Origin of the sequence: Actinobaculum massiliense (assembly GCF_001457435.1) — a bacterium.
GTDB lineage: Bacteria > Actinomycetota > Actinomycetes > Actinomycetales > Actinomycetaceae > Actinobaculum > Actinobaculum massiliense.
Genome location: NZ_LN881717.1, coordinates 690,893 through 748,563, shown reverse-complemented (window position 1 = coordinate 748,563; position 57,671 = coordinate 690,893). Strand labels below are relative to the sequence as shown.

The window sequence follows — 57,671 nt, the reverse complement described above, 5'->3', positions numbered from 1 at the left end:
TTCCATCCCGTGCTCGGGGGCCTTGGGAAGCGGAGCCCGCTCACCGCTAAGATTATCGGCGCGGGACCGCTCTGGTTCCAAGCTGTTGGCACTCGGTTTGGCGGTGCCTGTGGTATCGCTGGCTGGGGCGATCTCGGTATCGTCGGTCTGGATACTCGCGGGATTGCCGGCTGGGACGATCTCGGCACTTTTAGCTGGCGGCTCGGTGGGGTTAATCGGCTGCATGGTAAGTGTGGTCACCACTGCAGGCTCGCTGAATTCCGGAGCCGTTTCGAGATCGCTACGCGGGGATTCGGGTTGCGCGGATCGCGCATCGATATGCTCGGTTGCCTCGGGTACGGATGCTGCACTGCTAGTTCCAGCCGGTGGGTCATTCGCTATGTCCGTGGGAGGTACTTGGATTCGAGGGATCCTGCCGGTCTCTTCGGCAAGCGTCTTGTCCCGTAATGGCGAGTCGATGGAGGTTTGCAGGACCTCGCGGACCTCGCGCTCATTCGCTGCGGCGCGCGAGGATTCGGCGATCTTCCGGAGCGTTTCCTCGGCGACTTCGACTCGGCGCTGGCGATCTGTTCGATCGTGCAGGCTTGCGAGAGCTCCGGGTGTTTCCTCGTGGACCAAAGATTTGGGGATTTCGCCGGTCTGGGATGTGGATGGCTGTGGGGTAGTCGCCTGAGCCGGCCGCTGAGCCGGCGCTTGAACCTGAGCTTTGGGCTCGGTGGGGAAGGCGCCTTCAATGCGGTCCAGCTCGGCGGTGAGGTTTTGGCGCGCGGAGCGCTCCCACTGGCGGGCGGTGGGAGTGAAGAACAAATGCTTGCGTGAAAGAAGTCGCCGGATAACGTTCCTGCGGACTCGGTAGTAAACATCGTTTCCGAAGAAAGCGAATTCACGGCGGAGGTTATCTAGATAGGACCGGTAGCGCTGCGGCGGATCGGCAAGTACCGAAAGATGCGCATCGCGCAAGATCATGAGATCGATATCGCGCGTATCTTCGTTGTCGCCCGGTGAGGCGCCAATAACGGCCCAGTTTTTGGGCTGCTCGCTGGCCATACCGGCAATCAAAGTTGCAACCCGGGTAGCCGCGGCGTCGTCGACCCCGAGCTTCAACAACTCTTCGTGGGCGCGCCGGGCTGACGCGTACTCATTCTCGCCGGGTTCGCGGACGGTGCCGGCATCCTCGGGCCGGGTGAACGAAATGCCGTGGTACCAGGCCGCGAGGCGAACTGCGCTGGGCGAACGCGCCTCGGAAATCAGCGCCTCGAGGTTTTTCAGGATCGCCACGAGGTGGCTAAGGCCATGGAAGGTGCGCTCGGGCTCATTCCAGCGATCGATAACCCTCTGACAGGTTTCGTCGATCTCTTCACGCGAGGCTGTGCAACCCAAATCCTTGATAGCCCGGGAGAAGCTAGAGGGGAGCCACGCGGGGATCTCTACCATTGTGCCCTCCTTCCGCGGGACGGTGTCCCTCAGCGCTCGACTCGTGTCCGTGTACAGTTCTGGCAGTCTACGTGCCCTAAATGAACAATGGTTGCCCGCCGGGTCGGAGTTCCCTGTGCCCGTTAAGCAAGAGGCAGTCTAGTCCCCGAAATCTACCGGCGCGAAACAATGGGTGTGATGTAGCCGCTAGAAGCGCTTGCGGGATCCGGACGCGCCTGGCGGCGGGCGCGAGCCGAGCGGCGCCTGCCGGGAGCCGCCCGCTTCAGCGTCGAGCGTGCCTGTTCGCGCGCGGTCCCCAAAATCCACTACCCTAGACGCCGTGACATCATTCCATCCGTTAGCCTCGCGTTCGACCAAGCGGGGACCCGCGCTGGTGACCGGAGGCACGTCCGGCATCGGGCTCGCTTTCGCGCGCCAGCTGGGAGCCGCCGGCTACCCGCTGGTGCTGGTGGCGCGCGGCCAGGAGCGGTTGGAGGCGGTGCGCGCGCAGTTCTTGGCGAACGGAGTGCCGTGCGAGGTTATTCGTGCGGATTTGGGGGTCGACGACGACGTCGCGCGACTCTGTGACTGGATGGCATCCCAGCAACCCCCGATCGAGGTCTTCGTCAATAATGCGGGCTCCGGCCTTTACCACCCGATCGTCACTGACGATTTTGAGGAGATTGAGAACGCGCTCAGCCTGATGGGCAGAGCGCCGGTGAAACTTGGCGGCGTGGCCGCGCAGGTCATGCGTGAGGCGAGCCACGGTCGCATTATTAATATTTCGTCGGTGCAGGGATTTGTTCCGATGGGAATGTATGCGGCGATCAAAGCCTTTATTCGCCTATGGTCCGAGTCGCTGGCGCAGGAACTGCACGGAACCGGCGTCAGCGTGACGGCCGTATTACCCGGTTGGGTGCGCTCTGGTTTCCACGCGAACTCGGGTGGCCGGCGGTCGGGTGTGCCCGATTTTCTGTGGCTCGATCCGGAGCAGGTGGCCAAAGCGGCGCTACGAGCGGCTGAGCGGGGGAAGACGCGATGCATCCCCACCGCTCGCTACAAGGTGATTGGCTTCCTCGCTGAAAAGGGCCCGCGCGCGGCGGTCAATGCGGTGGCCCGCGCTTTGCGGTCAAGCAAAGGGGCTTCGGGGGCAAGCCGGGCGGCGGCAGAGAGCGGGGGTGAGAAGTAATGACTGACCTCGAACCAATTGATCCGTACCTGGACGATTCGAAAGCGAAGCGGCGCCATCGCGTGCGCAAATTCCTGACCAAGCCCGTCCTCAACGCGATGCTAAAGACCACCGTGATGGGTGAGGAGAATATCGAGAATCTCGACGGCGCCTTTGTACTGGTGCCTAACCATTCCTCGCACCTGGACGCGCCGATGGTGTTTTCGCTTCTTCCGGATAAATTGACCGAGCGCCTAGCAACGGGCGCCGCTGCCGATTACTTCTACAAGAATCCTGGAGTTTCGGGGCTCACCTCGCTCTTCTTCAACACCTATCCGATTGAGCGCAAGAAGCCGACGCCGGGAGACAAACGAAAAAATGCTCACGCGGGGCGCGCCAAAGGCATGACCGGCCGCTTGTTGCGCGCCGGTATTCCGATCCTGATTTTCCCGGAGGGTACCCGCTCGCGCACCGGGCAGTTGGGCACGCCTAAGGCGGGTGCGGCGGCGCTCGCGCAACGCTTCAATGTGCCAATCGTGCCGCTAGCGATGTCCGGCGGGCACGAAGCCATGCCGGTGGGATCCTTCCTCCCTAAGCCGCGGAGCGAAGTATTTCTCTTTATTGGGAAACCCATGATGAGCGTTGAAGGAGAGACCGCGGACGAATATATGGGCCGCGTTTTTCGGGCAATTGAACTGATGCTCGAGCAAAAGACTGCTCACCCGGTGGAGGAAAACGGGGCAAGCGCCTTCGAGCCGGGCGAGCGCTAGCACCTAGCATTAATCTTCCAGCCCGGCGGCGCGGCGAGCGATTTCATCGCTACGTGCGCCGGGGAAGGATAGCCGTACCGTGAGCCCACCGCCGGGGGTCTCCAGGGCTCGGGCGCTACCGCGGTGAGCGGCCATAATCGCGGCGACGATCGCTAGGCCCAGGCCCGAACCGCCCGATGCGCGTGAGCGGGAAACGTCCGTGCGGTAGAAACGCTCGAAAATGCGCTCCGACTCGGCGGCGGTGATTCCCGGCCCGTGGTCGCGCACCTCGATAATGCCGTAGCCATTGTCGGTTCCTACCGCCAGCTCCACCGGGGTTCCCTCCGGGGTATGGCTGAGTACATTGCCGAGGAGATTAGCGATGACCTGGGTGACCTTATCTTGGTCGGCGGTTACCACCACATTCGGCACGTGTTCGGAGTTGAGTCCAACCAGCCGTGATGAGCGGCCCGGAGCGCGGGCCGAAAGGTCATAAAGAGAATCCTCGGCGACGTCGCTGAGGGAAACCTCTTCGAGCTGTAGCGGGCGGCCCTCGTCCATGCGGGCCAGTTGCAGAAGATCCTCCACCAGCCCGCTCATGCGGGAAGCCTCGGATTCGATGCGCCCCATGCAGTCGGGAATCTTTTCCTCCGGAACTCCGCCCATCCGATAAAGCTCGGTGTAGCCCTTTACGGTGGCAAGCGGAGTGCGAAGCTCGTGGGAGGCGTCGGAGGCGAACTGCCTCATACGGCCCTCGCTACGTTCCTTTTCGGCGAAGGCGTGCTCAATTTGAGCCAGCATCACATTGATAGAGGTAGCAAGCGAACCGACTTCATCGGCGTGATCGTCGTGAGGAACACGCTTGGAAAGGTCGCCCGCCGCGATCGCTTGAGTTGAGCGCTCGATATCGCGCAGCGACCGCAGGGAACGCGAGACGGTGGCGCCCACCGCGAGGGTGCCGGCCAAAACGGTGGCGATGCTGAGCAAACCGAAGATGAGGGCGAGGCGCCCTACCGTAAAGCTGATGGGGGCGAGCGGCTGGGCGATAATCGCGTAACCGAGCACATTGCTTGAGGGATCGGTGACGTCGAGGACGAGCGCGCGCCAGTGCTGGCGGGCGTTGGTCGCTGCAACGGTGAAAGGCTCGCGGTTGATTTTGGCTTGGTCGCCGCCGGCGACCGAGTCGGCGATGATTTTCTCCGGATCGGCCGGCACGCTGTATCGCGACGTGGTGTAGGGGCGTATCTCAACCGGTTCGGCGGATGGGTTGGCGGTCTCGAAAGATAGATAGATCCAGTAGTTGGAGAAGCTGTAGCGGTTATCGACGTTGATATGCTCGCCGGACTGGATGTCTTTGAGGAGGCGATCCGCTACGCTGTAGCCGGAGTTTCGCAAATCGGCGTCCACGCTCTGTATCATGTACTGGCGCATGAGGGTGGTGGTGGCGAATCCGAGGAACACAATCGCAATGCCCACAATAATGACGATGGTGAGCACGAGTTGCGCCGTGAGTGTGCGCTGGCGGCGGGGCCGGCGCGGGCGAGTGAAAGGCGTCGGCGCCTGCATCGCCAATGGCGCGGAAGCTGGCGCTGAGGTAGGCGCGGAACCCGCCGCGCCGGGCGCGGCGGTAGAGGTGGCGGGGGTGGTCGAAGGAACGGATTTCGTCAAGGTTGATCCAAGCTACTTGTTCCCGCGCAGAACGTAGCCAATACCGCGCCGCGTGTGGATGAGCGGCACCAGCCGGCTCGCCTCGTCGGGGTCGGTGATCCCGAGGTTTTCGGGGGAGTCAATCTTGCGGCGCAGGTAGGAAATATAGGACTCCACAATGGAGATTTCGCCTTGCCAGTTGTAATCCCAGACGTGATCGAGGATCTGGTTCTTAGAGACCACGCGCTCGGCGTTGATCATAAGGTAGCGCAACAGCTTGAACTCGGTGGGCGAAAGCTCCACTTCGCGGCCTGCCCGGCGCACTTCGTAGGAGTCTTCGTTTAGCTCCAGATCCATGTAGCGCAGGATGGGGGATTCGGCTTCCTCGGGGTTTGCCCGGCGCAACACCGCGCGGATGCGAGCCACCACCTCTTCCAACGAGAACGGCTTGGTGATGTAATCATCGCCGCCTACCGTCAGGCCCTGCACTTTATCCTTCACGTCGTCGCGCGCCGTAAGGAACAGCACGGGCAGGTCGCTATTGCGCTCGCGAAGCAACCGCAACACCTCGAACCCGTCCATCCCGGGCATCATAATGTCCAGAATTGCTAAATCGATGGGCTGAGTTTGCTGGTGCGCGAGAGCCTCCCGGCCGTCGGCGGCGGTAAGGACCTCAAAGCCGGCGAAGTGGAGCGAAGCGGAAAGAAGCTCGCGAATCGAAGGCTCGTCGTCGACGACGAGGATCGTGGCCTCGGCTTCTTTCTGATTTCCGTAATCCTGTGCAGTCATGGTGCTTATCCAAATAGCCGATTCTGGAAGTTTTCTGGAAGTTGCCTCGAAATAGTTGCCTGGAGATGGTTAGCCGATGGCGAGCGGCGCGCGCACACCTCCGGTAGTAATGCCGTGGGGCCCCGGCCTTCGCGAACGAAAACCGGGGCCCCGAAGTTTCGGCTGGCTTTAGTAGCTGGTGAAGTCCTTGCCCTCCAGCTGCTTGGGCTCTTCGCCGCTCTTCAGCGAAGCGAGGCGGGCCTCAACTTCGGCGTCGTTCGAGTGATCCTCGAGCTCCGCGAACTGATCCTGCAGGGAAAGGCTGGCGACCTCGGCCTTGCCGGCGGCAACCGCCTCCTGATGGCGCACGCGATCCTCGAAGCGGGAGAGTTCGGAAGTCGGATCGAGCACGTTAATGGAGGAGATGGCGTCCTGTACCTTGTTCTGGGCAGCCGCGCTCTTCTGGCGGGCAACCAGCGAATCACGCTTGCTCTTCAGCTCGCTGAGCCTGTCCTTCATCTGGGTCAGGCCCGTCTTCAGCTGCTCAACAACCTGCTGCTGGCTGGTGATAATCGGCTCGGCGTCCTTGGCTTCCTGCTCGAACTGAATCTGCTTGGTGAGGGCGACCTTGGCGAGGTTGTCCCAGTGAGCGGCGCCGTCGTCGTCGCCCTTCTCACGCATCTCGTTCGCCTTGGCCACGGAGGCGGCGGCCTTCTGGCCCCAGTCCTTCGCGGTGCGCAGATCTTCGTTGTAGTCGGCTTCCGCCAGGCGCAGGTTACCCACGGTGACGGCAACGGCGTCCTCCGCCTCGGCAATCGAGTTGGTGTAATCGCGCACCATCTGGTCCAGCATCTTCTGCGGATCTTCAGCGCGGTCGAGGAGCGCGTTGATATTCGCCTTCGCGAGCTGGCCAATGCGGCCTAGAATCGTCTGCTTTTCAGCCATGTTATTCCTTTCCTAAATCACTCAGAGCGCGGGTTCGGTGCGCCCAAGAGCGGGGTTTGAAAATTTTCTTCAAAGATTTTGTTTGGTTGGGAGCTTGCGCGCTACGCCAGCCGCGGGGCCTGCGCGCCGCGCCAGCCGCGCAATGAAATGAGCATTGGCGTTAGAAAGAAAGCCCCCTTCCACTGAAGGACGATCCGCCTCCGGACGATCCGCCGGAGAAGCCGCCGCCCCAACCGCGGTAGCTGCCGGAGCTCCCGCCGCTCGACATCCCGCCGATAATGAGGCCGGCCAGGAAGTTCCCCCAGTCAACCCCGGAGGAGCCCGGGGACTGCGATTGCCTGGCGGAATCGACGTCGCGCCGCGCCTTGCTTAGCGCATCTCGGGCGTGATTGGCGGCTTCGTCATAGAAGAACGCTGCCTGCTCGGGTTCTCGCTCGTGGGCATGCTCGCCGTTTTGATAGCTATTGCGAGCCACCTCCAAGGAGGTTCGCGCATCGGTGTCCACCAGGCGGTGGTACTCGCCGATGTAGTCCTCGGCCTTCCGCAGGGCAAGCAGAGCGCGCTCGCGTTGGCGGGTAAGCAATGCAATGTTCCGCCGGCGAGTTTCCTCTTCATCGCGTACCTGCGCGAGGGCCGCATCGAGCTTCGCCTCGGCATCGATGAGGGCAAAAATTCCCGCAAAGGGATCGGCCCCGTGCCGGTTGAACTTACTGATTACGCCCTGGGCGGCCTGCTTCTCAGCCTGGATCTCAGCGTCGTCACGGGCCAGACGGTCGGCATCCTCAATATCGGAGTAAATCGATTTCAAATGCTCAACCAGCTTTCCTTCCGCTTCCTTGAAGGAATCTTGCGCGTTGGAAATCTGGTTGTATTTTTCGGTGGCCTGCGCCAGCGCCTCCTCAGCAATGCGCGCAAAAGGTACCGCGCGGTTGCGTTCGCCCTGCTCCACCATGCCGCGTCCCTGCTCGACGGCGCCATCCACCGCATCGAGAAGCGCCGGGATTTCATCCGGGTAGGAGCGCAAAGTCACGGTTGCCTCTTCACCGTACGAGGCGGAAAGCGCCTCAATTTGCTGCTTGGCTGCTCCGAGCCCGCCGCGAATCTCTCCGGCCATATCCGAAAGCTCGCTCAGTCGCGATTCCACCCGGCCAGCCAGATCACGCATATTTTGGAATTCGGTGTTCTGCGCCTGCACCAGCTCGTGCGCCTGCTCGGTGAGGGAGAGGATTTGCTGATTCATCTCGCGTTGCTGAGCGGGAGTCTCGGGAACTTCGTCGTCCAGCAACTTGCGAATCTCAAACGCCTGCCCCACCTTCTGACGCGCCTGGGCGAGGGCAGAGTCGAATTCCTTGGCGCGCCCCACCCCGAACTCCGCCTTAGCGAACTCGAGCTCCGCGGCGGCATCGCGTACGACGTCGTCGGCGGCGAGCAGCTGGCTAGAGGCGCGCTTGGCAAGCGATCCAAGCTCTTCATCCGCCTTCTTCTTCCCGCTCCGCTTGCGCGTGACGTAGTAGGCGCCCGCGCCGCCGCAAGCCGCCGTGGCGACCAGCCAGGGGGCGGGGTTGAAGTCGTTTTGGTTTTCCCAATTGCTACCGAGTTTTTCGGTGAGAATCTGCGCTCCTTCGGCCCAGTTGCCGCTTTGGAATGCGGCGACGACGTCGCCCGCCACCGCATTCTCAAGATCATCGAGGCTAAAGGACTTCGAGCCGCTGGCCAGAGAAATTTGGCCAGTTTGGGTAGCGATTGCAACGATCGAGGCGTCCGCGGACTGGCCGGAGCGCTCGGCGGTGACCTTTGCCCAAGAATCGGAATCTCTGTCTTCAAACGAGTCGACAAAAATGATGCGAACCGTGTGCCGGCTGGTTTGGGAAAGCGAGTTGAGATTATTGCGCAGGCTTGATTCTTCGGCGTCGCTCAAGACGTCCGCGGAATCCGTGACGGTTGAAACCTGGGAGAGGGGTTCCTCGGCGAAAGCGCTCACGGTGAAAAGGGAGCCTAATGCCGTGGCGCCCACCGCCGCGCCAATGGCGACTTTGCCCACGACGCTCCCTACAACGCTTCCCGCAATGTTCCCTGCGACGTTTCGAAACCTCACGGTGCCTCCCGCTTCGCCGATCTTGACTTGACATTTCACAACATGAGCTGCGGGAGGTGCGAGCCCCGCGCAACTCGCGATGCAAAATAGCTAACACAAAAATACCCGATGGCGGTAGAAAATCTGGGCGGTTGTGCTCTGAGCAAGCACGCGGCGCCGCGCGTTGAGGAGCGCGGGCGTCGCGCGTTGGGGGAGAGGCGGGGCCGCACCGACGCCATGCCGGGCGCTTTTCACAGCGAGCGAGCGCGAATTTGGGGCGGTGCGCTGTATACTCAACCCCAGTGTCCGCGCGGCCTGAGCCGGGCGGTTTTTCCTAGAAAGTGAGTGAAAGTGCCAGTCGGAAAGGTCAAGTTCTTCGACGAGAAGAAGGGTTTCGGTTTCATTGACGGCGACGACGGCGTCTCTGTGTACCTCCCAGCTGACGCCTTGCCCGAGGGCGTGAAGAAGCTTCGCCGTGGGGCCAGGATCGAGTATTCGGTGGCGGATACTAGGCGTGGGCCCGCGGCGCTCACCGCGCAGATACTCGAACCCGTCGAGTCCCTCGCGCATATCAATCGACGCTCGCCGGAAGATATGGTGCCGGTGGTAGAGGACCTCATTCAGTTGCTTGACCGCGCATCGAATCAGCTTCGCCGCGGCCGCTATCCGGAAGGGGGCAGGCGACTCGCGCGCGCCTTGCGCACGCTCGCCGACGAATTCGATGGCTAACGAAAAATTGGAAGCGGTGGCGCAGGCCGCCGCGATCACCCCGGAAATGCCTGAACGGGTTTATCCGCAGGCAAATGTGGCGGGGGAGAAGACTCTTCTTTCCGCGCGCGATGTGGCGCGCGATGAGTTGCTATGCGAAATTCCTGAGAAGTACGTGGGCGAACACGCGGGCGTGCTGCTGGAGGAAGAGCGCGTGCTCACCCATTTCTTTAAGTGCGAGCATCCCGGCTACCACGGCTGGTACTGGGGCGTGACGCTGGCGCGGATGCCGCGCTCACGCAAGGTGACGGTTTCCGAGGTCGATATGTTCCCTGGCGAGGAAGCAATGCTTGCTCCGCGCTGGGTGCCTTGGGATGACCGCATGAAAGCGATTGAAAAAGAAAAGCGGATCGTCAAGGCCCGAGAGGCAGAGGTGGAGCGCGAGGAGCGGGCTAGGCGCCGGGCCAAGCGCGAAGCCGAGGGGGAGGATGGCCGCGGTAGGCGGCGCACCCGCCGACGTATTTCCTCGGCTGACGATGCTAGCGATGGCGCGGCGAATGCTAACCGCGGTGCGGACGGCTCGCGCGCCAGCGGCTCCGCCGCAGACTCAACCAGAGCCCCCAAGCGGAAGGCGGCAAAGAGCCTGGAGCGCGAGTCGCGCCAGAGCCGGGCATCGCGCCTGGCACGGACGAATGCGCGCCGGCGCGGATCGTACGGGCGGCTGTATCGCCACCGCATCGCGGGAGACTAAAGCGTGCTGCGGCTACAGGGCCGTGCTCGCGGATATGAGTGGGGCGGCAACGGCACAATTCCGGCGCTTTTTGGCTATTCGCCAGCGGAGATGCGGGTGGCGGAGCTGTGGTTTGGTGCCCATCCGGACGATCCCGCCATCGTGGGTGCAACCGCCGATGCGCCGCTTTTCGATCCCGCGCAGTTCTATCCGGGATCTCCGGGCGAAGACCATCGCCTGAAGTCCATGCGGCGCGGGCGGCGGCGTCGTGCAACCCACCTCCCCGCGCCCACCGAGGACTTGCGGGCCTACATTGCTCGCCAACCGCGCCAGGCGCTGGGAGATTCAATTGCCGAGCACGACGGCGAATTGCCCTATCTGCTAAAGGTTATTGCCCCCGAATGCCCGCTTTCGCTGCAGGTACATCCTTCCCGCGAGCAGGCGCGTGAGGGATTCGCCCGCGAGGATGCGGCGGGGATTGCGCGTGACAGTGCGGTCCGCAACTACCGCGACCGAAACCACAAGCCAGAACTTGCCTACGCGCTGGAGCCGTTCGAGGCGATCGCCGGTTTTCGGACCACGCGGCGGATTGAAGGGGTGCTCGGCGGGCTGGACACCAAGCTCACCAATGAGCTTCTGAGTTATATCGAGCAGGGTATTAGCGCGCTTTTCTCGCGGCTGCTGGCAGCCGAAACTCGCCCCACCGGCGAGGAGATTAGCGAAGTGGTGGAGGCGTGCGGAGAGCGGCTAAGCCGCGGCTTGAGCCCCAGCCCGCGTGCGGATCGAATCGTGACGATTCTGGCGCGGCAATATCCGAACGATCCGGGCGTGGTGGCCTCCCTACTGCTCAATCCGGTGAGTTTGCGGCCGGGCGAGGCGGTCTTTATCCCCGCCGGCACCGTCCACGCCTATCTTTCAGGGACGGCGGTGGAGATTATGGCCTCCAGTGACAACGTGTTGCGGGCCGGCCTGACGCACAAGCATGTTGATGTTCCCGAGCTTTTGCGGGTGATGGATACTTCCGCGGCACCGCCCATCCGCATTGCCCCGGAGCGGATGTCGGAGGCGGTCTCCACGTTCTATGCGCCGGTGGATGACTTCGAGCTGTCCACTTTGCATTTGCGCGATGCCACCGCAATCGAGGTTCTGCGCGCTCGCGGCCCGCGCACGGTGGTCTGCCTAGAGGGCGCGGCGGAGCTGATCACCGCCTCCGACCACGAGATGCTGAATACCGGCCAGGCGATGTTCGTTCCCGATAGCGATGGGCAGCTCGCCATTCGCGGATTTGGCGAACTCATCGTTGCGAGCGTGCCCTAGCGGCTATGCGGCGCCGCGCCGGCGCGGCGGCCGCCAGCGCGAGGCGAAGAAAGCGCGGAGGGGAGCAAGGTCACAACCCCTCCCAAATCCGCGAAAACTCGGGGATATTTTGACGACGTCTCAGAATTTGAGATAAAATCGGCAAAAATTCGTCCAATTTGTGAGACTTGATTTGGCATTCGCGTTCGCGCAGAGCACACTGTGTGGGTAAGGAAAATTCCTCGTTCGCTGGATGATCCGCTTTTGAGCGCCCCAGCGAGCGGAGCCCGGAAATCCACGCATCGCTGAGAATCGGGCGGCCGGGCCATGGCATTGCGGTGCCACGCGTGAGATACGCGAAAAGGAGATATAAATTGACCGCTACAACTCAGATTGACAGGAAAAACGTGACAGCTGAGTCTAATTCCCAGGGCATTTTGGGCTATTTCAAGGTTAAGGAGCGCGGCTCCAGTGTTGCGCGCGAACTGCGCGGAGGTCTGGTGACCTTTGTGGCCATGGTTTACATCCTGGTCCTCAACCCGATCATTCTTTCTGGCCCGGATTCAACCGGCGCCTACCTCGGTGGCGGCACCGAACCGAACCTCCCGGCGATCGCCGCGGGCACCGCCCTGGTTGCGGGCATTATGACGATCATTATGGGAAGCGTTGCAAACTTCCCGATGGCGATGGCTGCGGGCCTTGGCCTCAACACCCTCGTGGGTGCCGTGATCGTGCAGATCCCGGGCATGACCTGGGCGGACGGCATGGGCATCATCGTTATTGAGGGCATCGTTATTACCCTCCTGGTACTCACCGGCCTGCGCGAGGCTATCTTCCGCGCGGTCCCGAAGTTCCTGCGTACCGCTATTTCGGTTGGCCTGGGCCTGTTCATCACCCTCGTTGGCCTGACCAACGCCGGCCTGGTGACCGGCAACGTGGGTGGCGGTACCATCCTCAACTTCGGCATTAAGGGCTCGGTCGCTTCCTGGCCGCTCCTGGTCTTCATTATCGGTCTGTGCGTAACCTTCATCTGCATGGCTCGCAAGGTTTCTGGCGCGTTGCTTATCGGCATCGTCACCGCCTCGATCGTTGGCATCATCGTTGAGAACGTGGCGCACCCGGGTCTGCGGGCCATGGACGTTCCGACCGGCTGGGCCGGCGGCGCCCCTGCACTCGAGGGAAGCCCCGTCAACATTCCCGATTTCTCCACCATTGGCCAGTTCTCGGTGGTGGGTCCGTTCCAGAAGATCGGCGTGATCGCCGTCGTCGTCCTCGCCTTCTCGGTGATGCTGGCGGACTTCTTCGACACCATGGGCACCATGGTTGCGGTTGGTCGCGAAGGTAACCTCCTCGACGAAAACGGCAACCCCTACCACACCTCCCGCATCCTCCTCATCGACTCGCTTTCCGCGTTGGCTGGCGGCATGGGCGGCATCTCGTCCAACACCTCCTTCGTTGAATCCACCACCGGTGTTGCCGACGGCGCACGTACCGGCCTGGCCTCGGTGACGACGGGTGTTCTCTTCCTGCTCTCGATCTTCTTCGCCCCGCTCGTAACCCTGGTTCCGTCCGAGGCCGCGGCCCCCGCGCTCGTTGCGGTTGGCCTGCTGATGCTCGAGGGCGTTGTGGATATCGACTGGTCTGATTTCACTCAGACGATCCCGGCTTTCATGACCATCGTCTTCATGCCCTTCGCCTACTCGATCACGGTGGGCATCGGCATTGGCTTCATCTTCTACGTTGTGATTTCCGCCTTCGCCGGCAAGGCACGAGAGGTCAAGCCCTTGATGTGGATCTCCGCGGTCCTCTTCGTGGTCTACTTCCTGCTGGATCCGATCCAGCACCTGCTGGGCCTCTAGCAAGAATCGCGCCGGGCGGGCTGGGCTGAGCTTTCCGCCGCCCGCCTCCGGCACGTTTCTTCAGCTCGAGCAAACCGCAATTGTGTGTCCCACCCCGCCCGGGGTGGGACACACTTATTTCGCCAGGCGGAATGGCGGACTTACCGGCCCGAAGTCGGTGCTAAGGTTGATGCCTAGTTCAACAAGAAATCAAATGCTAAGCGGCGCGGGAGGCTGAGCTTTTTGGGGCGCACATTCGCCAGCCTGAAATACCATAACTATCGAGTGTGGTTCTTTGCCGCACTCATTGCCAACACCGGCACCTGGATGCAACGCATTGCCCAGGACTGGTTGGTAATCCATGACCTCACGGACAACGATGCCTTCGCTGTCGGCGTGGTCACCGCCCTTCAGTTCCTTCCCGTTCTCTTTATCATGCCGGTGGCTGGCGCTCTGGCTGATCGCTTTGACAAGCGCAAAATGGTTTTCCTGACCCAGCTCGGGATGATGGTCCTCGCCTTGGGCTTGGGAGCCCTGGTTCTCACCGGCGCGGCCAATGTGGTCAACGTTTCGATTTTCGCGCTTTTGCTCGGAGTCGTTGCGGCCTTCGACGGTCCGCCCCGCCTGACCTTCATCTCCGAGCTCGTGCCCCCGCGCTCGCTGCCCAACGCCGTCGGGCTCAACTCAATGTGCTTCAATATCGCGCGCCTCATCGGACCGGCGGTAGCAGGCGGACTTATCTCCCTGGTGGGCACCGGCTGGGTTTTCATTATTAATGGCGCGATGTTCCTGGCCACCCTCAGCGCGCTGCTGGTGATGCGGGCCAACGAGTTCCACCCCGCCCCGGTCGCGGAAAAGAAGGAATCCACCCTGCAGGGAATCCGCCACGGGATGGCCTACGTTTCCAAGCGGTCGGACCTCTTGCTCATTTTCTGCGTGGTAGGAATTGCTTCCTGCCTGGCACTGAATAACCAGTTGACGACGGCGGCTATGTCCACCTCCGTCTTCGACCGTGGGGCGGGCGAGTTCGGAATCGTGGGCTCGATCCTCGCCGTCGGCTCTCTCTCCGGTGCAATCCATGGCGCGCGGCGCACGCGCCAGCCGCGGGTGCGCTCGGTGGTGGGTGCAATATTTGGTCTAGGCGTGGCCATGACGGTCAACGCCCTTATGCCCGTCTTCTGGCTTTACACCATCACGCTTATCCCCATTGGGTACTTCATGCTGGTGATGCTCACCGGAGCGAATACCGCCGTGCAGATGTCCACCGCGCCGGAAATGCGCGGGAGGGTGGTGGCCCTGTATCAGACGGTGAACCAGGGCGTTACCCCGCTCGGCGCGCTCCTGGTGGGCTGGATCTCGAATGCGCTTGGTGCTCGCTGGGGCGTGGGGATAGGCGCTATTGGCTGCTTCGTCGCCGTATTGGGCGCTTACGTTTGGGGCCGCCAGAAATGGGACGTTGAGGTGCACTATCGCATCCGCAACCCGTTGCATTTGGAAATCCTCGGCCCGCTCGAGCATGGCCAGGAGCCCGAGCCCGGTGCGAGCTCAGAATCCGCCAGCGCCGAACGTTCTGGAGAAACCGAAAGAAAAAACAGGGATAATAAGGGCGGCGATGCCCGGCAAGAGGGCGGCGGCGCTTCGGCGTCGTGAAAAAACGTGAAATGAGAAGCACAGGACAAGCGAGGGAGGCCGGCCGTGAGCGATGATTTGGTCGATACTCGGGAAATGTACCTCAAGGCGATTTATGAACTTGAGGAGGAGGGCATTGTTCCTTTGCGCGCCCGGCTCGTGGAGCGCCTGGATCAGTCCAAGCCTACCGTGTCGGAAACCGTCGGCCGCTTGGAGCGAGACGGGTTCCTCGTCGTCGACCGCGATCGCGTTTTGCGCCTAACGCCGGAAGGCCGGGCGCTCGCGACCTCGGTGATGCGTAAGCACCGACTCGCCGAACGCCTGCTGCTCGACGTAATTCAGATGCCGTGGGAGCACGTGCACATCGAGGCGTGCCGCTGGGAACACGTGATGAGCGAAGAGCTCGAACAGTACATTTCCAAAATGGTCAGTGGCGTGAAGGATCCATTTGGGAACCCGATCCCGCCCGAGGGCGCCACCGGGCCCGGATCCAGTTGCGCCGAGGTGGCGGGTCTGGTGTCCGTGGAGGAGTTCGTGGCGCGAAATTCCGGAGGCGAAATCCTCGTCGCGCGCATTGGCGAAGTGCTTCAAACCGATCCGGACGTTCTGCTCAATTTGCGTGAAGCGGGCCTGCTTCCCGGGGCGCGGGCGCGCCTCGAGGTGCACGACGCCGTTGTGAAAGCGGTGTCCGATTCCGGAAGCATGGAACTTTCCGAGTGGGTGCAAAAGCATTTGCAGGTGCAGAGGGTTTAGCGCGGGCGCGGGCCGCGGCGCCATCGCAGGCGAAGCGGTGACCACAGGCGCTAGGCGCGGCGCAGGGCGCGCTGTGTGTTGAGCCACAAAAATGAGATACTTTTGTGACTTTTCCGTAGGTGTTTCCGAGGTCATTTTATTTATCTACCTCACCGAGGCCCGATAAAACCCTTGCAAAATAAGGGATTGAAGTTGGTTCGCCGTTGTTCATTAAAAACGTGGCCCATTACGCTGTTACAAAACCGTGACATTTGCGTGACCGATGAGTACTCTAAAGAAGGTATTCATCGCGAGAGGTTAATGCCGTTGCGATGAGGTCAGGTCCAAATGTCCTACCGAGGAGCTTAGGTATGTCAGGTAGCCACGCTTACCGCGAAGAAAAGTCGGGAATCCTCACTTCTCCCGCAGGTCGCGGCGTTGTAGCGGCTCTTGCTTTTGGCACGGTTGCTGGATCGTTCATTCCAGCGGCTTCCGCGGATAGCGCCCCCAAGGCGCACGCGTTGAAGGCCGTCTCTAATCCTCACTCCGTTGCTCCCGCCTCGGTCACCAAGCCGGTTACCGCTCCAGCGGATGCGGAATGGAAGCTCGAGCGAATTTCTCTTGACGAAACTGCTTCGCTCGTTGGTGCCTTCAAGGTCGAGGCGCCGCGGGTTGAGGTTGCTACTCAGCCTGAGCGCGTAGCGAACCAGGAAACAGCCGAGTCTCGCGCCGATGCGCAGGGTGCCACCCGTACGCGCGCTACGGCCACTGAGGATACGGCCGCGGTCGCGTCGCAAGCGGCCCCTGTTTCGGTTGCTCCCTCGGGATCTGGCTCCTCTATTGTTTCCATTGCTTTGCAATATGCGGGCTCTCCCTACCGCTCGGGTGGAACCACCCCTGCCGGTTTTGATTGCTCGGGATTCACGAGCTACGTATACCGCCAGGCTGGAATTTCTCTGCCCCGTAGCTCGTCGGCCCAGCGCAGCGCGGGAACGGTGGTTCCTGCTTCGCAGGCTCAGCCCGGCGACCTCATGTGGTGGCCCGGCCACGTGGGCATTTACATTGGCAACGGCCAGCACATCGCTGCTCGTAACCCGAAGGCCGGTACTGCGGTGGGCCCGAACTACGGCAATCCGACGTTCATTCGGGTCGCCTAAGTTTCCCCAAAGGGGCATGAAGTCCGCGACGACGCGATGCCGTGTGCTTTCTCAACGCCGGTTTGGCGAGTGAGTGACATGAAGCATTGGCGAGTCTCGCGGACTTTTTGGCGTTATGGAGCGGTTTTCTATTTGTTTAGAAAGATATGACAAGCGCAACGTTATAAAACCGTTACAAAGCGTTATCGACTTGTTATTCTGTTGCTAGTCAAGCGGGGCGTGCAGTGGACGACTTCGCGAAAGTTGTAGAACAAATTGAGGAGAAGTCGATGACGGGACGCCACGCGATTGATCGCAAGGCACTTGCCGGCATTGTTACGTCGCCTGCTGGGCGCGGCGTAGCTGCAGCGCTCGCTTTTGGAACTATCTTTGGGGCAGTTATCCCTGCCGCGACCGCTGATTCCGCCGAGGATTCGAAAAACGAGCTTAAAGCGGTAAGCAACCCGCATCAGGAAGATGAAACGGGCGCGACGGTTGCCGTCACTGCGCCGAGCGACGCGGAATGGAACGTCGAGCAGATTACCTTCTCGACAGAGAGGGCTTCGATCGGCGCTGCTTTCTCGGTTGAAAAGCAAAACTCGGCCTCTACGGCTCAAGAGCCCGTAGCCGTTCAGGGATCCAACTCTTCCGTTGCCGCCACCGCGCTTTCGTATGTGGGATCGCGTTACCGCTGGGGTGGAACTACTCCGGCAGGCTGGGATTGCATTGGCTTTGTGCGCTGGGTTTACGCTCAGCACGGTGTGAAGATTGGTAGCACCCCGGCTTCGGTGCTGTCGGTTGGGCGCAAGGTGCCCTACTCGCAGGTTCAGGCGGGGGACATCCTCTACTGGCCGGGCCATGTTGCCATCTCGGTGGGTGGCACCAAGAACGTGGGTGCCTGGAACCCCTCGATGGGAACCGCGGTTGGCCCCAATTCTTGGATCGGAACCCCCACGGTTATCCGAGTCTTCTAGGCCAAAGCAAGATTGCGAAGCTAGAACTAAAAGAAGCTAAGAGTTGAAGCGGGTAGCGCGCGTAATGTGCGGTGCCCGCTTCGTTTTAAGATACCGGGCTGTGGTGGCGAGGAAGGTGAACAGGTTACAAGATCTGCCCAGCGGTTGTCGTTCTGGATGGGGTGGCCTCCCGGTTAGCGAGACTCTGTGTTCAGTTCTAATGAGTAATTCGCGCCGAGAAAGAGAGACTCAATAACGGCAACTGTTCTATTGGTGCTTTTGGTTGATAGAACCTGTTCCACTGCCAGACACGCCTCTGATTCTTTGCATGAGAGGATCTGGGCGTCTCGCCCCCCTGCGGAGGCTGCGGTGATGCTAGTTGTGCACACGAGGGGCTCACCGCGGTGCCCGCCATCCTGATTGGTGGCTGTCTCGGAATTGTTGGTCAAATCCTGTGGAATAACTAGGAGGATCTCAAGCAGATTACCGGACAGATCTTTCCCTAGCAGACCTGGAAAGGATTTCGCGTCTATGACGGCAGTTTCGACGCCGATAGGTGTTGGGGCCGAGTTGGGCGAGGAATCGTAATGATGTATCCGCTTGATCCGTATGACGAATGCCCCGTTTGCTATATCAAGGAGTTCACACTCTTCGGGGCTGGCGGTGGTGATTTCGGCAGAGAGTAATTGTGGATGGGTTTCTGGTGTTTGGATCTGTGCCGCGCATGGGAGAGTGCTTGGCACCGGCCGTGCACTTCCCTCTTTTCGCGAAGGAGAAGTGTTGGCATGTGTATTGAGAACGTAAGTACCTGATCCTGGTTTGCCAACCGTGCGCCCCTCTTGGGCAAGAAGCATTAGGGCGCGGCGCACTGTCATTGGTGACACCTGGAAGGAGGAGGCAAGATCAACTTCGCTTTCCAGCCTATCGCCAGGATTCATTTCGGAAATGCGTCTTACCAAAGCTTCGTACACTTCGGCATATTTCGCTTTCATGTCGACCTCCGCCAAATCTTCTGTATTCGTTAATTTATCGGTCGCGTTCTTGACAATTCTAGATGTTCACCCTAGTGTGTGTTCAAACACCCTAGGGTGTTTATCTTAGCTGAAACTGCAAAGGTGCAAAATGAACCAGCATGAAATTTCGCTATCGGTCAGCGGGAGGGACGTAGACGGTACTTTAGTCGCGTTTCACGGTGTAACTGACAACGCCGCTTCGCTATCGGATGTCGCATTGCATTGGAAAGATCGATGGAAAGTACTACTCGTTGACACGCTTGGCCACGGCCTCTCTAGGCCATTTACGCACGCCGAGCTCGAGGATCCTTTCTCCGCATGCGTGTGCACCATGAGCAAGGTTGTTATAGAGGCCGCGCGAGATTCGTTGTCAGGCAAGGTCGTGCTTATGGGGCATTCTCTTGGTGGTGCGGTTGCGGCCCATATTGCCGATCGATACCCGGAGTGTGTTAGCTGTGTCGTCCTCGAAGATCCAGCGCTTTTGACCCCGGAGCAGCAAGACCTTTATCGAAACGAAGCGGCGGCGTTGGTCGCTAGGCAAGAGCTCGTGACGGAGCATGTGGGTGAGGCAATTGTTGAGCTTATGCGCGTGTATAGAAACTGGCCTCCCAGTGAGTATGGACCTTGGGCGCAAGGGAAAACGCAGGTAGATCGCGATTTCGTGGCGACGGGCGTAGTTGGTGCGTTGGGACGCGATGTTTTATGTCGCTTGAGAATGCCAACGCTTCTTTTGACCGGCGATAAGGACGATGTGCTTTTCGGTGGGAGCGGGATTGACGAGATAGCGAAGTATGCCAATCGGAATCTGAGCTCCGCACTTATCTCAAACGCGACGCACACCGTGAGGAGAGACCAGCCCGAGACTTTCTATTCGCTCGTGGACGCGTTCCTGAAGGAGCATCATAGGGCGAATAATCCTATTCATCCCTTTATAGCGAGTGAGCTGAAACCCGTCCTTGAGGGAACACCCGCGCAAATAACTGCAACACAAGAGGATGTTCTCGCCATGCGTGCAGAAGGCGAGCGGTTGCTGAGCGGAGAGGATGTTGGTCGAGGAAGCCATGTTGAAAATGTCGCTTTGCCTTCGGGGAGATGCGTTGTGCGGGTAATTCGCCGCGAGACTTCACAACGGGGTGAATGTTCTTGGGAGGGCTCAGCGAAGAAGTCGGTGGTCATCTCCATTCATGGTGGAGGTTACGTTGCTGGGAAAGCTATTTACGATGACTGCCGCAACTCTGAGCTTATGGAGTTGTTTGGCGCGACCGCAGTAGTTTCCCCTGAATATCATCTGGCTCCAGAGGACCCGTGGCCTTCAGGACGAGATGATTGCTTGGATACTGTGCGCTGGGTGAAGGAAGTGTTCCCCGGCCATGATGTTTTTCTTTATGGAGATTCTGCGGGTGCAGGGCTCGCAGTTGAGACAGTCGAGGGATCAGACGGCCTGGCTGGGCTAGTCCTCCTAGAGCCGTGTCTAGAGCCGCAGATGGCTACCCGTTCATTCGACTTATTTGCCGATGGCCCAGTGTGGACGCGAGCGGCTTCGACGGGTGCCTGGAAACACTATCTTCGAGAATCGCCCGACAAACTGGCTGTGCTCGGGCGTGAAGAATTAGCGAACTTTCCTCCCACACTTATCTTCGTTAATCCTGTGGACCCCCTCCGAGATGAGGGGATTGGCCTCGCGACTCGGCTTGTCGAAGCAGGTGTTCCTACGAGCCTGCACATGTTCCCGGGAACGTTCCACGGTGCGCTTTCTGTGCCGGGGACCAATACCTGGGATCAAGTCCAGAGTGTAATAGCAGGTTTTCTATCAACTTCTTTTTAATTACGGTGATCTAAGGATTGTAAGGGCCTCTCATGAGTGGAAAAAGCAAACTGACACAAGTTGCCGGGGCAGCCGCGCTCGGTGGATTTCTTTTCGGCTTTGACGTTGCCGTCATAAATGGAGCAATTGGTTCCGTTGCTGGGGCGACGACGGGATTCGACCTCAATGCCTGGACAACGGGTTTCGTAGTGTCGGTCGTCAGTCTAGGGGCGGCAATTGGTGCCGCTCTAGCGGGCGGCGCCTCGAACAGGTTTGGTCGCGTAAAAGTAATGTTAGGGGCCGCGTGCTTGTTTGCGATTTCCGCACTGATGAGCGGGCTTTCTTTTTCGGCCGAAGCCTTGATTTTCTGGAGGCTCGTTGGAGGGTTCGGTGTCGGGGCGTCGGCGGTCATCGCGCCTGCGTATATTGCCGAGATTGCGCCGGCCGATAAGCGAGGCCGCCTGGGTACACTCCAGCAACTTGCCATAGCAATTGGAATTTTTGGCGCGTTCATAACCAATTACATTCTCGTCAAAGTCACGGGATCAGCTGACGCTGTTGCGTGGTTCGGTCTGTACACGTGGAGATGGATGTTTATGAGTGAGCTTTTGCCGGCACTTCTCTACGGGATTTTCGTTGTGTTTCTCCCCGAGTCGCCTCGTTATCTCGTTTCAATAGGTAGATTTGAGGATGCCAAGCGTGTCATTGCGATGGTTGGAACCGATGACGATCCGGCGGGACGGGTTGTTGCTATCAAGGAATCGCTCACTGGTGAGCGGCCGCGTTTTGCCGATCTGCTTGATAAGAAATACGGTCTGCGTCCAGTTATGTGGGTCGCTCTTGGCTTTGCTTTCCTTATTCAGATGGCCGGTATCAATAACGTCTTACTTTACGCGACGGACCTGTGGTCTACAGTTGGTTTCCAAGGAAATCTTTCGGTCTTTATCCCTGTACTGACCTCCGTTATTGGAATTGTCATGACGATTGTGGGAATGCTGGTAATTGACAAGGTTGGGCGTCGACCTTTGCTCTTCTGGGGAGCAATAGGGATGTTTGTGACGATGGTTGTTTCTGCTATTACGTTCATGCAGGGGACGGTTTCCGCCGAGGGTAGTCTGAACCTCACTGGTGCCTGGGCTGTTATTTGCTTGATCAGCGTGCATCTCGTCTACATCATTTTCTGCGGAACTTGGGGTGTTGTTTTGTGGGTGTTCCTTGGGGAGATTTTCCCCAACCAGATCCGCACGGCAGGCATCGCCGTGGCAACCGCCGCCAACTGGATTGGTGGAACATTAGTAACGCTTCTGTTCCCCGTTCTCAAACAGAGCATTGGTCTTTCGGGAACATACTTCTCTTACGCTGCGGTCATGGCGATCCTGATCTGGCTGGTTGTCCGCCATATTCCGGAAACGAAGGGGATCGAGCTAGAGGACATGAAATATAACCTATAAGGAGATAAGAAGTAAATCCTACGACGAGGTGCCACCGCCGAGTTTTTCCCGATGCTCGGTGGTGGCATCTTTTCAGCTCCAAGCCCGCAACCGAAAACCGCGAAAGCATAAAAGGACGCGGAGTGAGACAATGGGGATATGTACGTGCATGAAAATCTCGTGGTCGTTGGTGTTGATGGCTCGGAATCGTCCCTCGCGGCGTTGCGGTGGGCGAGCGAAGTAGCCCGCAATCGCGGAGCTGATGTGCGGGTTGTGACTTGCTTTGCCAGCGGACCGGACCCCGAAGCGGCCCGCGCGGGCGCGGAGTCGGTGGCGCGCGAAGCTCTCTCTAAGGTGGACACGGAAGGCCTCAACGTCAGCATCGCTACGCGCTCAGGCGCGGCCGGGGAGGCACTAGTCGAGGAATCGAAAGTTGCCGCGCGCGTCGTCGTCGGGTACTCCGGTGTGTACAGCGAGGGCGCAGGGCAGCCCGGCCCGGTAACTCAGCACGTGACAGAGAAAGCGTATTGCGCCGTTGTCGTGGTGCCGCAGGAGGAGTCGAAGCGGCTCCCGATCCGCCATATCGCGGTGGGCGTCGACGGTGGAAAGGCCTCGCATTATGCGATTGAGCTGGCAGTCCGCATGGCTGGCCGGTGGGGAGCGCGGGTCTCGGTGATCAACGCGGTGCAGGTGGACGCGCAAACCGGAATGCTCGCCGGCGCGGAACTCACGCGGGAAATCCTCGAGGATACGCGCCTGGGGCTTGAAGAAACCGTGCATGAAGTGGTGACCGGTCGCGAACAAGTTGACATTCAGTGCTACGCGGTGGAAGGCTCGGCGGCGAATTTGCTCGGTCAGTTCTCCACCGCCGTCGACCTCGTGGTGGTCGGAACCCACGGCCGCGGTGGCGTGGCGAAGTTCGTTTTTGGGTCGACGGCGCAGGGGGTTTTGCGCAGTGCGCAGTCGCCGGTGATGGTGGTTCCCGAACGTGCCTCGGCAAACGTTCATGCCGCGAATACCAATGTGCCATGGGAGGCCGGGTACTAGCCGCGGGCCCCGCGGCGCGGGCTGTAATCCGCATGACTCTGCCCACTGGCACGGGCGTTAAATGCCACACTTGCGCGAAGGCGCAAAAACGCTGACGCAGACTAGTAGACTGAGCGGGTTGCCCTCGTAGCTCAGGGGAAGAGCGACCGCCTCCTAAGCGGTAGGTCGAAGGTTCGAATCCTTTCGGGGGCACCAGCCTGGCGAGGTAGCAAGCCAACTGACCGGAAGGGGGATTATGTCCAGCACCGGTCAACTGCGGCCCTTACGGATTGTTATGCCCGTGGTGCACACCTCTCCGCTTGCGACTCCCGGATCGGCGGACGCGGGTGGTCTAAATGTGGTGGTAACTAACGTGGCCTACGCGCTGGCCGAGCGCGGGCATCAGGTCGACCTCATTACCCGTAAAAGCGAGCCGGATGTGCCCTACCGGCAAGAGGTGAGGGCGGGCGTTAACACGTTTTATTTGCCCGTGGGCCCGGACCACCCGATAGCCAAATCCGCTTCCGAGGCTTTGATTGATCCTTTCACCACTCAATTGCGGCGCTGGTGGGATGGCTACGGGGAAGGCGTGGACATTATCCACGCTCACCACTGGTTTGCCGGGGTGGCCGCGCTACCCGTTGCGCGCGAAAAAAATGTGCCTCTGGCGATGTCATTTCATTCAGTCGCCGCCCCTGAAGGGTCTAACCTGGCGGCCGGGGAGCCGCCCGAATCGAGCGGACGCAGCGCCGGCGAAGCCGAAGTGACTCGCGAGGCTGATCTCATTCTTGCCGTGTCGGACGCGGAAAAACAGATGATTGCCGAGCGTTATGGACTGCCCGAAAAGCCAATACGCACGGTTCACCCCGGCGTGGACACCGAACTTTTTGTGCCAGTCCCGAACAGTGCGGACCAGCCGGAAGCTATTCGCCAGATTACCGGCGGGCGCCCGTATATCTTCTTCGCCGCTCGCCTCCAACCTCTGAAGGCGCCCGATTTAGCCATCGAAGCCCTCGCCCGTATCCCCGCGGCTCAGCGCCCGCTTCTGATTGTCGCCGGTGAGGCCTCTAGCGATTTCGCGGGCTACGAGCAGAGCCTGCGTAATCTCGCGGTCGAGGAAGGTGTGGAAGATGATGTGCGCTTTATCGGCCCGCTTTCCCGGCATGATCTAGCCGTCGCCCTGGCGCACGCCATTTTGCTGATCAATCCCTCTTACTCCGAGACATTTGGAATCATCAACCTGGAAGCATCCGGGGCTGGTACGCCGGTAATTGCGTGGCGCAGTTCGGGGATTCCTGAATCTGTCCTGCACGGTAAAACCGGCCTGCTATGCGAGAGCCGCGATCCCCAAGAGTGGGCGGAGGCAATCCGTTCCATCGCCGAGAATTCGGCTCTGCGCGCCGAGCTGAGCGAGGGCGGGCGCCGCTTCGCGAAGGCCAATAGTTGGGATAACGTGGCTCGCGGCTACTTGGCCGCCTACCGGGAAGTACTGCCTTAAAGGAGGCGCGGCCGTGAATAACAGCGAAAATCCGAGCACGCGGTTCGGTCCAGAAAACGCGTTCGGCGAGCAGCTATTTGCGCGGGTGCTTTTCCTCCACGCGCATCCCGACGACGAAGCCGTTCAGGCCGGCGCCCTCACCGCCTATCTGGCCGCCCGCCACGAGGTCTACGTGCTCACCTGCACCCGCGGCGAACGGGGCGAAATTGTTCCCGGAAGCCTACCCGAGGGCGCAAGCCGCGAGGAATTCGTGGCCCGCCGAGTAGCTGAGACGATCGCTGGCCGCCGGGTTTTGGGCGTTCGTGATGGCGCGTTTCTGGGCGAGGCGCCCGCGCTCGCGGCGGGGGAGAAGCCGCGTAGCTACTCTGATTCGGGGATGGTGTGGGTGCGCGAAGGCCTGGCGGGCCCGGATCCCCAGGCGCCGGCAAACGCCTTCTCCCGGGTTCCGTTAGAGTGCGGGATTCTCGACGACGCTGCTGCCGCCGCGGACTATTTCCGGCCGAGCGCGATTATTGGCTACGATGCGGAAGGTTCTTACGGGCATCCGGATCATGTGCGTGCCCACGAGCTGGCCCACGCGTTGGCCGAGCGGGAAAATATCCCGCTCCTGGAGCTGGCTTCCGGGGAAGGCCGTGGAGGTTTTGAATATTTCGATATGAGCGATTTCGTGGCCGCGGCTGCCAGAGCCCTGGAGTGTTACCGCACCCAATTGAGCGTCTTGCCTCCGCAAAACGAGAGCGATCAGCCGAAGATTTTGCATGTGGGTGGCCAGATCCAAGAGATCGACGAGCTTGCCGGTTTGCGTCTGGTGCCGCGAGGCTAGCGCACCCAAGCGGAGGGCCGCCGCGCGAGGCGAGCGGCGGGGGCGGGGTACGCGCCACGTGAGGCGAGCGGCAGTCGCTCCGCCGAAAATATCTTCGGCGCGGATCGGGAAATTTTGAGCTAGCCCGGCTACCGTGAAGACGTGAGTTTCTTCAAACGTAATCGTAATAACCAGGATGCCTCCTCGCAGGATTCGGAGCAGAGCGCGCAGCCAGAAGAGCAGGCCGCACAGCCGGCTTCTGCCTCCCAGCCTGGCGAGCTCCCGGCAGGGCAGACGGCCGCGGATTCGGCGGAAAGCCCGGATCCCACGCCCGCCTCCGAGCAGTCGGACGCCGATCAGGCTCAGCTCGGCGAAAATGCGGGGCGGGAAGCCGGCGATGAGCAGGCTGACTCGGCACAAGAAAGCGATGCGCGCGAAGATGCGGAGAAGAGCGCGAGTGCTAATGCGATTCCGCCCGCCTCGCGCGAGGAGCTCCTTGCGCGCGCCGTCGACGAGTGGAAGCAGGAGCTCGCTGCGCGGCTGGGAACGGGAAGCACCGCGAACCCGACGGTGGATTTAACCCATCCGCATCCCACCGGTGCGGCGCAACTGGCCGCCGGCTCACCCACGCTTATCACCTCGCTCATTCGTGAGGATAAAGCGCAGAAAGATGCTCTTGCCCATCTGGCCCAATTGCGCGAAAAGATTGCGGCTATGCGGGCACGTCACGGCTATGCCATGGTCGATATGGCAATCGGAGAACTCACCTGGACCGAACTACCGCCGCGTGACCCGGATGATCAATTGGAGAACTCTTACGAGGAGACCGGCGAGCTCAAGCTGGATCCAGAGGGCATTCGCTCCCGCTCGATCGCCGCGGAAGAGGGGCTTGGCTTAGCCGAAATGGCCGATGAGCTGGAGGCCAACGGCGGCGAGGAAGTAGAAACGGGCCAGAAGGAGTCGGAGGCGGCCGGCGGCGTCGAAAACCGTGATAATTCGCCAGAATCCAGCCAGCCAAAGCGCCGGCAGACACCCGCGATCAGGGAGGTTCGCGAGGTGACCGAGCCGATTATTTACCGCACCGTCACCCTGGAAGATGCCGGCGAGGACGCGAGGATTGTTCCCACCGCGAGCCTGCGCGTGAATCCGGAGGTGCTGAGGGCTCTGCGCGATCACGGAACCCCGAGCCGCGAACTCGGGAAACTCGCCCAGCTCACGGCGGCGCCCAGTGCCACAACCGAGGACGAAGTGATCAACCAGGTTCGCCAGCTCGGGCATATCTATCTGCCCGGTGCGAGCTATCGACCCGGCCGCAAATTGGGCAGTTTCGCCGATCCTGAGAAGGAAATTTTGGCGGATCTGGAGAACGCCAAACCCTATATTCGCCGCTCGGGGGTGCTCGCGGCGATCGCCGGCCACGAAGAAACTCGCCGGCTCACTTCCGCGCCGCTGGTTCCGGCGGACCCGGAAGATCGTAGCCCGGAAGGCGAGCGCGGAGTTGGGGATCAAGACGTTGCCGAACTGGCAGCAGTGGAGTCGGTGGCAACCGGCCGCGACGTCGTCGTCGATACGCCCCCGGGTTCCAACGGGGTGGGCGTGAAGGTTTCAGTGGCCGCCGACGCCGCCGCCTCGGGAAGAAGCGTTTTGTACGTTCCCGGGCGCGCCAGCGACGCGCGCGCCTTCGTCGAGGAAATGAATCGCTTGGGCGTGGGCGAACTGGTGGTCGACTTCAGCCAGGTGGAGGAGGTTCCGCTTCGCCTTCGCACCGGTCTGCGCCAGCGCCTCCCGGAGGTTAATGAGGAAGCGACCCTGCAGGTGCGGTCCTCGCTGAAGAAAACGCGGCGTGAGCTGCGGAATTACGTGGCCGCGCTACACGAGGAAGACCCCGCCTGGGAGATCTCGGCGCACGGGGTATTGCAGGAGCTCACGCAACTGACGGGCGGGAAGAATCCGCCGGCCACGCGAGTGCGCTTGGCGGCAGACGTTGCCGCGGATGTGCGCGATGATTGGGACGGCGTGCTCGCCCAGCTCAATGAGGCCGCGCAGGCCGGGGCTTTTGTGGGAACCGCGGGTTCGGCGTGGGCGAAGTCCACGGTCGAGACCGAGGAGGAGGCGAGCCGGGCTTACTCGGTGGCGCAACGGATGGCGAGTGAGACCGTTCCGCTCGCCATGGAGCAGTCACAGCGGGTCGCCGCGGAAACCGGACTCGATCGGCCCGCTACGGTGGCCGCCTGGATTGAGCAGACGAAGATGCTCGACGGCGTCTCTGCCACGCTTGATGTGTTCAAGCCAGAGATTTACGCCCGCTCAGTGGAGGATATGGTCATTGCCACCGCGAGCGATGAATGGCGTGCTCAGCACGGCGAGGTGATGAAGCGCGGGCAGCGCCGAGCGCTGAAGAAACAAGCGAAGGATTACGTGCGGCCCGGAGTTTCGGTGCACGATATGCATCATGCGCTGGCGGAAGTGAAGAACCAGCGCGAGGTGTGGAGGCGCTACTCCTCGGATTCCTCGTGGCCAACCTTGCCCGAGGGGATGCCGATGATTCGCGCCACCGCCCGCGAGGTGGAAAAAGAAGTCGAGGAGCTGGCAAGTTTCCTTCCGCGAAGCGAGGCGCTGGAGGAGATGCCCATTGAGGATCTGCTCGCGCTCACCCGGGCCTTGGCCGCTGAACGCTCCGCGATTGAAAACCAGCCGCGGCGCAACCGAGTCCTCGGAGGCCTGCGTGAACGCGGTTTAGGGGAGCTGGTGGAGGACCTCGCGCAACGCGAGGTTGAAGCGGAAAATATTGCATCCGAGCTGAAACTCGCCCTCACGAACTCCGTTTTCGAGCAGGTGATTGCGCGCAATACCGTCTTGGCTGAGCTGGGCCCGGCAGAGCTTCGGCAACTGCTGGAAAGCCTGCGTAAGCTGGATAAAGAACATACCGAAACTCTTGATACTCCGGTGATGCGCGCGGCGGTATCTAATATGCGATCGATTGCGCGCAAGTATCGGGAGGAGACCCTCGTCGTCGATGCGCGCTTGGCGGCCGCGGGCGTGACGGCTATTGCCCCGCTGACTCGCGAGCACGCAACACTCATGCAGGCGGCCCGCCCGGTTTGGGTGGTTTCGGCTGCCGCGGTGGCGCATTTCCTGCCCGCCGCCCCCTGGGCTGATCTGGTAATCCTGGACGGTCTGGGTGCGGCATCACTCTCCGGTGCAATCGGACCCATGATTCGCGGTAGCCAGGTGGCTATTTTTGGTGACGTGCGCGGGGCCGCTCAGGGCGGAGCCTTGGCACAGTTGGCGTCGGTACTGCCGAGCATTGAGCTTCCGGCCTTCCGTTCACAGCACGATGAGCTCGCTATCGACGTGCTCACTGAGCTGGGCTACGGCGATACGATTACCGCCGCGCCGAGCGTGCGCCGGGCGGGCCCGGAGCGGCTCACCCTGGTGGATGGGCAGGGCGTTCCTTCGCCGTCGACCGGGATGATTGAAGCGACGGCCGCGGAAGTGGAGGCGGTGGTGGACGCCGTCCTGGATCACGCGCTTTCTAACCCGGGCGAGTCGCTCGCTGTGGTTTCAATTTCTGAGACTCACGCCCAGCATGTGCGGCAAGAAATTGATCGAGCGGTGGCGGAGAACCCGGCTCTAGCAGGGTGTCTGCGGGAATTTGGGCCCGAACCATTCACGGTGGTCAACATTGTTGACGCGGTGGGTCTACGGCGCGATTCGATTATCCTCACGGTTGGGTTTGGAAAAACCGTGCATGGACGAGTGCTTCATTCCTTCGGGCCGTTGCTGACCCCCGAGGGCGTGGCGGGCCTGGTGGCGGCGATTGAAGCGCCGCGGCGGGAGATGCAAATTATCTCCGCGATTGGTCCGGGTGAGATTGACGTTGATGATTTGACGGGTGCCGGGCCGCGCCTCCTTTCGCAGTTGCTGAGTAGGGCGAGCGGGCACAATACGGCGCGTGGTCCGCAGCCGCATGAGGACGATGCCACGCCGTTGGAAGCTGATATGGCGAATCGCTTGCGCGCGCAGGACCTGGCCGTTGCGGTGCACTACGGACTCGAAGATGGCGTGCGCATCCCCCTGGCCATCGGCGAGGAAGAAGGAAGTTGGAAGATCGCGGTGTTGTTGGACGACGCCGCCTACGTGGCCGAGCAGTCGCTTCGCCGCCGCGATCGCTACTGGCCGGAGATCCTGGAGGAATTGGGTTGGCGGGTTTACCAAACCTATAGCGCGGCGCTGTTCATGGATCCCGCGGGCGAAGTGGAGCGAATCTGCGATTTGCTTGCCGATCGGGAGCCGGCGGAGGAAGAAGCGGCGCTGGCGGAAGCTGAGATTTCGGCAGAAGTTCCCGAGGTGGATGCCTCAACGTGGGAGGCCTTCGGAACCGGTGATGATGCTCAGGCTGAACGTCAGTTGGCTAAGGCAGAGGCGGAAAGCGCTGCGAAACAGCGCGAGGCGCGGCTCAATCGCGATGAGCGGCCGGATGTGACGCCCGGTCTGCCCCTGGCCGCCTACTCAGATGACCAGCTGGACGCGGTGGTGACGTGGATAGCTTCCGATGGTCTGCCGCGTACCGAGCTTGATTTCATGAAGGCGCTACGCAACGAGCTGGATATTAAGCGCCGCGGCGCGCAAATCGATGCGGTGCTCCGCAATGTGGTGCGCCGCTCTGGCCTGCTCCGCCCGGACGGAGAGCGGTAACGATGGCAGGCGAAGAAAGTAGCAGCGCTACGCCCGCGCGCCGGCACGCTCCGACCATTCGTCTTTCGGTTGTTGATCAGCGCCGGTTGGAGCAAAGCGAGATCGCCTCTCCCGAAGAAGCGCTAAAACAGGCGCTTACCCAGAGCTGGCCGGCGGAAAAGGCTCGGGGGAGCCGCCAGGGAGAGGCTCAGGGGAGCCAAGGGAAGACCCCGGGTAGTCAGGCGCGCGCCGCTTCTCCGCGCCGCGAGGGCGGTCAGAGGCGGGAAATTGAGCCCCGAGACGCAGAAGAGCGGCGGATACTCAATGAGCGTCCGCCGCACTTCGGGAAAATATAAGTATCTCGCGGCGCGGTTCCGATGGAGGCTACCGCCCGTGCAGAGGGAGTGCTCCGCTCGCCGCGGTTGCACCCTCGCCGGGTTTGCCCCCTAGCTTAGGGAGCGCCGCAAGAGCTTTAGGCGTTGTTGGACTTGCGCAGCTCATCGCGAATCTCCTGCAGGAGGACGGTCTGCGGATCTGCGGCTTCTTCGGCCGCGGGCTTGGCGTAACGTTCCTTGAGCTTATTAATCGGCATCACGACGAAGAAGTAGAGCGCGATGGCGACAAGTAGGAAGTTAATCAGGGCGGTAATGAAGTTGCCGAACTGCAACTGGCCCTGGCCAATCTGCAGAACGAACTGGCCCTTGAAATCGGGCTGGCCGAAAATCGCCGCAACGAGCGGCATCAAAATATCTTCGGTCAGCGAGGTAACGATGGCGCTGAAGGCGGCACCCATAATGACGCCGACGGCGAGGTCGATCGCGTTGCCGCGCATAATGAATTTCTTGAAACCTTCGATCATGACGATCCCTTTCGACAAAACTAGATGTGCCCCGAGGGCCTCCGTCAGGGAGCCCCTCCAGCGTGGAAACGGCAGCTTGGCGAAATGTCAGGCGGGGTCAAGAAGGACCGCTCGCAAAGACGCCGTCGCCCCGATGCCGAGCACCAGACTAGCCTCGTCGCTGGTGATTGACACATAAATAACGCGTGTGTTCTTCGAGTCACTTAAAAAAGATCCGGAATCATCGGCCGGGCCGGCCCCGGTGACCACGGCATCCTGCGTGACCAGGAGGGCCTCCCGATTCTCCTCGTATTCGGACGGAAGTGAATATAATGCGACCCTCGCGCCCGAAACGGCCAGGGAGTCGGTTCCGTCCGTAACGATTTTTATGGGCGCCACAACGCGTCCCTCGCCCGCCGCCGCCAAAAACTCTTCACCAAGCAGGATTTGCTGCGATAGGGGCATGCCGGCGGGCAAATTATTAGCGAGAACCCGCCCGTCCGCCCCGGCGGGGTCGGTCAGCGCATCGGCCGGCAAGGCCTGCGCGGGGAAGGGGCGAGTCTCGAGGTCGCGGTCGGTGAGGCGCGTACCCGCGGGGAGCGCCCTTGTTACGACGACGACGCTGGCGGTCTCCGGCTCCAGGCGTTCGATAGCCGAGATAATCGAGACCACGACCCCAAATGCGGTAGCGGCAATTAAAAAGTAGCGAAAACGCCAGAAGGTGGCATGCAGGTTGAGCATGCTTCGAGCCTAGGTGCGCTACCCGAATCCCGTTTGCTTAGGCGGTTAGCCTGTGGATAGCGAGGACGCGAGCCGATCTGTGGACACGCGCGCGAGCCGAGGTGGGCCACTCCATGCGGCCAGAACGGGGCCGGTCGCATGCGCAAAGTTCGCCGTGCATGGCCGCGCCGCGCTCGCTCGTATGCGTCGCTAATGCCGCGCCCGCTTGTGTGCGTCGCTAGTGCCCGGCCGCGGCGTCGCTACTCCGAGGAGGAGCTTGAACGCGAATCGTTATGGTAGAAGCCGGAACCCTTGAAAATAATTGACTGGCCGCGGCTGAGGATCTTGTGCAACGCGGACTCACCGCATTCTGGGCAGTCGCGAAGCGGCTCGGCCGTCATGGATTGGTGAGCATCGAACTCATGGCCGCAGTTTTCACAACGATACGAATAAGTGGGCAAAATTCCTCCGTCAACACCGGCAGGCAGCCGACCCGTGCCTACCAAACCACCGCGGGCGCAGAAGTCCGCGCGCTTGCATACCGAAAAGAAATCCTACTCGGTATACCCAGCGATAACCGTGTGGTTCGCGTCAAAATGATTCGCGCCCGCCACGCGGCACCTACTATCCGCGGCCGAGCCTAGAGCTGCACAACGCCGTCGGGCAGAATAACCGCACTGACGGGCATATCATTCTCGTCTTGGGGGAGGGCGAAATCCACGAATTCTTCCGGGAAAATCATTGCCGCCACGGGTGTGCCGCGCGGGACCTGCTTGAGAACGCGGTCGTACCAACCCCCGCCCTGTCCCAATCGCATTCCGTCGTGATTCACCAGCAGGGCCGGGATAATAACGAGGTTGACTTCGCCTAAAATCTCTGCGCCAAGCGGCTGCCCGCTGGGTGCGGGAGGCCGCCCGGGAGCCTGCTCCGAGAGGTCTTCATGGCCCTGGTACCACGCCCATTCGCGAGAGAGGCCGGGCCCGAGTTTCGGGACCAACAGGCGCCGGCCATTGGCGATGAGTGCGTCAGAAAGTCGGAGGGTAGGCGGTTCTTGGTTCACGGAAATGTAGCTGGCGATCACCTTCGAGTCGCCAATGAAATCCAGTGCCTGGGCCATCAAATCATGCTCGAGCGCTTCCAGTTGCGCGTGCGAACGCGCCTTGCGGTTCTTCCGCACCGCCGCCCGAAGCGTTGCTTTTGCCTCGCGCAGAGGCAGATTGGACACGCTCGGGTAGTGAACCTTGTGTAATGCCATGCCTCCATCATTTCATCTCGCCACTCTGAAAACCCGGGCCGCTCCCCGGTTACGCTAGGCGGATAGTTAGCCTGATATTTAGCTGGGGAAATTCCGCGGCGCCCGGCCCGCGCGTGTGTGCGCGAGCAATCCCGGGCCCGCCCCGCGGGACCTTCCAGTGCGAACCCGGGCGCCCCCGTGTGCCCCGTCCAGAGCGCAATGTGGCGCCATGTGCGCCCGCTTTACCGGTAGGCTTGAGGGTGGAAAACCAAGGAGGGCCGATGAGGACCGTTGCGCAACAGCTTGATGAGTGCTTAAAAGTTTCGGAGCAACTCGATCGATTCGATGTGGGCCTAGGTGATTCTTCGGGCACAATCCTCGCCGAGGACATTCGCTCCACCGTCGATGTGCCGCCCGCCCCGCTGGCCTCAACCGACGGGTACGCCGTGCGCGCGGACGATACCTTCGGTGCCACATCTTCGCCGGTTACGCTCCCGGTGACTGAAGACGTGCGGGTGGTAAGCCCGGATCGTATCGCCCACCTGGGTGGCACGGCGGTTCGGGTTGCCTCCGGTGCTCGTATCCCCAGCGGTGCCGACGCCGTTGTGCCGATTGCCCAGACCGACGGCGGAGCCGTCCAGGTGCAAATTCGCCAACGAGTTGCTCCGGGGGAGAACGTGCGCGGGCAGGGCGAGGATTTCGAGGCCGGCGATGTGGTTCTCAAAGCCGGAACCCGTCTCTCTTCACGCCACATTGCCCTGCTGGCCGCAGCCGGCCGTGCGCTCGTCCCTGTTCATCCCGCTCCGCGGGTCGTGGTGCTTTCAATTGGCGACGAACTCGTGGAGCCGGGCGCGGCGCTTGGCGTGGGGCGCGTTTACGACGCCAACTCGCACGCGCTCGCGATTGCGGCCCGTAATGCGGGTGCGGTGGCCTACCGGGTGGGCGCTGTTTCTGACGATAAGAACGAACTTCGCGACGCTCTGCAGGATCAGCTTTTGCGCGCGGACGTCATCATTACCACCGGCGGTCTGTCCTACGGTGGCGGCGATACGGTGAAGGAAGTTCTCCAGCCCCTGGGTGATGTGCGTTTCGACGCCGTTGCCATGGGCCCGGGCTCGCAGATGGGAGTTGGGCGGCTGGGCCTGGGAACGGAATCGGCCACGATATTTTGCCTGCCTGGAAACCCAGTAGCCGCCATGGTTTACTTCGAGGTGTTCGTGCGTCCCTGCTTGCGGAAAATGGCCGGTTACCGGCATTTGACTCCGCGTTCAATCCGCGCCCGAGCGGCGCGCGGCTTTGTTTCTGAGCCGGGCCGGCAAGAATACATTCGCTGTAACGTCTACGGAAACCCGGGTAGCGGCTACGATTTCGAGGCCGTGGGCGAAGTGGACAAACTCCTGCTCGCCAATATGGCAAAGTCCAACGGCCTCGCCATTATCCCGCCGGCTGTGGAGCTTGTGGCGCCGGGCGACGAATTCGAGTGCATGATCCTCAACGGGTAGCCGAGCGCAGCTTCGCGCGTTCGTGGCTACGGTCGCGACCAGGTTGTCTTCCCGCCCGCATTGGGAGTATGAGCTCCGGCGTCGTGAACAACAAATCAACCTCAATTTTCACACCATTCACCAGCCTTTTTCGCGGTTGTGTAAGGATTGAGAAAACGTCGCAAAACACCCGGCGCGCTTGCGCAAAAGAGCCGGGTTTGACCCATAAGGTTAGTTTCGTGAACATCCAGGGATATGCGCTTTTGGTGGCGGTTGTGTTACTCGTTGCCTACGTCATTCCTGGACTGTTTAAGCGTCGCGCCGTGATTGCGGAAACTCGGCTCGACGAACGTTACGCAGAAAATTTGAGGATGCTGCGACTTCCGCGGCAGCAGGAGGAAGGGGACGGTGAACGCGGTTCACTGTTCCTGAAAATTCCGGAGGTCATTATGGAAGGTAACGGCGGCAACGCCCCGCGCGAAAAGCGATCTTCGCGGGATGTGCGCGAGCTTGCGCGAGATCGCGCTCGGCGGCGCGCACGAATTGCCCAGCGTAAGGCAAATCGGCAGCGCGGAATAGCGGGAGGCATTGCGCTCCTGGTTCTCGCGGTCGTTTTTGCGGTTGTATGCGCGCTAACCTCGTTTTCCTGGATATGGTTCGGCATCGTTTGCGGCCTCGCCGTGGTGTACGGCGCTGGCTTCGCCTACCTGTTTGCCCAAATGAAGAGCGGCGACGACGCCGACCGCGAGGAAATCGCCGCGCTGACCAAGAAACTCAACGGTCCACGCGGTGGCACCTCCCAATCGCGACGCCCGGCCATGCCGCGCACCGGCCGCTCCGCCGCCAGTGCCTCGTCTGCCTACTCTGCCGCAAGCTCTTCTTCCGCGCGGTCGGCCTACAGCGCCGATCCTGATGACGACAGCATTTCCTATGAGGCTGAACTGGCGGACGCCGACGATGCCGTGGAGGGCGATGATTTGGGAAAAGCGAATGACCGCACGGCCCAGGTAGCGAGGGAGAGTGCTCGGCGCACGTCCCGCGCTCGGTCGTCGCGGTCGAATATGCGAACCCAAAATGCTCCCGCGGGTAAGGCGGGAATTAACGTCACCCTGGAACGCGGGATTATTTCCGCCTCGGACTTCCAGCCCATTTCGGGTTCTCGACGCGAACTCGCTCAGGCACAGGCCGGAACGCCGGCCACCGCTGGCTCGTGGAGAAGGGAAGGCGCGCGGCCTGCGGGTGCGGCCGGCGCGGCCGGAAATAGGCTCGGCGGCGTTGCCGGAACGGCGCGCACTGGCGGAGCCCAGGGCCGCGAGGCCGAGGAGCTCCCCAGCTACACCGTGAAGCCTGGCACTGGCGCTGGTACTGCGAACGCGGCAGCGTGCCGCGTGGTGGACGCACCCATTGAACGTCAGACGGTGAAGCCGTATCAAGCCCCGGCCGAAGAAACTGTGGCCGTCCCATATCGCCCGAAGCAAATCGGGGAGAAACTCAATGGCAAGGGCCAGGTGGAGGCAGATCGCCCAACCGGTGACGTTCCGGTTGCGCGCGATGGCCTGCATGGTGGCAACGCCCTCGACGAGCTACTGCGCCGCCGCCGGGCATAGTCGCCATAGCTAGCTCGATTGGGGGCAGGTCATAAGCCCGTGTCAAGCCTGCTTCCGCGGGGCGCATGGACTGCGCAAGACTAGGCCCCGCGCGGCACATAGCCCGTTCAGATCCGAGTCCCGCGTAGCGCGGTGAACTGGTAGCAAACTCTGGCGTAACTCACGCCACGTTCGCGGGGGTTAGCGATGAGGGCTTCTCGGTGGTACTCTATATCGAGTTGCTGGGGCTATGGCGCAGTTGGTAGCGCGTCTCGTTCGCAATGAGAAGGTCAGGGGTTCGAATCCCCTTAGCTCCACAAATTGGCCGCTCACTTTGATGCAAAGTGAGCGGCGTTTTCTTTTGCCGGTACTATGCCGGATTGGCCTATAGGACAAAACGTGTTGCGGACTGGTAGGTGTCCTGCCAGTGTCCGGTGTTGCCGTCCAAGAAATCGTGCTCCTTCGCGCAGGCACGCATAGCACTCGCGCGGAGGCCATCGAAACATCCACTAATCCCGAGTGATCCCCGTAAACTGGCGGGGTGGAGATTCGACCGAAAAATGATTCCGTAGCGCACGTTGATCCAGCGAATAACGGCGAGGCGTGGCCCGAGCTCCTCCGCGAAGCCGAGCGAATCAAGCTCGTGGTTGTGGATATGGATGGCACGTTCCTCGGTTCCAAAAAGGATTTTCCAGCCGGCGGCGGCGAGATTATCCAGAAGCTACGCGCGGCGGGAATTATGTTTTGCCCAGCCTCCGGGCGCCAGTTCCAGACCCTAGAAAATATGTTCCGTCCCTGGCGCGAAGGGATGCCGTTTATCGCCGAAAACGGCGGAAATGTGATGATGGACGGCGAGCAGATATGGCGCAAAACCCTACCGGTTGAGGTGGCCGGCGCAGTGGTGGATGCCGTCCGCGCGCTCGCGGCCGACGGCGAAGATACCGGCGTGGTGGTGTGTGGGCCAACGGCCTACGCTGAGCGCAGTGACGAGCGCTTCTATGCCGAAACGCTGCATTATTACGACGCGAATGCGATTGTGGACGACGTCAAAGAACATATTGATGTGGCCTACAAGCTCGGGGTGCTCGATTTTGGAGATCCCACCGTGCGGCTGATCGACGCCGTTAACGAGGCAGCGGCTGGCCAGGCGCAGGTGGTGCGCTCCGGCGCCTACTGGACGGACGTCAATCCGCTCAACTCGCATAAAGGAATTGGCCTGGCTAAACTCCAGGAAAAGCTCGGAATTGCGGCGGCTGAAACGGTGTGCTTCGGCGATTTTCACAATGACATCGAAATGTTCGAGCACGCCGAGTTTACTTTCGCGATGGAAAATGGCGAACCCGAGGTGAAAGAAGCCGCGCGATTCATCGCCCCGCCGAATACGGAAGCGGGCGTTTTGCAGGTCCTTCGCGCTCTCTTCGCCGCGCGGTAAAGCGCGGGCGCATCTTCCCTCTGATATTGCGGGCAAAAGCGGAGTAACGTCAAAAAGAGTGAGGCGGCGGCGACGTCGAAAATCCTCACCTTGGGCGCGGAGACGAATGTTCTTCCGCGCGGCGTAGCCACCGTGCAAATGGCGGCGATGTGAAGGAGGCAAAATGGCAGGATTGCGTGAACGTTTAATTGGAGCTTGGCAGTTGGTTTCTTACGTGGAAAATCCAACGGACGGCTCGGAGCCCTTTATGCCCTTTGGTGAAAAGCCACAGGGCATCATTATGTACACGCCTGACGGCTATATGTCTGCGCAGTTGGGCGCGGCGGGAAGCGAGCGCCAGCCCTTCGCCTCCGGAGACTGGTTCGACGGGACCGCTGAGGAGTATCGCGAGGAGGCGACGTCGTACATCGCTTACTCGGGCAAGTTCTTCGTGGACGAAGAGGCGGGGACGCTCAAGCACAATATGTTCGTCTCGCTTTTCCCGAATTGGATCGGGCAGGTGCAGCCGCGCAAGGTTGAAATTGTTGGCGATGAGCTCCACCTCGGATCGGTAGCGCCGCTGATGAGCGCGGGCAAGGAAGTCCAGTCCACGCTGGTGTGGAAGCGGATGGAGCAGAATACGGCCGCGAGCGAGAACGAGTAGTAGCGCGAACGACCGCGAAGCCGAAACAAGAAGATGCAACCGAGCAAGGAGGCTCGGGATCGAGATGAAGCGAGAGGAATGAGAGAAATGACGGAACAACGAGTACTCGTAACCGCGGCGGCGAGCGGCATTGGCCGGGAAATTGCGCTTGCCTTCAAGAATGCGGGCGCCCGCGTTCACGCTGCGGATATTAATGCCGAGGGGCTGGAGCAGCTCGAGGGCATCACCACGTCGGTGACGGATGTGTCCGATTCGGCGCAGGTAACGCAGTGCGTGGCGGATGCGGTGGAAGCCATGGGTGGCATCGATGTGCTGATTAATTGCGCCGGAATTGCCGGCCCGACGGCGCCGTTCGGCGACATTACCCCTGAGCAGTGGAATTCGGTGATTGGCGTGAATCTGCTCGGCACTATTGCTATGACGCGCGAAGTCCTGCCGTATCTGACCCAGAATGAGACCAGCTCGCTGATTTTCATTTCTTCGCTCGGCGGGCGCTTTGGCTATCAGAATCGCGCGCCCTACGCGGTGACGAAGCGCGGACTGATCGCGCTTACGGAGACCCTCGCCATTGAGCTAGGAGAGCAGGGCGTGCGCGTGAACGCGATTGCGCCGGGCGCTGTGGCCGGAGAGCGGATTGAGCGCGTTATCAATGGCCGCGCGCAGGCCGAGGGGAAGTCCTATGAGCAAGCCAAGGCGGAGATGCTCGGCAAGCAGTCGCTGAAGTACTTCACCGATCCGGCGGATATCGCCCAGCTCTGCGTGTTCATTGCCTCGCCCGCGGGCAAGTCGATCTCTGGCGCAACGTTGCCAATCGACGGCAATTCCGCCTCGGCATAAACGCGCAGCCGGGCAGAATCGGTACGCCGAAAGCGGCGGGCCTCGAAGGGGAGGTCCGCCGCTTTTGCGTTATGTATTTAGATTCTTAGCCTTCGGCATCCGCCTTGCCCCAACCGTCGACGGGGTAGAGCTTGCGGCGCACCGCGAGGAACACGAGCACGCCGGCCGCGCAGGTCGCCGCCACGATGAGGAATATCAGCGTGAGCGAATTTGAGGCATCGCCTATGTAATCCGCCTGAGACATTCCCTCGGGAAGCACCGGAGAAGGCATCATGGACCCGAGGATTGCCACCCCGATAGATGGGGAGACGTTCATCAGCAGATCGTTCATACCGACCGCGCGGCCCGATTCGCTCACATCCACGGTGCTCACAACGGCGTCGACCACCGGGGCGTAGCACAGACCCATACCACCGAAGAAAAGGATGCCGGCGAGGGCGATGCCCCACAGGCCCTTGTCGACGGTGAAGGCGGCGACCACACCGCCCAGGGCCATCGACGAACCAGCGACGAGGATTCCCATTCCGCGGCTGATCTTGTTGACGATGGGCCCGGAGAAGACGCCGAGAATCGTCGCCACAACATTGCCGGCAATCAGCCAGAAGGCAACCTGCAGGGTGGTGGCGCCGTGGAAGATACCGCCGGCGAGGTTGAAGGCCGGATTCATCGCGTAGTTACCGAAGTAGAACAGCACGATGAGGGAAACGGCCATCAGGTAGCGGGTGTTCTTGAAGAACTCCGGGGTTACGAACGGCGCCTTGGCCTTCGAAATGTAAACCACGAAGCAGATCGCCAACACCACGAAAGCGGCGAGGTAGAGCCAGTTGATCGAGTTGAAGAACATGACGATGGCGGTGACCGTCAAGCCCGCCAGGATGAAGCCCGGGACGTCGATGCGCTGAGTCTTACCCGAAATATCGGGAAGATCCTTCCAGAGCGTGGGGATGAAGATGACTGCGATAAGCGGAATGGCAAAGAGCCACACCCACGAGATCGTTACCAGCCAGCCGGCGGCCAGCACGCCGATCGCCGTCGAGAACTGGTAAGCCGCGGTGAAGATTCCGAAGTACAAAACCTTCTTCGCGCCCGGAACATATTTCGTCGTCACCACCAGGTACACCGAACCAGACACCTGCGTTCCCGCGGTCTGGATGGCGCGGGCGACGATCACGGCCCAAATCGAACTGGAGAACACCAGGCCCAGCACCGAACCGACCACAATTAGGGCGATGCCGGCCATCATCATCTTCCGCAGTGAAACGAAATCGCCCAGCGACCCGTAAATGACGCACACAATTCCCAGCACGATTCCGGGGATTGAGGTGATCAGCGGAGCTTGCGCGGGAGCGTTGAGGTCATTTCCAATGTCCTGGAACACCAGGTTGAAGCCCTGAATCGTGAGGATTGAGGTAATGAAAATGACGATCAGCTGCGGCAAGGTCTTCATTGCGCGGGCCGCGGTTTCGTCCGCGGGCCTGCGGCGCACACCGTTGTTGTTAGCCATTGTCCACTTCTTTCAGCATATTGGTAATGCGGGTCATGAACTCGTCGAGGAAACGGTCGACGTCGACGCCGATCGCCACCTGCGCGGTCTTCTCCGGATCGTTGAGCCGCTTCTCATCGCAAATGGTGCGTCCGCGCACCGGATCGTGCAGGTCGACCTTCAGATTGCAGGGGAAAAGCGTGACCAGGCTCGGATCCACTGCAACGGCAACGGCCAGCGGATCGTGCAGGCCACATCCGCCCAGGTGCGGCGCGGTGGTCTCGTAGGCCTTGATGTAGAAATCGGTGATATCGGCTAGGGCGGTGGCAGCCGGGGTGCCAAGCTCACGCCAGGTCTTGGTGTGCTCGTAGGTGAGCAGGGTCTGCAGGGTGACGTCCAAGCCAATCATGGTCACCTTCGCTCCGGAACGGAAAAGAAGATCGGCGGCTTCCGGATCCTGGGAGATATTGGCTTCCATCACGTCATTGCAGTTGCCGGGAACCGTCAGCGCTCCGCCCATAATGACGATCCGCGCATTGTCTTTGAAGCTGGGATCCTTTTCGATGGCGCCCGCCAGATTCGTCATCGGGCCGGTCGCCACGATCACCACGTCCGATCCGTACTCGCGCACGGCCTCGACCATAAAATCGCTGGCAGATTTGGACTCGATCGGCCGGTCTGCGGAGGGAATCTCCACCTCGCCAATACCGTTCTTTCCGTGAATGAACGCGGAGATCTCCAGGACCTCAAAACCCTCAGTTGCGCGCGCATGCGGGAAACCGGCGAAAACGGGCACCTCGGGGTGGCCGAACATGGAGAGAAGGGCGACGTCGTTCTGCAAACCCGTTTCCAGCAAAACGTTGCCGTAGGTTCCAGTGATACCAATGAGCTCAACTTCCGGGGAGCCCAGGGCGTAGGCGATCGCCAAGCAATCGTCGACGCCGGTGTCGATGTCCAGAATCATTTTCATAGCGCTCAATGTCCTTTCGCTTGAACAGGGCAAAATTTCCGTGAACCATCGTGGTATCCCCGCCCTAAATCCTTATCCTATTTTCTATTGTGTGCGCGTGGGCACATATTGGCTCAACCGTTTGGTGGGTTTCGCGAGGCACGCAGACGCGGGTTTTCGCGGAAGCCAGGCGCATGTGTGGGTGTGCGCGGGAGCGAGCGGCACATGCGCGCTGGTCAGGGCAGTCCAGGCAGCTGGCTACCAGGTTTGCGAAGACGGAAACGAGGGCATGGATTCGAAAACTATCGAACCCATGCCCTCGTTAGTAGGGGAATCCTTAGCGGAGGCTCTTAGTGGAGAGCCTTAGCGAGAAATCGCGATTCCTACGCCCTTGCCGAAGTCGGCAATCCAGGCGAAGTCGGCGCTGTCTCCGTAGGCGAACGCGATATCGGCCTTGCCGCCCTGCAGCGAGTTCTTGACGAAGAACTTGTTGCCACGCTGGACCGCAATGGTGTCCTTACCGTCGCCATCGAAATCGCCCGCAACCGCGGTATCGCCATCGCTTCCGTAGGCGAACGCGATATCGGCCTTGCCGCCCTGCAGCGAGTTCTTGACGAAGAACTTGTTGCCACGCTGGACCGCAATGGTGTCCTTACCGTCACCGTCGAAGTCACCAACCACGAACGCGTCATTCGGGTTGCCGTAGGCGAACTCGATCTCCGCCACGCCAGCCGAATTGGAGTTGCGCAGAAGGAACTTGTGGCCGCGCTTCACACCCGGGGTGGCGACGCCGTCGCCGTCCCAGTCTCCGAAGAAGACTTCTTCGCCGGGGTTTCCGTAGCCGAAGACGGAATTCGCGACGCCGGTGGTCAGCGAGTCACGCACGTAGACGTTCCCATGCTGAGAAACGGGCCGGGTCGGCTCGGCCGGATCAGTCGGCTCAGGCTCGGCCGGATCGGTGGGCTCGGGCTCGACCGGATCGGTCGGCTCAGGCTTAGGCTCGACCGCGGCCACCGTGATATCCACGGTGATCGTGCGGATCACTGAGACGCCAGCGGCATCGGTCGCGATGAGGTTCACCGTCTGCGTGCCGGGGACCAGCACGGTGCCGGGCGCGAGCGCCAGGGTGGTGTCACCCTCGGCGTCGGCTGCGCCGTCGTCGACCACCTTGTACTGCTCAAGTACCTTGGCAGCCAGGGCATCCTGATCCGTGGCTTCGTCCTCGCTAACCTCGATTGCAACCTGATCCGGGCCTTCAATCACGGGGGCGAGATCCTTGTGGAACGATACGGCTTCGGCTGTCACGTTACCGGCCAGATCGGTGGATTCAACCGTCACCGTGTGCGTTCCGGCCGCCAGATCAGCGGTGTCGAAAGCGTAGGTGAGCTCGGTCTTATCCGGATGCGTAGTGGTAACTTCGGTCGAGATCGTACCCGATTCAGTAACGTCGGTCAGATTCTCCTCGACCGTCTCGACATCACCCACCAGGTTGGTCTCTTGCAGGCTCACTTCCTTACCGTCGATAGTGACGCGGAGCGAAGCGAGGTTCGGATCCTTGGCCGTTACCGTGGCGGTCTTGTTCTCACGCAGAAGCGTGTTCTGCTCGATGCCGTCAATCGTCACCTCGGGGGCAACCTTGTCGACGACGACGGGGATCACGGATGCCAGAGTGCGGTCCAAGAAGTCCGATGCGAACACGAGGATCCGATCGCCGTCAGCAACCTTTACTTCGTGCGAGAACTCTTGACGGTTCTTGCCTCCGGCCCAGCTGTCCTGGCCGAAGAACTTGGAGACGATATCGCGGTTGATCGAGAGCGTGTAGCCCCAGCCGTCATCCTCGATAGCGCCGGCGAAGGTCACCGCGTCCTTGTTCGTGAACAAGGTTCCGTTCACGAGGTTCGGTTCGGTGAAGTTGATGGTAGGCAGCTCCGCGTCGGCGAGCAGCGAAACCGCCGCGTCCAGACGCGTCACACCTTCAGCATCAACCATCTTCATGCGAACGTGATTGACACCCGTCTTCAGAGGAACGGTGATCTCGAAAGTCCCGTCCTCATTGATCGTCGCGGGGATTGGTTCGGGATCCATCATTGTGCCGTCATCATTGGCGCGATTCTCCGGCGTGATCGTGAACTCCGAAAGCGGGCTGTTGATCTTTCCGGTAATCGTCACCGTGCCGTTAGACATATCCTGCGGCGGGTAGATGAAGCAGAACGTGAGGCCCTCACATTCCATGTTGTTGTAGGTGGGGGCGGTGAACTTCGTAGGTGCCGGAGCCTTGCGGCCGGCAAGCAGGACCGTCCGGGTGGTTACATTCACGCCATCCCTGGCCGCGACGGTGACCGACGTAGCGCGAGCGCTGACGGTGACGGTTGCACTGAATGTTCCATCCGCGGCTACCTCCGCATCCTGGACGCCAACCTTTACGCTCAGATCGGCGCCTTCGCGTTCGTCGGTAACCTTACCTTCGATAGTGACCGTGTTGTCCTCTCCCACGATTGCCTGCCCCTCTTCATTCACATTGGTGATATCAAGGGTCGGGGGCTGGGAGTCGTAGGTGAAGGTCAGTGCCTTGCGGGCCACTTCGGTGCCCTCTGCGTCGTACCCGACGACGGTCACTGTCTGCTCACCTTCGGTCGGGGTCACCAAGGTGGCGAACTGGCCGTTCTTGAAGATGATCGGTTCTTTACCGTTGACCGTGGCCTTTGCGATGTCGCCGGCAATAACGCCCTCGATGTAAACGTCGCCGTTCGACTGAACCGGTGACGACGACGGACCGAGAATCTGGCCATCGATCGCCGAAGTGTTCGAAACCACGAGCCCTCGAGAGGCGAAGACCTTACCCGCGTACGCGGTATTGAAGCCGCTGTCATCGATAGAGGCGGTCACGTATTCAAGGCCATTTTCAACCGGGAACTCCCAGGTGTTAACGTCCACCTTTGTTACAGGGAGCTTCTTGCCGTTCGGGTCCTTGACGGTGGGGCTACCTACTAGGGGCGACGTCGCGTCCGAAGCAGTGACGGTTGCCTTTCCATCGCGGGCATCCGAGATGGAAATCTCCGGCGGCGTTGCGTCGACGCCGAACTGCATATCGGTGTTCTGCCACTCGAAGTCAGGTCCGAGCCGGGTCTTGATGCGGTAGGTGTAAACACCGTCCGCCACCGGCACATCGCGTGCCGTTTGCGGATCGTAAACCTTACCGTCAAAGGCCGCGCTCGTCGCGTTGTTCAAGGTCTGAGCCTTGGCCGCGAGCGTTTTACCCAAGGGGTAGCGGCGGAGCTCCTGCTCCTGGCCCAGCTTCTTCACGAGGTTGCCATCAGCATCGAGGACTTCGTACTCGGCATCCGTTGCGTTACGCAAAAGCAGATAGCTCGGGAAAACCGAATCGAAGAAACCATCGCCGTTGGGCGAGAGCCAGAAAACCATACCGGTCATCGGAAGATTGCCCAAGAAGGACACCTTGCTGAGAAGGTTTGTAGATGCCTTGATGCCGAAGATGTCCTGGCCGGGCGCGGAGACGATCGGTTCCGCGTTCCAGTCACCCACGAAACCGAGGTACGGAACGGAGATATCCGGCGCACCGTCGGTGGCCGAGACGAAGCGAGCCCAGCCTTCAATGAAGTGGTCACCAGAGTGAATATCAGGCGTGAGGGTGAAAACAACCTCGCGCGTCTCACCCGCGGGAACCTCAACGGTGGAGGCATTTGCCTTCAGCGACTCGGCGGAAATAACCGTGGTGGTGTCTTCGCCCGGCGCGTTAGATTCGTTAATGACCTGCTGAGCTGGAATGGTGTAACCAACCGGCTGTGTACCGTGGTTGGTCAGGGTCACCTTGAAGGAAACGGGGCCACCGATCTGGCGAAGAGCAACCCAGGGGCTCCCTTCCACAGTTGCGGTCACGTCGGTCTTGGCGGCGAGATCAACTCGAGCCAAGCCCGCGCCAACCTGACGCGGAGCGAAGGGAACTCCCTTCGCATTCGTCGGAATCTCGGCGGTGTTTGCCAGCGCCTGCTCCAGAAGGTCGTTCGTTTCAGTGGCGGACTTACCCGGGAACTTGTCCTTGTAGTAGTCCTGCAGAACCGCAACCGTACCGGTCACGTTCGGAGAGGCCATCGAAGTGCCATCCATGGTGGTGTACTTATTGTCGTTCTGTAACGAGTACACCTGCCCGCCGATGCCGGAGATTTGCGGCTTGAAGTCGAGCGTTGAGGTCGCGCCCCATGAGCTGAAGCTCGACGGTTCGCCGGCTCCCTCGTTCGGAATGCTCTCGGTTCCATTGGTGAGGCGCATCTTGACCGTCTTACCGGCCTCAATATCGGCGATGATCTTCGTTGCGTCGGCGCGGCGAATAGAACCGCCCTGAACGGTGATCTCTTCCAAGCCAGCCATGCCCAGGAAGGAACCCTCGCTCGCGTTGTCGTAGACGAGGATGCCGGCAGCTCCACGCTCCTCAGCGTTCGTGAACTTCTCACCAAAGGTGATTCCTCCACGCTCGATCAAAACGATCTTGCCGGTGAGGTCTTGGGCATCGCCCACGAACCCTTCGGGGTTACCCTTTCCGGCGCTGACCACCGGGTAGTCCTTACCATCTGCGGTCCCGGTCTGCTGCGACCAGGGGATGGACGCTTCTTCACCGTCAGTATTGACGAAAGCGGCCTGCTGAGTGGAGACCTTGTTATTGATTGAGGCAACCGAGAGTGCGCTGTCGGTAGTACTCGGGCTACCAACCGTGCCGTCGTCAATCATGCCCAGAACATCATCAATTCCGCCGCCGGGGGAGTAGTTCAATCCATCGTTCCCCGCGGCCATGACCACGTAAACGCCCGCTTCGCGCGCCTTCTGTACCGCAACGGCGGTACCTGTCGAGGTCTCATAATGGCCATTCGCCGAGCCGAGCGAGAGGTTCATAACGTCTGCGCCCAGCTTCACCGAGTCCTCGATGGCGGCGATAATGTCTCCGTCGGAGGCCCCGCCGCCACCACCGTTGGAGAACACCTTCATTGCTAAGAGCTGCGCGTTCGGTGCAACGCCCTCGATGCGGCCCGTCTCTTCGAAGGTTTCGCCCTCGTTCAGACCGTTAGCGGCGCTAATACCCGCCACGTGCTGGCCGTGCTGAGAATCGCCGGTGTCCTTGATTTCGTAGCTTTGATCGGCATAGTTGAAGCCATTAGGCACCTTCTCCGTGAAGGGGCCGGACTTCGAAACGTTCTGAATCTTCGCCTTGCTGAAGTCGTCGAGGCGAAGATCGCGGTGGGAGGGATCAATGCCGGAATCGATAATGGCAATGACCGTTCCGGTGCCATCCGCACCCGCTACGCGATAAGCCTCGGAGGCTCCCATTTCGTCGCGCGCAGCGTGTTCAGCAGGTTGAGATTCACCGTTGTCTACGGGGTAGTAGACACGCTCGCGCTTGACGGAAAGAACCTCGGGCTCGAGGCCGAGACCCACCATCTTGCCCGCGGGCATGGTGGCCGAGAAGCCGTTGAAGAGGTAGCCGAACTGACGGTCGATCTGCAGACCGTACTGGTCCTTCCACTTTGCGAGCAAAGTATTCTGCTCGGCAACATTGCTGTCTTCCGTCGTCGACGACGGAGTCCCGGGCTGATTCTTGAGCGTGACAATCACGTTTACTGGCGTGTTGTCGTCGAAGATGATGAAGTCTTCTGGGGTTAGGCCGAGCTTCTCCAAGACGTCGCGACTGTAGTCTTCATTGCCACCGGGGGTAGCTTCGAGATCGTGCGCTGCCTTTTCTAGCTTCTCAAGAACTTCGGGTTTGTCAGCGAATCGCTCTTCAATTTGGGCTTTCGAGACCGTTTTGGGCGCTTCGGGCGCCGCGTCTGTGACCGCTGCCTTGGCGGCCGGGTCCGCGTGCCGAATTCCCCCGATTTGCGCAGTTTTATCCGTAGTAGGCGCCTGAGCGGACTGCGTCGTTCCACCCGGCCCATCTGTCTCATCTGCCGCTACGACCGGCGCAATTGCCGGCGTAACGAGGGCGGCTAGCGCAATAGATGCGCCTATCCGCCACCAGGGTTTTCTTTGCATTGTTTTCCAATCCATCGCGTGACAATGGTGAATCCCGTCCGACCAATGTGGGATTGACGGTGGGATGCATTCGTGCTGGTAAGAGCGCGAATTACTAGTATTAAAGTGGTCCGAAACAATTTATGAGATTTCGTCCAGGATGTGGATGGAAACTCCCTGGGAAAAGTAAGTGGAAAGTAAAGATGAAACCTGGGAGTTTTCGACGAATTCACGCGATTTCACATGAAAGTTCTGGGAGAAACGTCCTGCTCGCCATGAGAGGAAGGTCACGTTCTTGGCAATGTTCGCGGTATCCTTGGATGAGGGTATTTCCTCTTTGCCCTAGCCTGGTGAGGTGGGTTTTGGCGTCTCACCGGCGTAAATAACACGGAAATATCCGGAAGTTCATCAACACAAGGGAGTGAACAATGGCTTATAAGACAACCAACCCCTATACCGAGGAAGTCGAGAAGGAGTTCGAAACCCTTACCGACGATGAGGTCAAGGAAGCGATTGGAAAGGCTGACGAGGCTTTCCAGGCTTGGAAGTGCACCTCATTCGAAGAGCGCAAGGCCGTGCTCCAGAAGGCGGCCGATCTTCTTCGTGACAACGCCGAAGAGCACGCCAAGATAATCACCACCGAAATGGGCAAGACCCTGGCAGAGGCCAAGCTCGAGGTCGATATCTGCGTGGGAATCTTCGAAGATTACGTAAAGAACGGCGAGAAGTACCTCGAGCCTCGCGTCCTGCCTTCCGATAAGTACGGCAAGGACAGCGTGACGCTCTACTTCGAGCCGCAGGGCGTGATCTACATGGTAGAGCCGTGGAACTTCCCGTACTACCAGCTCGCTCGCGTAGCGGCCCCCCAGCTCATGGCCGGTAATACCCTCATTTACAAGCACGCTTCGAACGTTCCGCAGTGCGCGTTGAAGTTTGAGCAGCTGATGAAGGATGCCGGGCTTCCCGAGGGCGGCTTCATCAATATCTTCGCCAGCCACGATCAGTCCGATATCGTGCTCGCCGATGATCGCGTGCGGGGCGTTGCCCTCACCGGATCGGAAGGTGCGGGTGCCGCGGTGGCGGCCACCGCCGGCAAGTACCTGAAGAAGTCCACGATGGAGCTCGGCGGCGCCGATGCCTTCATCGTTCTGGAGGATGCCGATATTGATAAGACGGTGGAGTGGGCCGTGATGGGCCGTCACTGGAATGCGGGCCAGGTGTGCTGCTCGTCTAAGCGCATGATTGTGGTCGACGCCGTTTACGACGAATTCCTCGAGAAGTATCGCGAGGGGGTCAAGAAGTTGAAGGCTGGCGATCCGATGGATCCCGAAACTGACCTCGCCCCGCTTTCCTCGGCGCAGGCCAAGAAGGATCTGCAGGCCCAGCTCGAAGAGGCCATCGCCGAGGGTGCCCACGCTGAAGAGGCCGGCATTGAGCTCCCGGAGAAGGGATGCTTCTTCCAGCCGACGATCCTGACGGATATTCCGGAAGGTGCCAAGGCTCGCTACGTGGAGTTCTTCGGCCCGGTCTCCCAGATTTACCGCGTCAAGGATGAGGAAGAGGCCATCAAGCTGGCCAACGATTCGCCTTACGGCCTGGGCGGCTCGGTATTCACCCAGGATCTGGAGCACGGCAAGGAAGTGGCTCGCAAGCTCGATACCGGCATGGTCTACCTCAACCATCCGACTGGCGTCGCCTCGGATATCCCCTTCGGTGGCGTCAAGCGCTCCGGCTATGGCCGTGAGCTCGTTGACCTGGGTATTCACGAGTTCGTGAATATCAAGGTGGTTGCTGATTCTCCGATCGACGGCGAATTCTAAACCGGCTCTCAAGGCCTTACGAGAAAGCCGAACGAAACCGGCTAGCTAAAACGGCTAGCTATTGCTGTCTGATAAAAGAATGCGGGGTGCGGGCAGTTTTTGCCCTCACCCCGCATTCGTATGTTTTGATTGGCTGTTGCGATGCCAGCGCTGCAACTAGGGTGTTAGCCTCGCTTGGCCACGCGCGTCTTGATCTCGTAGCCGGCCAGAAGCACCGCCAGCCAGATTGGCCCCACGATCACGGCCACGCGGTAGGCGGCCTGGGTGGTCATGAGCACCACGCAAATGGCGAGCATAATCAGCACGAAGATGCTGGCAACTCGACCGCCCGGGAGGCGGAAGGCGAGCTGAGATACGCCGTCGGGCCCGATCTTGGAGCGGAACTTCCACTCGGTAATGATCACCATCGTCCAGTTGATAATTCCGGCGATCAGGGCGATCGAAAGCAGGTAGTTGAAGGCGAAATCCGGGAAGAGGAACACCACGATCACGGCGATAATCGTGATCGCCGAGCTCACCAAGACACCCACGTAAGGGGTGCCCTGCGGAGAGAGCTTGAGGAAAATGCGCGGTGCGTTGCCCTGCTCCGCCAGCGAGTAAAGCATGCGGCCGTTCGAGTAAAGGCCGGAGTTGTACACCGAAAGCGCCGCGGTGAGCACCACGAAGTTGAGGATGTGCGCGGCAAACTGCACGCCTACCGAGTCGAAGATCTGCACGAAGGGGCTCATTTGGCCGTCGATCTTATCCCAGGGGACCACCGCCATAATGATGGCGAGCGAGCCGATGTAGAAGAGCAGAATTCGCCAAATCACCGCGTTGATAGCGTGGGGGATGGACTTCCTCGGTTCGTGCGCCTCGCCGGCGGTGATGCCAATGAGCTCAATGCCGCCGAAGCTAAACATGACGACGACGAACGCGGCAACCGCGCCGTTCACGCCGTTGGGGAAGAATCCGCCGTGGTTGACCAAATGGGCGAAGGAAGGCGCCTCGCCGCCCGGGGTGGTGATACCAAAGAAGATCACCGCCAGGCCCAGGCAGATCATGCCAATAATGGCGGCTACCTTGATAAGGGCAAACCAGAATTCAAACTCGCCGAAAGTCTTCACGCCCAGCAAGTTCACCGCGGTAATGAAGACCAAGCAGAAAGCTGCCGTTAGCCAGGTAGGAACCGTGGGGAACCAGTATTGGATGTAAAGGCCCACCACTGAAAGCTCCGCCATGGCCACAAAAATGTAGTTGAACCAGTAGTTCCAGCCGGAAACGAATCCGGCGCGTTGGCTCCAGTGCTCGTAGGCGTAGTGGCTAAAGGCCCCGGTCACGGGCTCTTCGACGCTCATCTCTCCGAGTGCCCGCATGACCAGGTAAATCACCAGGCCTCCTACCAGATAGGTGAGGAGGATGGCCGGGCCGGCGAGAGAAATGGAGGCGTGGGAGCCGTAGAACAGCCCCGTTCCGATGGCGCCGCCCAGGGCGATCATTTGGATATGGCGATTTTTGAGGTCGCGGCGTAGATGCGCGGTTTCGGGGCTGGCTACGATGCCGGCGGGAGCGCCGGCGTTCGTTCCGATGGTATTTCCGGCGAGCCGAGGTGTCTGCCCGGTTCGCGAGGTTTGGTTTACGTGGTTTTGATTCTTCACGCCGGTAATTCTAAAGCGGCGATGGGCTCAGATGTGCACAGTCTCCTCTCCGAGTGGCGCGGGGGTGCACGAGAGGGCCCATCGGGCGCGGAAATCCGCGCCTCGGCTCGCCCAAAAGCCCTGCTGAGCGTCTCAAATGGTGGATCGCAATCCCGCTAGCCGGGATCATTTCTTGGCTCCGTTAAGTGCTCATGGCAAACTGGCGGGGTGCGTCTGCGGCGTCGTCGGGAAAAACATGCCCGGGAAAACACGCCCGCGCACCTTCACAAAACATATAACCGCTCCACGCGGAACCCGGAAAGGAAGAACAATGAGTCGAATTCTCACCACGCACGTTGGCTCACTGCCACGGCCTGATTCGCTTCTAGCTGCGAACGCGAAAGCGGCTCACATGCCCCGGGAGGAATTTACCGCGTATCTGGATGAGGCGGTGGCCGATGTGGTCAAGCGTCAGCACGACCTCGGCATCGACATCGTGAACGACGGCGAATACGGCCACATTATGAAGGAAGTGACGAACTACGGCTCGTGGTGGTTCTACTCCTTCGGGCGTCTGGGCGGTCTGGACTTTTCCGATCAGGCCCTGCATGACGGCGTGACCACCGGCGGGGGAGCCGTAGAGCTGGCCTCCTTCAATGAGCGGCGCGACTGGGTGAAGTTCCGCGATGCCTACACCAATCCGGAATCGGGGATTCACCAGGCCAAGAAGCAGGAGGGCACCATGCCCACCATCGTCGACGCCGTCACATACACCGGCGCGGCCGACGCGCAGCGCGACGTAGACCTGACTCTGCGCGCGCTCAAGGCGAACAGCCTGGAGGCCAAGGACGGCTTTATTGCCGCGCTTTCGCCCGGATCCGCCGCGCGTATCAATAACGCCTACTACAAGACGGAAGACGAGATCGTCTACGCGATGGCCGATGCGCTCCACGAAGAGTACAAGATCATTACCGACGCCGGTCTGACGGTGCAGATCGATGATCCTTCGCTGGCCGAAGGATGGGACCAGGTCAATCCGGAACCACCGGTGGATGATTACCGGCGCTGGGTCGAGGTGCGAATTGACGCGATCAATTACGCGCTTCGGGGCATTGATCCGGCGCAGGTGCGCCTGCACGTGTGCTGGGGTTCCTGGCACGGTCCGCACACCACGGACATCCCCTTCATCGACATTGTGGACAAGGTCCTCAAAGTGGATGCGCGCGGAATCTCCTTCGAGGCCGCCAATGTGCGCCACGCGCACGAGTGGAAGATTTGGCGTGAGGTTGCCCTTCCGGAAGACAAGATCCTCATCCCGGGCATGGTTTCCCACTCGACGAACGTGGTAGAGCATCCCGAGCTGGTGGCCGACCGCATTAAGCAGTTCACGGACATTGTGGGCCAGGATCGCGTGATCGCCTCGACGGACTGCGGCTTGGGCGGGCGCATTTGGCCCTCGATCGCGTGGGCCAAGCTTGAGGCTCTTGCCGAAGGTGCCCGCATCGCCTCCAAGTAGGGCCTGGCGAGGGCTTGGATCGCGGTGGCTCGGGTGGCCCGGCGGGCTGAACAAAATCTCGGCCGGGCAACTCGCGGGCTCGAGCCACTGGAACTACTAGAAGCGGGACGAGTGGTCCGCGCAGGCTGAATGTAAAGCGGCCCCGGTTGGAAGATTGTTTCCAACCGGGGCCGCGTGCATCTAGCCCGAGATTATTGATAGGTCGCTCGGCGTGAGGCTGCCGGCCGCGAGATTGCCCGGCGCAAACCGCGCCGCGCTTAGTTGATCGGTGAGGCCGTGAGCTTGACCTCGAGCGTTTCCTGCTCGCCGGTGGTACCGCGGATGACGGTGACCTTGATGGTGTCACCAATCTTCTTGCCGCGAATGTACTTGGCAACATCGGAGGCGTTCGTCAGCTTGTTGCCATCCACCGCGGTGATAATGTCGCGCGGGCGAATTCCGGCTGCTTCAGCGCCCGAACCGCTTTGCACGGACTGCACCGAGGCGCCCTGCTGGCTTCCAATAATCGTGACGCCGAGCGCGGGGTTGCGGCCGATTTGCACTGTATCCGATTCCTTACCGGCGCGAATCTGGTCCACGATCTCGATGGCCTGCTGGATGGGGATGGCCCAGCCATAGGCGGTTTCGGAGGTAGAGCCGAGGTTACCGGCGGTGTTCATGCCCACCACATTGCCGTCCGCGTCAAAAAGCGGTCCGCCGGAGTAGCCAGGAACGATGTCCGCAGAGGTGCGAATCAGGCCGGTGAGGCGCTCGGAAGAGCCACCGTTTTCGTCTTGCACCTCCACGTTCTCGTTGGTGCCGGTCACGGTGCCTTCCAGAGCGGTGAGGTAGCCCTGGCCGTTGCCGTTTCCAACCGCTACCACCTTGTCACCTTGGGAAACGCGCGAGTTGGAGATATTGACGGTCTCCAATCCGGAGGCGTCCTTGAGTTGAAGCACCGCCACGTCATGGCGTTCGTCGTGGCCTACCACCTCTGCCTCGTAGGTCTTGTTAGTGCTGGGAACGGTGACGCGCACCGAATTCGACCCCATGACCACGTGGTAGTTGGTCAGCACCAGCCCATCTTCGGTGAGAACCGATCCTGTGCCGGCGCCTAGGCCCGCGCTCAGGGTGGTGTTAATGAGGACGACGCCGGGGGTCTGTACCTTCTTACCCTGTTGCACCGGGGTTGAACCGTTCGACGAAGGCTCGTAATCGGGAACCGGCATATAGGGATCGACCGGATTACCGTTGGACGGGCCCCATTCGTGCCCGTCAATTCCCGACTCAGAATTTGAATCTTCGGATGGGGTGAGCCAGCGATCGGAGGACTGAGTATGTGACTGGCCGGAGCCGGCTAGGCCGAAGTAGCCCAAGCTCGTTCCGGCCAGGAGCGCAAAGACCATACCAATCACCACTAGGAGTGCGGCAAAGCCTCGCGAAACCGTTTTCTTTTGCTTGGTGGCGGCCATCGGCGGGTAGCCGTAAGGTCCTTGGCTCTGGAACGGATTGTTCTGATTCCAGTTGGAACCGTACTGGTAGTTCGGGTTGGAGTAGCGCGCGTCCTGCCCCTGCCAGGCATAGTTGCCGCGGTAATCAGCTCCGTACTGGCCGCTCTGGTTCCCATATTGGCCACTTGCGCCGCTGTATTGGTTGGCGTAGCTACTGCTCTGGCCATACCCGTAGGTGGAGCCGCTCGGGCTTGTGCCGTAGCTACTCCCGGAGCCGTAGCGATTCGCATCGGACTGGCCGTGAGCGTCAGAATTTCCCTCTGCCCCGGACTGGCCCTGCGGCTCCCACTCGCCAGACGAACTAGATGTGCTCATTTGGATTCTCCTCGTACCTCTTCCGGAGGGAACGCCACCCCGCACCGCGCGGGTCAAATTCTGCCGTTCCTCCCTCAACTCGCTCTAGTTTTTTCCTTGCCCCTGGGAGTTTTCTGAAAACTTGCACCAAGTTGCTGACGTCATTTTGCTTTTGTGACATCGGATTTTGCGCGCCCGCCTGGCCCGAAACCGGCTCGTAGTGGCAACCCGGCCGCAATGCCCGCTGGTCCGCGCCGTTTGCGCATTAGGGCCCAAGGCCAGCACGCCAGAGCCAGGGCCAGCGACCCTCGCCTGGAGGTCAGCGCGGAAGCTAAATCCAGCTTGGGAGCCACATATGGGCTTGCCAGAACCATCGCGGAACCGTCATTCCCGTCCAGATCGGATACCAGAAGGCGGCGAAGATCGCGATGACGATACTGCCGCCAATAAGGAGCGTGCGCCCGGAGGAGGTGAGCTCCGCGTGCCACCACGGCATTGCATTGATCGAATCCTGGCCGGCCAAGTGTTGGTCGGCAGGGTGTTGCTCGATCGCGTGCGCTCCTGCCGGGTGTTGCTCGACCGCGACCTCGCCAGTCGCGTGCTCGCCAGTCGCGTGCTCGCCAGCCGCGTGCTCGCCGACCAGGCCGGCAGCCTGGTGATGGCGAGCCCGGTAGGGGTATGCCACCGGCATAACCATAACGTCCTGACCACTCACCGGCGATTCCGGACGCTTGACGGGCTGCCAGACGCCGTCGTCGATCTTAAGCGAGCTACCAACCACCACGGGTAGCGGCAGTCTCCGCGCCCGCGGGCGGCCCAGCGAGCCGGTGACGTAGCCGGCCGCAAAAGCCAGGGCGAGGCAGACGAAGGGCAAAAGCGCGACGGCGTAGAACTGGAAAATCGTGCGGTTGCTGTAGAGCAGCCAGGGGGCCCAGGTGGCGAGGTATCCCGCGAGGATCGCGCCGGCGCGCCAGTCGCGGCGCACAATAGCGGCGAAAAGTACCACCCCGAGCGCCAGGAGTGCCGGCCACCAGACGGCCACATTGCCCACCGAGGTGATTGCCTCCACGCATTCGCGGCCCGCGCCGCACGCCTCCTTCATCTTTTCGTCGTCGCTTCCCACCCAATAGAAGGAGACCGGGCGCCACTGCACCAGCCACTCCCACGGCTGAGACATGTAGGTGTGCTCGGAGGAAAGGTGGGTATGGAACTCCATCATTTTCGCGTGGTAGGCCAGCCAAGTGTTAAAGGCGTCGGGCAGGAAGGAGAACTGCGGTGCGCTGTAGTTCGTCATATCAGCCGCCACCTGCTCCGGCGTCCACGAGCGCATAAAGCCGTTGGGGTTGGCGAACCAGGGAATCCACGCCGCCAGGTAGGTAAGCAACGAAGCGGGAACCAGCCAGAGGAAAGCGGGCAGGCCCTCTCGGAAAATACCGGCGCCGAACCACAGGCGGGTGTGCACGGCTCGGCGCGCGAGCGTTCCCCAGATGAAGACGACGACGCCGAACACCGCTACGGGGTAAAAGCCGGACCATTTAACTCCGCACGCCATTCCCAGCAGCACACCCGCGGCCAAAATCCAGGGCCGGGTATGCACTGCCGGACCCCACGGATCAGCCGGGGTGGCGTTGGCACGTATCTGGCCCGTGGCCACTCGATGGGCTAGCTTGGCGCGGGCGGCGTCGCGATCACGAAGGATCGCCCAGAAACCCGCGAGAATAAAGAATGCCAGGATGTTATCGAGTAGGCCCGTGCGAGACATGACGATGCCCATGCCGTCGAGCGCGATCGCCGCGCCCGCAAATCCGGCGAGGGCGGGGGAGTTGAAAAGACGCAGGGCCACGCGGACCAGCAGAATCACCGTGGCGGCCCCGATAAGCGCGGTGGCAAAACGCCAGCCGAATCCGTTTTGCTGGCCGAAAATGGCCTGGCCGGATGCCATAATCCATTTGCCGAGCGGCGGGTGGACCACGTAATCGCCACCGGTTTTTTGCATGGAATAGTCGCCCGCGGCGAAAAGCGGATCGTTTTCGTTTCCGCCTTCCCAATCGGCCTCGTAGCCGAGGCGGAGCAGGGAGTTGGCGCCCTTCACGTAGTACGTCTCATCGAAAATAAGCCGCGGTGGGTAGCCGAGGCGAATAAAACGAATGAGGGCGGCGAGGAGGGCAACAACGCCGGTGATAATCCATCCCGTACGAGCCTGGGCGCGGGAAAGGAAATCCCTGCCGAGCGGAGCAAGCCCCAGCCGGCCGCGAAGCTCATCTTCGTAGGCGCGCGCGGCTTGCGGGCGCAACCTTGCGGCCGGCGGGCGAACACGTTTGGCCGTGGAGCGCGCCGGCGCGGCGGCGCTCCGGTGGTCGTTTTCTGCTGCGGGAGTTTGTGTTGATCCATGCACACTCACGAGGGGATTCTATCGGGGTGCACCGACAAGCGGGGCGAGCCCCTCTAAACTGGACCCATGACCGGGTCAATTGTTTTAGCGGCTACCCCCATTGGTAACGACGGCGACGCCAGCCCGCGCCTGCGCGCGGAAATAGCAACCGCGGATGTGATCGCCGCTGAAGATACGCGTCGGTTACTCAATTTGGCCGCGCGCCTCGATACTGAACCGCGCGGGCGCCTGCTTTCCTACTATGAGCACAACGAGGCCGAGCGCGGGCCCTACCTTATCGACTTGGCCCGCGAGGGCGCGCATATCCTCATGGTTTCCGATGCGGGAATGCCGGCTGTTTCCGATCCGGGCTACCGGCTGGTCGTGCGCGCTCGCGAAGCCGATATCCCGGTGACGGTGGTGCCGGGCCCCTCGGCGGTGCTCACCGCCCTGGCGGCCAGCGGCCTGGCGAGTGACAGGTTTAGCTTCGAGGGATTCCTGCCGCGCAAAGAGCGCGAACGCGACGAATACCTGGCCGAGTTGGCACCGGAAAGCCGCACCATGATCTTCTTCGAGTCCCCGCGCCGCCTGCCCGAATCCCTGCGCGCCTTGGCGCAAGCTTTTGGTCCGGAACGGCGAGGTGCGGTGTGCCGTGAGCTCACCAAAACCCACGAGGAAGTGGTGCGCGCGAGCCTTGGCGAGCTCGCCGAGCGCTTCGCCCAGGATGTGCTGGGGGAGATCGTGATCGTGATTGAGGGCGCGGACGGGGAAGAAAAATCCCGGCTCGCCTTCCAGCGCGCGGTTGCGGACGTCAAAGAGCTTGCCGCGCTCGGCTTGCGCGGCAAGGATGCGGCGGGTTTCGTCGCCGCGCGAACCGGGCTTCGCAAAAACGAGCTGTATCGCGCCGCGACGAGCGAAGAAAGCTAGCGCTCCCTACTTTTTGGGGTGAAGCGGGTCGACGTCGATATCGGAGAAATCGAAATCGTCTTCGGACACTTCGGCGGAGAAATCCGCGTCGAAGTCGACGTCAAGATCGTCGAAATCGTCGAGACCCAGATCGTCTAGCCCGTCGAGTTCGTCGTCGAATTCCTCTACCCGGCCTTCGCTGACGGAGGCGGGAGCACCCGGCGTATCCGCGTCCTCAGCGGCGTCGTACTCCTCATAGTCATCGAAATCGTCGTCGTTATAAACGTCGTAGTCTTCGGATTCTGCCGAATCACCCGCTTCTTCCGCGCTCGGATCGAAGTAGTCGTAGTCGCCGGGGATCGGAACTTCTTCTTCCTCTTCATAGAAACCGAAAGCGTCCG

Annotated in this window: 42 protein-coding genes and 2 tRNA genes (2 of these 44 running past the window's edge); 27 read left to right on the top strand and 17 right to left on the bottom strand. The window is 60.9% G+C overall.

What is annotated here, in order from left to right:
• Positions 1-1,434, bottom strand: partial view of a hypothetical protein gene (locus BN2664_RS05170; protein WP_007001266.1) — the 5' portion only. The gene continues 18 nt to the left of window position 1, outside the view; the window shows 1,434 of its 1,452 coding nt (coding positions 1-1,434); its start codon is at positions 1,432-1,434; its stop codon lies off the left edge, out of view.
• A gap of 319 nt (positions 1,435-1,753) precedes the next feature.
• On the opposite strand from BN2664_RS05170, the gene BN2664_RS05165 reads away from it, so the two are divergent.
• Together BN2664_RS05165 and BN2664_RS05160 are read left to right on the top strand one after the other, a co-directional pair.
• Positions 1,754-2,602, top strand: coding sequence for an SDR family NAD(P)-dependent oxidoreductase (locus BN2664_RS05165; RefSeq protein WP_231723448.1), 849 nt, complete (start codon positions 1,754-1,756; stop codon positions 2,600-2,602).
• Entirely contained in the window at positions 2,602-3,351 is a 750-nt protein-coding gene (locus BN2664_RS05160) for a lysophospholipid acyltransferase family protein (protein WP_007001268.1), read from the top strand. The genes BN2664_RS05165 and BN2664_RS05160 overlap by 1 nt, the downstream gene beginning before the upstream one ends.
• Positions 3,352-3,360: 9 nt before the next feature.
• Here the strand turns inward: BN2664_RS05160 and BN2664_RS05155 are convergent, their stop codons facing one another.
• The 4 genes from BN2664_RS05155 to BN2664_RS05140 all read right to left on the bottom strand — a co-directional run bounded on the left by BN2664_RS05155 (position 3,361) and on the right by BN2664_RS05140 (position 8,785).
• Positions 3,361-4,998: a sensor histidine kinase gene (locus tag BN2664_RS05155; protein ID WP_051014122.1), complete on the bottom strand. Its 1,638-nt coding sequence runs from the start codon at positions 4,996-4,998 to the stop codon at positions 3,361-3,363.
• Between the two features lie 12 nt (positions 4,999-5,010).
• On the bottom strand, positions 5,011-5,766 hold the full coding sequence (locus BN2664_RS05150) for a response regulator transcription factor (protein WP_007001270.1): 756 nt from the start codon (positions 5,764-5,766) through the stop codon (positions 5,011-5,013).
• A 168-nt stretch (positions 5,767-5,934) separates the two neighbouring features.
• Positions 5,935-6,690: a PspA/IM30 family protein gene (locus tag BN2664_RS05145; RefSeq protein ID WP_007001271.1), complete on the bottom strand. Its 756-nt coding sequence runs from the start codon at positions 6,688-6,690 to the stop codon at positions 5,935-5,937.
• 160 nt (positions 6,691-6,850) lie between these two features.
• A complete protein-coding gene (locus BN2664_RS05140) occupies positions 6,851-8,785 on the bottom strand; it encodes a TPM domain-containing protein (RefSeq protein ID WP_007001272.1) in 1,935 nt (644 codons plus the stop codon).
• A gap of 330 nt (positions 8,786-9,115) precedes the next feature.
• Between BN2664_RS05140 and BN2664_RS05135 the strand changes: the two genes are divergently transcribed.
• The 8 genes from BN2664_RS05135 to BN2664_RS05100 all read left to right on the top strand — a co-directional run bounded on the left by BN2664_RS05135 (position 9,116) and on the right by BN2664_RS05100 (position 17,807).
• Positions 9,116-9,493, top strand: coding sequence for a cold-shock protein (locus tag BN2664_RS05135; protein WP_007001273.1), 378 nt, complete (start codon positions 9,116-9,118; stop codon positions 9,491-9,493).
• Positions 9,486-10,223 carry a DUF3027 domain-containing protein gene (locus BN2664_RS05130; RefSeq protein WP_007001274.1) on the top strand — a complete coding sequence of 246 codons (738 nt, stop codon included), beginning with the start codon at positions 9,486-9,488 and terminating at the stop codon, positions 10,221-10,223. Before BN2664_RS05135 ends, BN2664_RS05130 begins: the two co-directional genes overlap by 8 nt.
• A 3-nt stretch (positions 10,224-10,226) precedes the next feature.
• Entirely contained in the window at positions 10,227-11,519 is a 1,293-nt protein-coding gene (gene manA / locus BN2664_RS05125; RefSeq protein ID WP_007001275.1) for a mannose-6-phosphate isomerase, class I, read from the top strand.
• Between the two features lie 353 nt (positions 11,520-11,872).
• The gene (locus tag BN2664_RS05120) at positions 11,873-13,357 is read left to right on the top strand and encodes an NCS2 family permease (RefSeq protein ID WP_007001276.1); all 1,485 of its coding nucleotides are present in this window, start codon (positions 11,873-11,875) and stop codon (positions 13,355-13,357) included.
• A gap of 222 nt (positions 13,358-13,579) precedes the next feature.
• Positions 13,580-14,986: an MFS transporter gene (locus tag BN2664_RS05115; protein WP_007001277.1), complete on the top strand. Its 1,407-nt coding sequence runs from the start codon at positions 13,580-13,582 to the stop codon at positions 14,984-14,986.
• Positions 14,987-15,031: 45 nt separating this feature from the next.
• Positions 15,032-15,718: a metal-dependent transcriptional regulator gene (locus BN2664_RS05110; protein WP_007001278.1), complete on the top strand. Its 687-nt coding sequence runs from the start codon at positions 15,032-15,034 to the stop codon at positions 15,716-15,718.
• Positions 15,719-16,068: 350 nt separating this feature from the next.
• Positions 16,069-16,854 (top strand): C40 family peptidase, encoded by a 786-nt coding sequence (locus BN2664_RS09435; RefSeq protein ID WP_007001279.1) that lies wholly within the window; start codon positions 16,069-16,071, stop codon positions 16,852-16,854.
• A 224-nt stretch (positions 16,855-17,078) separates the two neighbouring features.
• The gene (locus BN2664_RS05100; protein WP_155856493.1) at positions 17,079-17,807 is read left to right on the top strand and encodes a C40 family peptidase; all 729 of its coding nucleotides are present in this window, start codon (positions 17,079-17,081) and stop codon (positions 17,805-17,807) included.
• A gap of 173 nt (positions 17,808-17,980) precedes the next feature.
• Here the strand turns inward: BN2664_RS05100 and BN2664_RS09000 are convergent, their stop codons facing one another.
• The gene (locus BN2664_RS09000; RefSeq protein WP_007001281.1) at positions 17,981-18,778 is read right to left on the bottom strand and encodes a GntR family transcriptional regulator; all 798 of its coding nucleotides are present in this window, start codon (positions 18,776-18,778) and stop codon (positions 17,981-17,983) included.
• 130 nt (positions 18,779-18,908) lie between these two features.
• Here BN2664_RS09000 and BN2664_RS05095 point away from each other — a divergent pair, with 130 nt between their 5' ends.
• The 8 genes from BN2664_RS05095 (at position 18,909) to BN2664_RS05060 (ending at position 30,392) form a co-directional block, all read left to right on the top strand.
• Positions 18,909-20,624, top strand: coding sequence for an alpha/beta hydrolase (locus BN2664_RS05095; RefSeq protein WP_007001282.1), 1,716 nt, complete (start codon positions 18,909-18,911; stop codon positions 20,622-20,624).
• A 32-nt stretch (positions 20,625-20,656) separates the two neighbouring features.
• Positions 20,657-22,054 (top strand): sugar porter family MFS transporter, encoded by a 1,398-nt coding sequence (locus BN2664_RS05090; protein WP_007001283.1) that lies wholly within the window; start codon positions 20,657-20,659, stop codon positions 22,052-22,054.
• A gap of 138 nt (positions 22,055-22,192) precedes the next feature.
• Positions 22,193-23,080: a universal stress protein gene (locus tag BN2664_RS05085; protein WP_007001284.1), complete on the top strand. Its 888-nt coding sequence runs from the start codon at positions 22,193-22,195 to the stop codon at positions 23,078-23,080.
• Positions 23,081-23,200: 120 nt separating this feature from the next.
• Positions 23,201-23,275: transfer RNA gene (locus BN2664_RS05080), tRNA-Arg, on the top strand.
• Positions 23,276-23,315: 40 nt separating this feature from the next.
• Positions 23,316-24,557: a glycosyltransferase gene (locus BN2664_RS05075; RefSeq protein ID WP_007001285.1), complete on the top strand. Its 1,242-nt coding sequence runs from the start codon at positions 23,316-23,318 to the stop codon at positions 24,555-24,557.
• 13 nt (positions 24,558-24,570) lie between these two features.
• Positions 24,571-25,380 carry a PIG-L deacetylase family protein gene (locus BN2664_RS05070; protein ID WP_007001286.1) on the top strand — a complete coding sequence of 270 codons (810 nt, stop codon included), beginning with the start codon at positions 24,571-24,573 and terminating at the stop codon, positions 25,378-25,380.
• Between the two features lie 141 nt (positions 25,381-25,521).
• The gene (locus tag BN2664_RS05065; protein ID WP_007001287.1) at positions 25,522-30,057 is read left to right on the top strand and encodes a hypothetical protein; all 4,536 of its coding nucleotides are present in this window, start codon (positions 25,522-25,524) and stop codon (positions 30,055-30,057) included.
• Positions 30,058-30,059: 2 nt separating this feature from the next.
• Entirely contained in the window at positions 30,060-30,392 is a 333-nt protein-coding gene (locus BN2664_RS05060) for a hypothetical protein (RefSeq protein WP_007001288.1), read from the top strand.
• A gap of 116 nt (positions 30,393-30,508) precedes the next feature.
• Here the strand turns inward: BN2664_RS05060 and mscL are convergent, their stop codons facing one another.
• The 4 genes from mscL to BN2664_RS05040 form a co-directional block, all read right to left on the bottom strand.
• Entirely contained in the window at positions 30,509-30,895 is a 387-nt protein-coding gene (gene mscL / locus BN2664_RS05055) for a large conductance mechanosensitive channel protein MscL (RefSeq protein WP_007001289.1), read from the bottom strand.
• Between the two features lie 87 nt (positions 30,896-30,982).
• Positions 30,983-31,615 (bottom strand): SAF domain-containing protein, encoded by a 633-nt coding sequence (locus BN2664_RS05050; RefSeq protein ID WP_007001290.1) that lies wholly within the window; start codon positions 31,613-31,615, stop codon positions 30,983-30,985.
• A 239-nt stretch (positions 31,616-31,854) separates the two neighbouring features.
• Entirely contained in the window at positions 31,855-32,055 is a 201-nt protein-coding gene (locus BN2664_RS05045) for an FmdB family zinc ribbon protein (protein WP_040316998.1), read from the bottom strand.
• Between the two features lie 179 nt (positions 32,056-32,234).
• Positions 32,235-32,849, bottom strand: coding sequence for a 5-formyltetrahydrofolate cyclo-ligase (locus BN2664_RS05040; RefSeq protein ID WP_007001292.1), 615 nt, complete (start codon positions 32,847-32,849; stop codon positions 32,235-32,237).
• A gap of 260 nt (positions 32,850-33,109) precedes the next feature.
• Here BN2664_RS05040 and BN2664_RS05035 point away from each other — a divergent pair, with 260 nt between their 5' ends.
• The 6 genes from BN2664_RS05035 (at position 33,110) to BN2664_RS05010 (ending at position 38,807) form a co-directional block, all read left to right on the top strand.
• Positions 33,110-34,330 (top strand): molybdopterin molybdotransferase MoeA, encoded by a 1,221-nt coding sequence (locus tag BN2664_RS05035; RefSeq protein ID WP_007001293.1) that lies wholly within the window; start codon positions 33,110-33,112, stop codon positions 34,328-34,330.
• 197 nt (positions 34,331-34,527) lie between these two features.
• Complete coding sequence (locus tag BN2664_RS05030; RefSeq protein ID WP_040316999.1) at positions 34,528-35,916, top strand: hypothetical protein; 1,389 nt, start codon at positions 34,528-34,530, stop codon at positions 35,914-35,916.
• Between the two features lie 223 nt (positions 35,917-36,139).
• Positions 36,140-36,212 (top strand) — tRNA-Ala (locus BN2664_RS05025).
• Positions 36,213-36,436: 224 nt separating this feature from the next.
• Entirely contained in the window at positions 36,437-37,327 is an 891-nt protein-coding gene (locus tag BN2664_RS05020; protein WP_007001295.1) for a Cof-type HAD-IIB family hydrolase, read from the top strand.
• A 163-nt stretch (positions 37,328-37,490) separates the two neighbouring features.
• Positions 37,491-37,970 (top strand): lipocalin-like domain-containing protein, encoded by a 480-nt coding sequence (locus BN2664_RS05015; RefSeq protein ID WP_007001296.1) that lies wholly within the window; start codon positions 37,491-37,493, stop codon positions 37,968-37,970.
• A gap of 87 nt (positions 37,971-38,057) precedes the next feature.
• A complete protein-coding gene (locus BN2664_RS05010; protein ID WP_007001297.1) occupies positions 38,058-38,807 on the top strand; it encodes an SDR family oxidoreductase in 750 nt (249 codons plus the stop codon).
• Between the two features lie 85 nt (positions 38,808-38,892).
• On the opposite strand, the gene BN2664_RS05005 is transcribed toward BN2664_RS05010, so the two are convergent.
• From BN2664_RS05005 to BN2664_RS04995, 3 genes are all read right to left on the bottom strand, one after another.
• Positions 38,893-40,311, bottom strand: a complete 1,419-nt coding sequence (locus BN2664_RS05005; RefSeq protein ID WP_007001298.1) for an MFS transporter — start codon at positions 40,309-40,311, stop codon at positions 38,893-38,895.
• Positions 40,304-41,254: a nucleoside hydrolase gene (locus BN2664_RS05000; RefSeq protein ID WP_007001299.1), complete on the bottom strand. Its 951-nt coding sequence runs from the start codon at positions 41,252-41,254 to the stop codon at positions 40,304-40,306. Before BN2664_RS05000 ends, BN2664_RS05005 begins: the two co-directional genes overlap by 8 nt.
• Before the next feature lie 348 nt (positions 41,255-41,602).
• Entirely contained in the window at positions 41,603-47,278 is a 5,676-nt protein-coding gene (locus BN2664_RS04995; RefSeq protein WP_058120632.1) for a S8 family serine peptidase, read from the bottom strand.
• A 407-nt stretch (positions 47,279-47,685) separates the two neighbouring features.
• Between BN2664_RS04995 and BN2664_RS04990 the strand changes: the two genes are divergently transcribed.
• Positions 47,686-49,077 carry an NAD-dependent succinate-semialdehyde dehydrogenase gene (locus BN2664_RS04990; RefSeq protein ID WP_007001302.1) on the top strand — a complete coding sequence of 464 codons (1,392 nt, stop codon included), beginning with the start codon at positions 47,686-47,688 and terminating at the stop codon, positions 49,075-49,077.
• Positions 49,078-49,241: 164 nt separating this feature from the next.
• Here BN2664_RS04990 and BN2664_RS04985 read toward each other — a convergent pair whose 3' ends face one another.
• The gene (locus BN2664_RS04985) at positions 49,242-50,714 is read right to left on the bottom strand and encodes an amino acid permease (protein ID WP_082628266.1); all 1,473 of its coding nucleotides are present in this window, start codon (positions 50,712-50,714) and stop codon (positions 49,242-49,244) included.
• A gap of 310 nt (positions 50,715-51,024) precedes the next feature.
• Between BN2664_RS04985 and BN2664_RS04980 the strand changes: the two genes are divergently transcribed.
• Positions 51,025-52,209, top strand: coding sequence for a cobalamin-independent methionine synthase II family protein (locus BN2664_RS04980; protein WP_007001304.1), 1,185 nt, complete (start codon positions 51,025-51,027; stop codon positions 52,207-52,209).
• Between the two features lie 257 nt (positions 52,210-52,466).
• Here BN2664_RS04980 and BN2664_RS04975 read toward each other — a convergent pair whose 3' ends face one another.
• Positions 52,467-54,014 (bottom strand): S1C family serine protease, encoded by a 1,548-nt coding sequence (locus BN2664_RS04975; RefSeq protein ID WP_007001305.1) that lies wholly within the window; start codon positions 54,012-54,014, stop codon positions 52,467-52,469.
• A 310-nt stretch (positions 54,015-54,324) separates the two neighbouring features.
• Positions 54,325-56,394: a dolichyl-phosphate-mannose--protein mannosyltransferase gene (locus BN2664_RS04970; RefSeq protein WP_007001306.1), complete on the bottom strand. Its 2,070-nt coding sequence runs from the start codon at positions 56,392-56,394 to the stop codon at positions 54,325-54,327.
• A 57-nt stretch (positions 56,395-56,451) separates the two neighbouring features.
• Here BN2664_RS04970 and rsmI point away from each other — a divergent pair, with 57 nt between their 5' ends.
• Entirely contained in the window at positions 56,452-57,291 is an 840-nt protein-coding gene (gene rsmI / locus BN2664_RS04965) for a 16S rRNA (cytidine(1402)-2'-O)-methyltransferase (protein ID WP_007001307.1), read from the top strand.
• A gap of 6 nt (positions 57,292-57,297) precedes the next feature.
• Here rsmI and BN2664_RS09520 read toward each other — a convergent pair whose 3' ends face one another.
• Positions 57,298-57,671 carry the 3' portion of an isochorismatase family protein gene (locus tag BN2664_RS09520; RefSeq protein WP_007001308.1) on the bottom strand. It continues 571 nt past the right edge of the window, so only the last 374 of its 945 coding nucleotides appear in the window; the start codon falls outside the window, past its right edge; its stop codon occupies positions 57,298-57,300.

Coding starts and splice junctions, on each gene's coding strand:
- BN2664_RS05010 (WP_007001297.1), top strand. CDS start 38,058: ATGACGGAACAACGAGTACTCGTAACCGCGGCGGCGAGCGGCATTGGC.
- BN2664_RS05130 (WP_007001274.1), top strand. CDS start 9,486: ATGGCTAACGAAAAATTGGAAGCGGTGGCGCAGGCCGCCGCGATCACC.
- BN2664_RS04995 (WP_058120632.1), bottom strand. CDS start 47,278: ATGCAAAGAAAACCCTGGTGGCGGATAGGCGCATCTATTGCGCTAGCC.
- BN2664_RS09000 (WP_007001281.1), bottom strand. CDS start 18,778: ATGAAAGCGAAATATGCCGAAGTGTACGAAGCTTTGGTAAGACGCATT.
- mscL (WP_007001289.1), bottom strand. CDS start 30,895: ATGATCGAAGGTTTCAAGAAATTCATTATGCGCGGCAACGCGATCGAC.
- BN2664_RS05015 (WP_007001296.1), top strand. CDS start 37,491: ATGGCAGGATTGCGTGAACGTTTAATTGGAGCTTGGCAGTTGGTTTCT.
- BN2664_RS04975 (WP_007001305.1), bottom strand. CDS start 54,014: ATGAGCACATCTAGTTCGTCTGGCGAGTGGGAGCCGCAGGGCCAGTCC.
- BN2664_RS04980 (WP_007001304.1), top strand. CDS start 51,025: ATGAGTCGAATTCTCACCACGCACGTTGGCTCACTGCCACGGCCTGAT.
- BN2664_RS05090 (WP_007001283.1), top strand. CDS start 20,657: ATGAGTGGAAAAAGCAAACTGACACAAGTTGCCGGGGCAGCCGCGCTC.
- BN2664_RS04990 (WP_007001302.1), top strand. CDS start 47,686: ATGGCTTATAAGACAACCAACCCCTATACCGAGGAAGTCGAGAAGGAG.
- BN2664_RS05145 (WP_007001271.1), bottom strand. CDS start 6,690: ATGGCTGAAAAGCAGACGATTCTAGGCCGCATTGGCCAGCTCGCGAAG.
- BN2664_RS05035 (WP_007001293.1), top strand. CDS start 33,110: ATGAGGACCGTTGCGCAACAGCTTGATGAGTGCTTAAAAGTTTCGGAG.
- BN2664_RS05150 (WP_007001270.1), bottom strand. CDS start 5,766: ATGACTGCACAGGATTACGGAAATCAGAAAGAAGCCGAGGCCACGATC.
- BN2664_RS05000 (WP_007001299.1), bottom strand. CDS start 41,254: ATGATTCTGGACATCGACACCGGCGTCGACGATTGCTTGGCGATCGCC.
- BN2664_RS05050 (WP_007001290.1), bottom strand. CDS start 31,615: ATGCTCAACCTGCATGCCACCTTCTGGCGTTTTCGCTACTTTTTAATT.
- BN2664_RS05060 (WP_007001288.1), top strand. CDS start 30,060: ATGGCAGGCGAAGAAAGTAGCAGCGCTACGCCCGCGCGCCGGCACGCT.
- BN2664_RS05095 (WP_007001282.1), top strand. CDS start 18,909: ATGAACCAGCATGAAATTTCGCTATCGGTCAGCGGGAGGGACGTAGAC.
- BN2664_RS05005 (WP_007001298.1), bottom strand. CDS start 40,311: ATGGCTAACAACAACGGTGTGCGCCGCAGGCCCGCGGACGAAACCGCG.
- BN2664_RS05075 (WP_007001285.1), top strand. CDS start 23,316: ATGTCCAGCACCGGTCAACTGCGGCCCTTACGGATTGTTATGCCCGTG.
- BN2664_RS05040 (WP_007001292.1), bottom strand. CDS start 32,849: ATGGCATTACACAAGGTTCACTACCCGAGCGTGTCCAATCTGCCTCTG.
- BN2664_RS05160 (WP_007001268.1), top strand. CDS start 2,602: ATGACTGACCTCGAACCAATTGATCCGTACCTGGACGATTCGAAAGCG.
- BN2664_RS09435 (WP_007001279.1), top strand. CDS start 16,069: ATGTCAGGTAGCCACGCTTACCGCGAAGAAAAGTCGGGAATCCTCACT.
- BN2664_RS05085 (WP_007001284.1), top strand. CDS start 22,193: ATGTACGTGCATGAAAATCTCGTGGTCGTTGGTGTTGATGGCTCGGAA.
- rsmI (WP_007001307.1), top strand. CDS start 56,452: ATGACCGGGTCAATTGTTTTAGCGGCTACCCCCATTGGTAACGACGGC.